This is a genomic window from Catenulispora sp. GAS73 (genome assembly GCF_041262085.1).
Classification (GTDB): Bacteria; Actinomycetota; Actinomycetes; order Streptomycetales; family Catenulisporaceae; genus Catenulispora.
This window is the reverse complement of sequence record NZ_JBGCCM010000035.1, coordinates 57,343-113,597: the sequence shown is the minus strand read 5'-3', so window position 1 is coordinate 113,597 and position 56,255 is coordinate 57,343. Positions and strand designations below refer to the sequence as shown.

At 70.9% G+C, this 56,255-nt stretch carries 54 protein-coding genes, 2 pseudogenes and 1 riboswitch (2 of these 57 only partly in view); of the genes and pseudogenes, 18 read left to right on the top strand and 38 right to left on the bottom strand.

Annotated elements, in window-relative coordinates; genetic code table 11:
- The 23 genes and pseudogenes from frr to ffh form a co-directional block, all read right to left on the bottom strand.
- Positions 1-526, bottom strand: the 5' portion of a protein-coding gene (frr, locus tag ABH935_RS39510; protein ID WP_370383094.1) for a ribosome recycling factor. The gene continues 32 nt to the left of window position 1, outside the view; 526 of the gene's 558 nt are visible here — the first part of the coding sequence; it begins with the start codon at positions 524-526; the stop codon falls past the left edge of the window.
- Positions 527-667: 141 nt separating this feature from the next.
- Complete coding sequence (gene pyrH / locus ABH935_RS39505; RefSeq protein ID WP_370383093.1) at positions 668-1,432, bottom strand: UMP kinase; 765 nt, start codon at positions 1,430-1,432, stop codon at positions 668-670.
- Between the two features lie 54 nt (positions 1,433-1,486).
- Positions 1,487-2,317 (bottom strand): translation elongation factor Ts, encoded by an 831-nt coding sequence (gene tsf, locus ABH935_RS39500; protein ID WP_370348950.1) that lies wholly within the window; start codon positions 2,315-2,317, stop codon positions 1,487-1,489.
- A 100-nt stretch (positions 2,318-2,417) separates the two neighbouring features.
- Positions 2,418-3,407 carry a 30S ribosomal protein S2 gene (gene rpsB, locus ABH935_RS39495; RefSeq protein WP_370383092.1) on the bottom strand — a complete coding sequence of 330 codons (990 nt, stop codon included), beginning with the start codon at positions 3,405-3,407 and terminating at the stop codon, positions 2,418-2,420.
- A 411-nt stretch (positions 3,408-3,818) separates the two neighbouring features.
- Positions 3,819-4,223: a Ser-Thr-rich GPI-anchored membrane family protein gene (locus ABH935_RS39490; RefSeq protein WP_370383091.1), complete on the bottom strand. Its 405-nt coding sequence runs from the start codon at positions 4,221-4,223 to the stop codon at positions 3,819-3,821.
- A 123-nt stretch (positions 4,224-4,346) separates the two neighbouring features.
- Positions 4,347-4,988 carry a M23 family metallopeptidase gene (locus ABH935_RS39485; RefSeq protein WP_370383090.1) on the bottom strand — a complete coding sequence of 214 codons (642 nt, stop codon included), beginning with the start codon at positions 4,986-4,988 and terminating at the stop codon, positions 4,347-4,349.
- Positions 4,989-5,772: 784 nt separating this feature from the next.
- Positions 5,773-6,345: pseudogene (locus ABH935_RS39480) on the bottom strand (TetR/AcrR family transcriptional regulator); the annotation flags it as partial.
- Between the two features lie 67 nt (positions 6,346-6,412).
- Positions 6,413-7,411 carry an RNA polymerase sigma factor WhiG gene (gene whiG / locus ABH935_RS39475; RefSeq protein WP_370383108.1) on the bottom strand — a complete coding sequence of 333 codons (999 nt, stop codon included), beginning with the start codon at positions 7,409-7,411 and terminating at the stop codon, positions 6,413-6,415.
- A 409-nt stretch (positions 7,412-7,820) separates the two neighbouring features.
- Positions 7,821-8,813 (bottom strand): tyrosine-type recombinase/integrase, encoded by a 993-nt coding sequence (locus ABH935_RS39470; RefSeq protein ID WP_370383089.1) that lies wholly within the window; start codon positions 8,811-8,813, stop codon positions 7,821-7,823.
- A gap of 277 nt (positions 8,814-9,090) precedes the next feature.
- A complete protein-coding gene (gene dprA, locus ABH935_RS39465) occupies positions 9,091-10,974 on the bottom strand; it encodes a DNA-processing protein DprA (RefSeq protein ID WP_370383088.1) in 1,884 nt (627 codons plus the stop codon).
- 30 nt (positions 10,975-11,004) lie between these two features.
- On the bottom strand, positions 11,005-12,558 hold the full coding sequence (locus tag ABH935_RS39460) for a YifB family Mg chelatase-like AAA ATPase (RefSeq protein ID WP_370383087.1): 1,554 nt from the start codon (positions 12,556-12,558) through the stop codon (positions 11,005-11,007).
- Complete coding sequence (locus ABH935_RS39455) at positions 12,555-13,394, bottom strand: hypothetical protein (protein WP_370383086.1); 840 nt, start codon at positions 13,392-13,394, stop codon at positions 12,555-12,557. The genes ABH935_RS39460 and ABH935_RS39455 overlap by 4 nt, the downstream gene beginning before the upstream one ends.
- Before the next feature lies 1 nt (position 13,395).
- On the bottom strand, positions 13,396-13,872 hold the full coding sequence (locus tag ABH935_RS39450; protein ID WP_370383085.1) for a YraN family protein: 477 nt from the start codon (positions 13,870-13,872) through the stop codon (positions 13,396-13,398).
- A gap of 211 nt (positions 13,873-14,083) precedes the next feature.
- Positions 14,084-14,392, bottom strand: coding sequence for a DUF2469 domain-containing protein (locus ABH935_RS39445; RefSeq protein ID WP_012785735.1), 309 nt, complete (start codon positions 14,390-14,392; stop codon positions 14,084-14,086).
- A 40-nt stretch (positions 14,393-14,432) separates the two neighbouring features.
- On the bottom strand, positions 14,433-15,107 hold the full coding sequence (locus ABH935_RS39440) for a ribonuclease HII (RefSeq protein WP_370383084.1): 675 nt from the start codon (positions 15,105-15,107) through the stop codon (positions 14,433-14,435).
- 114 nt (positions 15,108-15,221) lie between these two features.
- A complete protein-coding gene (gene lepB / locus ABH935_RS39435) occupies positions 15,222-16,568 on the bottom strand; it encodes a signal peptidase I (RefSeq protein WP_370383083.1) in 1,347 nt (448 codons plus the stop codon).
- Between the two features lie 99 nt (positions 16,569-16,667).
- A complete protein-coding gene (lepB, locus tag ABH935_RS39430; RefSeq protein WP_370383082.1) occupies positions 16,668-17,555 on the bottom strand; it encodes a signal peptidase I in 888 nt (295 codons plus the stop codon).
- Between the two features lie 192 nt (positions 17,556-17,747).
- The gene (gene rplS / locus ABH935_RS39425) at positions 17,748-18,107 is read right to left on the bottom strand and encodes a 50S ribosomal protein L19 (protein ID WP_370348960.1); all 360 of its coding nucleotides are present in this window, start codon (positions 18,105-18,107) and stop codon (positions 17,748-17,750) included.
- 160 nt (positions 18,108-18,267) lie between these two features.
- Positions 18,268-19,086 (bottom strand): tRNA (guanosine(37)-N1)-methyltransferase TrmD, encoded by an 819-nt coding sequence (trmD, locus tag ABH935_RS39420; RefSeq protein WP_370383081.1) that lies wholly within the window; start codon positions 19,084-19,086, stop codon positions 18,268-18,270.
- A 48-nt stretch (positions 19,087-19,134) separates the two neighbouring features.
- Complete coding sequence (gene rimM / locus ABH935_RS39415) at positions 19,135-19,656, bottom strand: ribosome maturation factor RimM (RefSeq protein WP_370383107.1); 522 nt, start codon at positions 19,654-19,656, stop codon at positions 19,135-19,137.
- A 38-nt stretch (positions 19,657-19,694) separates the two neighbouring features.
- A complete protein-coding gene (locus tag ABH935_RS39410; RefSeq protein WP_012785728.1) occupies positions 19,695-19,934 on the bottom strand; it encodes an RNA-binding protein in 240 nt (79 codons plus the stop codon).
- Between the two features lie 2 nt (positions 19,935-19,936).
- Entirely contained in the window at positions 19,937-20,416 is a 480-nt protein-coding gene (gene rpsP / locus ABH935_RS39405) for a 30S ribosomal protein S16 (RefSeq protein WP_370383080.1), read from the bottom strand.
- A 456-nt stretch (positions 20,417-20,872) separates the two neighbouring features.
- On the bottom strand, positions 20,873-22,429 hold the full coding sequence (gene ffh / locus ABH935_RS39400; RefSeq protein WP_370383079.1) for a signal recognition particle protein: 1,557 nt from the start codon (positions 22,427-22,429) through the stop codon (positions 20,873-20,875).
- A gap of 162 nt (positions 22,430-22,591) precedes the next feature.
- On the opposite strand from ffh, the gene ABH935_RS39395 reads away from it, so the two are divergent.
- The 3 genes from ABH935_RS39395 to ABH935_RS39385 all read left to right on the top strand — a co-directional run bounded on the left by ABH935_RS39395 (position 22,592) and on the right by ABH935_RS39385 (position 26,297).
- On the top strand, positions 22,592-23,494 hold the full coding sequence (locus tag ABH935_RS39395) for an exonuclease domain-containing protein (protein ID WP_370383078.1): 903 nt from the start codon (positions 22,592-22,594) through the stop codon (positions 23,492-23,494).
- A gap of 516 nt (positions 23,495-24,010) precedes the next feature.
- Positions 24,011-24,180, top strand: a riboswitch (cyclic di-AMP (ydaO/yuaA leader).
- Positions 24,181-24,191: 11 nt separating this feature from the next.
- Positions 24,192-25,238 (top strand): NlpC/P60 family protein, encoded by a 1,047-nt coding sequence (locus tag ABH935_RS39390; RefSeq protein ID WP_370383077.1) that lies wholly within the window; start codon positions 24,192-24,194, stop codon positions 25,236-25,238.
- Between the two features lie 69 nt (positions 25,239-25,307).
- The gene (locus ABH935_RS39385; protein WP_370383076.1) at positions 25,308-26,297 is read left to right on the top strand and encodes a hypothetical protein; all 990 of its coding nucleotides are present in this window, start codon (positions 25,308-25,310) and stop codon (positions 26,295-26,297) included.
- A 144-nt stretch (positions 26,298-26,441) separates the two neighbouring features.
- Here ABH935_RS39385 and guaA read toward each other — a convergent pair whose 3' ends face one another.
- The 4 genes from guaA to ABH935_RS39365 all read right to left on the bottom strand — a co-directional run bounded on the left by guaA (position 26,442) and on the right by ABH935_RS39365 (position 30,895).
- The gene (guaA, locus tag ABH935_RS39380; protein WP_370383075.1) at positions 26,442-28,013 is read right to left on the bottom strand and encodes a glutamine-hydrolyzing GMP synthase; all 1,572 of its coding nucleotides are present in this window, start codon (positions 28,011-28,013) and stop codon (positions 26,442-26,444) included.
- A gap of 113 nt (positions 28,014-28,126) precedes the next feature.
- Positions 28,127-29,512 carry an amidase gene (locus ABH935_RS39375; protein WP_370383074.1) on the bottom strand — a complete coding sequence of 462 codons (1,386 nt, stop codon included), beginning with the start codon at positions 29,510-29,512 and terminating at the stop codon, positions 28,127-28,129.
- Between the two features lie 96 nt (positions 29,513-29,608).
- Positions 29,609-29,848: a DUF397 domain-containing protein gene (locus tag ABH935_RS39370; protein ID WP_370348969.1), complete on the bottom strand. Its 240-nt coding sequence runs from the start codon at positions 29,846-29,848 to the stop codon at positions 29,609-29,611.
- Between the two features lie 468 nt (positions 29,849-30,316).
- Positions 30,317-30,895, bottom strand: a complete 579-nt coding sequence (locus ABH935_RS39365) for an ATP-binding protein (RefSeq protein WP_370383073.1) — start codon at positions 30,893-30,895, stop codon at positions 30,317-30,319.
- A 302-nt stretch (positions 30,896-31,197) separates the two neighbouring features.
- Here ABH935_RS39365 and ABH935_RS39360 point away from each other — a divergent pair, with 302 nt between their 5' ends.
- The 3 genes from ABH935_RS39360 (at position 31,198) to ABH935_RS39350 (ending at position 35,313) form a co-directional block, all read left to right on the top strand.
- Complete coding sequence (locus tag ABH935_RS39360; RefSeq protein ID WP_370348970.1) at positions 31,198-32,094, top strand: helix-turn-helix domain-containing protein; 897 nt, start codon at positions 31,198-31,200, stop codon at positions 32,092-32,094.
- Positions 32,095-32,167: 73 nt separating this feature from the next.
- A complete protein-coding gene (locus tag ABH935_RS39355; protein WP_370383072.1) occupies positions 32,168-34,699 on the top strand; it encodes a hypothetical protein in 2,532 nt (843 codons plus the stop codon).
- Between the two features lie 374 nt (positions 34,700-35,073).
- Positions 35,074-35,313, top strand: coding sequence for a response regulator transcription factor (locus ABH935_RS39350; RefSeq protein ID WP_370383071.1), 240 nt, complete (start codon positions 35,074-35,076; stop codon positions 35,311-35,313).
- 310 nt (positions 35,314-35,623) lie between these two features.
- Here ABH935_RS39350 and ABH935_RS39345 read toward each other — a convergent pair whose 3' ends face one another.
- Complete coding sequence (locus tag ABH935_RS39345; RefSeq protein WP_370383070.1) at positions 35,624-36,601, bottom strand: alpha/beta fold hydrolase; 978 nt, start codon at positions 36,599-36,601, stop codon at positions 35,624-35,626.
- Between the two features lie 99 nt (positions 36,602-36,700).
- On the opposite strand from ABH935_RS39345, the gene ABH935_RS39340 reads away from it, so the two are divergent.
- The 3 genes from ABH935_RS39340 (at position 36,701) to ABH935_RS39330 (ending at position 39,142) form a co-directional block, all read left to right on the top strand.
- Positions 36,701-37,324, top strand: a complete 624-nt coding sequence (locus tag ABH935_RS39340; RefSeq protein ID WP_370383069.1) for a TetR/AcrR family transcriptional regulator — start codon at positions 36,701-36,703, stop codon at positions 37,322-37,324.
- Between the two features lie 139 nt (positions 37,325-37,463).
- Positions 37,464-38,318, top strand: coding sequence for a ZIP family metal transporter (locus ABH935_RS39335; RefSeq protein WP_370383068.1), 855 nt, complete (start codon positions 37,464-37,466; stop codon positions 38,316-38,318).
- 113 nt (positions 38,319-38,431) lie between these two features.
- A complete protein-coding gene (locus tag ABH935_RS39330) occupies positions 38,432-39,142 on the top strand; it encodes a DUF4262 domain-containing protein (protein ID WP_370383067.1) in 711 nt (236 codons plus the stop codon).
- A gap of 72 nt (positions 39,143-39,214) precedes the next feature.
- On the opposite strand, the gene ABH935_RS39325 is transcribed toward ABH935_RS39330, so the two are convergent.
- Positions 39,215-40,069, bottom strand: coding sequence for a hypothetical protein (locus ABH935_RS39325; RefSeq protein WP_370383066.1), 855 nt, complete (start codon positions 40,067-40,069; stop codon positions 39,215-39,217).
- A 224-nt stretch (positions 40,070-40,293) separates the two neighbouring features.
- Here ABH935_RS39325 and ABH935_RS39320 point away from each other — a divergent pair, with 224 nt between their 5' ends.
- Positions 40,294-42,285, top strand: coding sequence for a chaplin family protein (locus ABH935_RS39320; RefSeq protein ID WP_370383065.1), 1,992 nt, complete (start codon positions 40,294-40,296; stop codon positions 42,283-42,285).
- A 131-nt stretch (positions 42,286-42,416) separates the two neighbouring features.
- Here ABH935_RS39320 and ABH935_RS39315 read toward each other — a convergent pair whose 3' ends face one another.
- The 3 genes from ABH935_RS39315 to clpS all read right to left on the bottom strand — a co-directional run bounded on the left by ABH935_RS39315 (position 42,417) and on the right by clpS (position 43,909).
- Complete coding sequence (locus ABH935_RS39315) at positions 42,417-42,893, bottom strand: hypothetical protein (protein ID WP_370383064.1); 477 nt, start codon at positions 42,891-42,893, stop codon at positions 42,417-42,419.
- Positions 42,894-43,025: 132 nt separating this feature from the next.
- Positions 43,026-43,583, bottom strand: coding sequence for a DUF2017 domain-containing protein (locus ABH935_RS39310; RefSeq protein ID WP_370383063.1), 558 nt, complete (start codon positions 43,581-43,583; stop codon positions 43,026-43,028).
- Between the two features lie 23 nt (positions 43,584-43,606).
- Complete coding sequence (clpS, locus tag ABH935_RS39305; RefSeq protein ID WP_370348980.1) at positions 43,607-43,909, bottom strand: ATP-dependent Clp protease adapter ClpS; 303 nt, start codon at positions 43,907-43,909, stop codon at positions 43,607-43,609.
- A 24-nt stretch (positions 43,910-43,933) separates the two neighbouring features.
- On the opposite strand from clpS, the gene ABH935_RS39300 reads away from it, so the two are divergent.
- The 3 genes from ABH935_RS39300 (at position 43,934) to ABH935_RS39290 (ending at position 46,654) form a co-directional block, all read left to right on the top strand.
- The gene (locus ABH935_RS39300) at positions 43,934-45,235 is read left to right on the top strand and encodes a nicotinate phosphoribosyltransferase (protein ID WP_370383062.1); all 1,302 of its coding nucleotides are present in this window, start codon (positions 43,934-43,936) and stop codon (positions 45,233-45,235) included.
- Positions 45,236-45,300: 65 nt separating this feature from the next.
- Positions 45,301-45,876: a nicotinamidase gene (locus tag ABH935_RS39295; protein ID WP_370383061.1), complete on the top strand. Its 576-nt coding sequence runs from the start codon at positions 45,301-45,303 to the stop codon at positions 45,874-45,876.
- 115 nt (positions 45,877-45,991) lie between these two features.
- Positions 45,992-46,654 carry a hypothetical protein gene (locus tag ABH935_RS39290; protein WP_370383060.1) on the top strand — a complete coding sequence of 221 codons (663 nt, stop codon included), beginning with the start codon at positions 45,992-45,994 and terminating at the stop codon, positions 46,652-46,654.
- A gap of 11 nt (positions 46,655-46,665) precedes the next feature.
- Here the strand turns inward: ABH935_RS39290 and ABH935_RS39285 are convergent, their stop codons facing one another.
- Positions 46,666-47,739, bottom strand: a complete 1,074-nt coding sequence (locus ABH935_RS39285; RefSeq protein WP_370383059.1) for a DUF2510 domain-containing protein — start codon at positions 47,737-47,739, stop codon at positions 46,666-46,668.
- Positions 47,740-47,871: 132 nt separating this feature from the next.
- Positions 47,872-49,020, bottom strand: coding sequence for a 4-hydroxyphenylpyruvate dioxygenase (gene hppD / locus ABH935_RS39280; protein WP_370383058.1), 1,149 nt, complete (start codon positions 49,018-49,020; stop codon positions 47,872-47,874).
- Positions 49,021-49,202: 182 nt separating this feature from the next.
- On the opposite strand from hppD, the gene ABH935_RS39275 reads away from it, so the two are divergent.
- From ABH935_RS39275 to ABH935_RS39265, 3 genes and pseudogenes are all read left to right on the top strand, one after another.
- Positions 49,203-49,682: an Lrp/AsnC family transcriptional regulator gene (locus ABH935_RS39275; RefSeq protein ID WP_370383106.1), complete on the top strand. Its 480-nt coding sequence runs from the start codon at positions 49,203-49,205 to the stop codon at positions 49,680-49,682.
- A 101-nt stretch (positions 49,683-49,783) separates the two neighbouring features.
- On the top strand, positions 49,784-50,485 hold the full coding sequence (locus ABH935_RS39270; RefSeq protein ID WP_370383057.1) for a DUF5819 family protein: 702 nt from the start codon (positions 49,784-49,786) through the stop codon (positions 50,483-50,485).
- A gap of 113 nt (positions 50,486-50,598) precedes the next feature.
- A pseudogene (locus tag ABH935_RS39265) lies at positions 50,599-51,564 on the top strand (HTTM domain-containing protein); the annotation flags it as partial.
- A gap of 85 nt (positions 51,565-51,649) precedes the next feature.
- Here ABH935_RS39265 and ABH935_RS39260 read toward each other — a convergent pair.
- Complete coding sequence (locus ABH935_RS39260) at positions 51,650-52,291, bottom strand: hypothetical protein (RefSeq protein WP_370383056.1); 642 nt, start codon at positions 52,289-52,291, stop codon at positions 51,650-51,652.
- A gap of 38 nt (positions 52,292-52,329) precedes the next feature.
- On the opposite strand from ABH935_RS39260, the gene ABH935_RS39255 reads away from it, so the two are divergent.
- Positions 52,330-53,022 carry an IclR family transcriptional regulator gene (locus tag ABH935_RS39255; RefSeq protein ID WP_370383055.1) on the top strand — a complete coding sequence of 231 codons (693 nt, stop codon included), beginning with the start codon at positions 52,330-52,332 and terminating at the stop codon, positions 53,020-53,022.
- 640 nt (positions 53,023-53,662) lie between these two features.
- Here ABH935_RS39255 and ABH935_RS39250 read toward each other — a convergent pair.
- Positions 53,663-54,139, bottom strand: a complete 477-nt coding sequence (locus tag ABH935_RS39250) for a nitroreductase family deazaflavin-dependent oxidoreductase (protein ID WP_370383054.1) — start codon at positions 54,137-54,139, stop codon at positions 53,663-53,665.
- Positions 54,140-54,241: 102 nt separating this feature from the next.
- On the bottom strand, positions 54,242-54,997 hold the full coding sequence (locus tag ABH935_RS39245) for a helix-turn-helix transcriptional regulator (protein WP_370383053.1): 756 nt from the start codon (positions 54,995-54,997) through the stop codon (positions 54,242-54,244).
- Positions 54,998-55,052: 55 nt separating this feature from the next.
- On the opposite strand from ABH935_RS39245, the gene ABH935_RS39240 reads away from it, so the two are divergent.
- Positions 55,053-56,237, top strand: coding sequence for an MFS transporter (locus tag ABH935_RS39240; RefSeq protein ID WP_370383052.1), 1,185 nt, complete (start codon positions 55,053-55,055; stop codon positions 56,235-56,237).
- On the opposite strand, the gene ABH935_RS39235 is transcribed toward ABH935_RS39240, so the two are convergent.
- Positions 56,234-56,255 carry the end of a DEAD/DEAH box helicase gene (locus ABH935_RS39235; protein ID WP_370383051.1) on the bottom strand. The gene runs 1,778 nt beyond the window's last position, so 22 of the gene's 1,800 nt are visible here — the last part of the coding sequence; its start codon lies beyond the right edge, outside the window; the stop codon is at positions 56,234-56,236. The genes ABH935_RS39240 and ABH935_RS39235 overlap by 4 nt on opposite strands.

The window sequence follows — 56,255 nt, the reverse complement described above, 5'->3', positions numbered from 1 at the left end:
TGAGCAACTCGTCGATCTTCGCGGTGTGCTTCTGCGTCAGGTCGTCCAGCTGCTTCTCGGCGCGGCGCACGTCGTCCTCGCCGGCGTCGCCGTCCTTGGCCAGCTTGTCCAGGGTCTCCTTGGCGTGCCGGCGGATGTTGCGGAGCGAGATCTTGGCGTCCTCGCCCTTGCCCTTGGCGACCTTGATGTACTCCTTGCGGCGCTCCTCGGTCAGCTGCGGGAACACCACCCGGATCACCACGCCGTCCGAGGACGGGTTGACACCCAGGTCGCTGTCGCGGATCGAACGCTCGATCGCGCCGAGCGCCGTCTTGTCGTACGGCGAGATGACCACCATGCGCGCGTCCTGGACCTGGAAGGAGGCCATCTGGCTCAGCGGCGTGGGGGTGCCGTAGTAGTCGGCGGTCAGCTTGTTGAACATCGCCGGGTTGGCGCGGCCGGTGCGGACCCCCGACAGATCCTCCTTGGCGACCTCGACGGCCTTGTCCATCTTCTCCTCGGCTTCGAGGAGGGTCTCATCGATCACTTGGGGGCTCCCTAGAAGTCTTCGCGCTCTGCTGTGTCCACTACAAAGCTCAAGCGCAGCTTAGTGCGTTCGCGGTCGGCCGTACCGAAACAGTGCGGGCTCGCCTTGATGCGCCGGTCAGTACGCCGGTTGATGCGCCGGTCAGTGCGCCGGGCCGATGACGGTACCGAGCTTCTCGCCGCGGATGGCGCGCGCGATGTTGCCCGGCTGCAGGCCGAACACCACGATCGGCATGCCGTTGTCACGGCACAGGGACACCGAGGTGGCGTCCGCGATCTTCAGGTTGCGCGCCAGGAACTCGTCATAGGACAGCGTGTCGTACTTGACCGCGTCCGGGTTCTTGTTCGGGTCGGAGTCGTACACGCCGTCAGTGCCCTGCTTGGCCATCAGGATGGACTCGGCGTGGATCTCCAGCGCGCGCTGCGCGGCGGTGGTGTCGGTGGAGAAGTACGGCATGCCGGCCCCGGCGCCGAAGATGACCACGCGGCCCTTCTCCAGATGCCGGATCGCGCGGCGCGGGATGTACGGCTCGGCGACCTGGCTCATGGTGATCGCGCTCTGCACCCGGGTGGGGATGCCGAGCTTCTCCAGGAAGTCCTGCAGAGCCAGACAGTTCATCACTGTGCCCAGCATGCCCATGTAGTCCGCGCGAGAGCGCTCCATGCCGTGCTGCGACAGTTCGGCGCCGCGGAAGAAGTTGCCGCCGCCGACGACGACCGCGACCTCCACACCGCCCTCGGAGACGACGTCCGCGATCTCCTTGGCGATGCTCTTGACGACCTCGGGGTCCACCCCGATCTGCCCGCCGCCGAACACCTCGCCGGAGAGCTTGAGCAGAACCCTGCGGTTCTTTTCAGCACGCGAAGGAACCGCCGCCGTGTCGGTTTCCTTATTGGTTTCCTTCACAGCAGCGGCTCCTTCGACGTAGCTATTCGGTGCTCTTTAGTTTTTCAGATCCGGTCAGCTACCGACGCGGAACCGCGCGAAACGCTTAAGCGTGACGCCGTTCTCGTCGAGAATCTTCTTCACGGTCTTCTTCGGGTCCTTGGCGAACGCCTGCTCCAGGACGACGTTCTCCTTGAAGAAGCCGTTCACCCGGCCCTCGATGATCTTCGGCAGCGCGGCCTCCGGCTTGCCCTCCTCGCGGGAGGTCTCCTCGGCCAGGCGCTTCTCGGTCTCCACGACGTCGGCCGGGACCTCGTCGCGGGTCAGGTAGGTCGGCGAGAACGCGGCGATGTGCTGCGCGATGTCCTTGGCGACCTCGGCGTTCTCCTTGTCCAGCTCGACCAGGACGCCGATCTGGGCCGGGATGTCCGGGGAAGTCTTGTGCAGGTAGGAGGCGACGTAGCCGTCGTGGAACTGCGCGAAGCGGCGCAGCTCGATCTTCTCACCCAGCGTGGCGTTGGCCGAGTCCAGGAAGACCTGCACAGTCTGGCCGGGCTCGATCTCCGAGGCCAGCAGCGCCTCGACGTCGGCCGGCTTGGCGTTCACGACGTGCGCGAGCACGGTGGCCGCCACGGTCTGGAACGCCTCGCCCTTGGCGACGAAGTCGGTCTCGCAGTTCAGCTCGATCAGGGTGCCGGACACGCCGTCGACGGCGCTGGCGACCAGGCCGTTGGAGGCCGAGCGGCCCTCGCGCTTGGTGACGCCCTTCAGGCCCTTGACCCGCAGGAACTCGACAGCCTTGTCGAGGTCGCCGTCGGTCTCCTCCAGCGCCTTCTTGCAGTCCATCATGCCGGCGGCGGTGAGCTCGCGGAGCTTCTTGACGTCGGCGGCGGTGTAGTTCGCCATGGTTACTCGTCCTTAAGAGTGGATCGTCGTGGATCGGCTTCCGGCGCGCCGGACGGGGTCACCGCCCGGCGCACCGCGGAAATCAACCAGTCGGACCGGCTCAGGCCTGCTCGTCCTCGGCCGGAGCGGCCGGGACCTCGGCGGGGGCCTCCGCAGCCGGCGCCTCCTCGGCCGGGGCCTCGGCGACGGCCGGAGCCGGGGCAGCCGGGGCGGCCGGGGTAGCCGGAACCTCGGCGACCGGAGCCTCGGCGGCAGCCGGGGCGTCGGCGGCGACCGGGGGGACGGTGGCGGCCTCGGCGGCCTTGGCGTCGTCCACGGCCAGCAGGTCGCGCTCCCAGTCGGCCAGCGGCTCGTCGACGGCGACGGTGCCGGCCTGCTCGCCCTCGGCGGCCTTGCTGCCGGCGCGGGCCATCAGGCCCTCGGCGACGGCGTCGGCGACGACGCGGGTCAGCAGCGCGACGGAGCGGATCGCGTCGTCGTTGCCCGGGATCTTGTAGTCGACCTCGTCCGGGTCGCAGTTGGTGTCCAGGATCGCCACGACCGGGATGCGCAGCTTGCGCGCCTCGCCGACGGCGATGTGCTCCTTCTTGGTGTCGACGATCCACACCGCGGACGGGACGCGGGACATGTCCCGGATGCCGCCCAGAGTGCGCTCCAGCTTCTCCTTCTCGCGGCGCTGGACCAGCAGCTCCTTCTTGGTCATGCCGGAGCCCGCGACGTCGTCGAAGTCGATCTCCTCCAGCTCGCGAAGGCGCTGGATCCGCTTGTAGACGGTGCTGAAGTTGGTCAGCATGCCGCCCAGCCAGCGGTGGTTCACGTACGGCATGCCCACGCGCGTCGCCTGCTCGGCGATGGCTTCCTGGGCCTGCTTCTTGGTGCCGATGAACATCACCGTGCCGCCGTGCGCGACGGTCTGCTTGACGAACTCGTAGGCGCGGTCGATGTACGACAGCGACTGCTGCAGGTCGATGATGTAGATGCTGTTGCGCTCGGTGAGGATGAAACGCTTCATCTTCGGGTTCCAGCGCCGGGTCTGGTGCCCGAAGTGCACGCCGCTCTCCAGGAGCTGGCGCATCGTGACGACGGCCATGCCGTGTCCTCCTTGGTCGGATCTCGGTTGTCCCTGGTGACCGGCAATCACGGCGACGAGGCGGTTGAGCCTTGTCGCCGAGCAGACCCGCGGCGCTGTACCGCTCACCGGGCTTGCGCTGGGAGGGCGGACCGAGGCGCCTCGGGGCCGTCTGGCCTTGCGGTTGGACGGCTGCCGGACACGCGAAGTCAGCCAGAGGGGACTCCGGCTGCTGAGAGCAGTCTACCGGGCCGCGGGGAGGAGTTTTCCCACGCGAGCCGGAGCCGAGTGGACACGGTGCGTTTCGGGGTGGGGGTGGGGCGATGGTCGGGGTGGTGTTTGGGGGTGGTGGGGTGGGTGGGGGTTTTGGGGTCGGGGTCGGGGGTCGTGTGTCCGGTGCGTGTGTCCGGTCCACGTGTCCGGTGCGTACGTCTACGCGGGCTCGGCGATGGTGAGCACCTGGCTGTAGACGGTCAGCGGGTCCGCGCTGGAGATGCTGATGGCGTAGTCGCCGCCGGGCGGCACGTCGGGTACCTCGATGGTGACCTTCTTCTTAGCCGGGTCCACGCCACGGGCCAATGTGAAGAACGTCAGCCGCCCGAAGTTCGGCCCTGACCGGTCGCCGGTCTGCCGCACCAGCGTGACGTCCAGGGGACGCTGCACGTCGCCCCGCAGGTCCCAGGTCACGTCGATCTCCTCGGCCGGCGACCACACGGTGTCGTCCCCGGGGTAGGTGATCTCCAGGTGGTCGGCGTTCGGGACGGCGGGCGAGGTGGAGTGCATGAGCACCGCGTCGACCTCGGCGTCCGGCTTCCCGAGTTTCTTGCCCAGGCTCATCGGTTCGGCCTCACTCTCGCTGACACGGTCGCTGACCGGACCGGGTTCTTCCGCGGCCCGCGTCCGACGCTAGGCGCGGTGGCCGAGGAGCGCTCTCCCGGATTGCGCCTTGTGAGGCTGCGTCTACCTCACGCCCCACACCGGCAACAACCGCACCGGGCCGCGTTCCAGGAGCCCGACCGGATTCAGGTAGCGCTCGGCGTGCCCGAAGCCGCGCACGAGGCCCCAGTGCAGGCAGGTCCGGGGCGCGCAGTGGTCGGCGGCCGAATCCACGAGGTGCCCGATGAGCTGACCGGTCCGGACCCTGTCCCCGACCTTCACGACGGGATCGACGGGCTCGTAAGTGGTACGCAGCGTGTCGCGGCCGGGGGCGGTGTGATCGATGGCGACGACAGGACGACCGAAGAGCATGCCGGCGTAACTGACGGTGCCCTGGCCCGCCGCCAGAACCTCCTGCCCGGGACCGCCGAGGAGATCGACCCCGCGATGACCGGTCTGCCAACGCTTCGCCGGAGGCTGGAAGGCATGGACGACGACGGGACGCCGCGCACCGCGAGGCGGCGTGAGCGGCCAGGTCCAGGTGCGAGCGGGATCGTGCGCGGGCGCCGGCGGGGGTTGAGCGGACCGCGCCTGGTTCGCGCCCTTGGCGTGGGAGGCACTGGAAGCGGCGGCGAGAAGCCGCGGGCCGGAGTACGCCAAGGCCGGCAGCGCAACGGAGAGCGCGGTGGCGATGGCGACGAGCGCCAGGGTTCTGCGGAGGCGCATGCGGCCAGGATGGTGTGGGGGGTGCGGGATGTCACGGATTCGTGGTTCTTTTGGGTTATTTGTCGGATTGTCAGGGGGCTGGGATGTGCGCCCCTGCTTGCTCTCAGCCCGAGTGCTCGGCGGCTGGCTTGTGAGGCTGCCCGCCTGCCCGATCGCCGGCCTGCTCGGATCTGCTTGCGTGCCCTGACTTGCCGGCTCGCCTGTACAGCTAGCTCATCTGTCGGCCGACGCGTCCGGCTGTCCCGCGCGCTTGCAGCGGCTTGCAGCGGCTCGGCGGCTTGGCAGCTCAGCGGCTCGGCGGCTCGGCGGCTCGACGGCTCGACGGCTCGACGGCTCGGCGGCTCGACGGCTCGGCGGCTTGACGGCTCGGCAGCTTCGCAGCTCGGCGGCTTGGCAGCTGGGCGGCTCGGCAGCTCGGCAGCTCGGCAGCTCGGCGGCTCGGCGGCTCGGCAGCTTCGCAGCTCGGCGGCTCGGCGGCTCGGCAGCTCGGCAGCTCGGCGGCTCGGCGGCTCGGCGGCTCGGCAGCTTCGCAGCTCGGCAGCTCGGCGGCTCGGCGGCTCGGCGGCTCGGCAGCTTCGCAGCTCGGCGGCTTGGCAACTTGGCAGCTCAGCTTCCCTGCCGCCCACACCTACCTGGCGACTAAGCTGCTTGGCCGCCTGCCCGCATGCTGGTCCGCGCCGCGATGTCAGCTCGCGGAGGCCGCGCGCCGCCGCGTACTCCCCCCGGGCTGCGGCCGCGTCTGGCCGGCCTGGGCGTTGAGCGCCTGTGTGTGGCGGCGGGCCGAGCCCAGGCCGCCGAACAGCACCATCGAGACGGCGGTCTCGGTGACCTCCGCGGGATCCGCCCCGAGGCTGATGCGCTTGGCGGCGGCGTCGACCGTGCCCTGCACCAGCGCCGCGGCCAGGCGTGGCTCCGGGTGGCCGAGGGCGCGCAGTACGCCGATGCCGAGGTCGAGCATCCAGCCGTGTGCCGCGCGGATGCGGTCGCGGGCGTCGCCGTCGAGCTCCTGGCCGGACAGCGCCAGCAGCGCGCGGTGCCCCGGTTCGGAGACCAGGCCCAGCTGGCGGCGGACGTAGGCGGCGAGCTGCCGCTCGGCCGTGGTCTCGGCCGCCATCGCCGCGCGCACCTCGCCGATCCAGGCCGGGAACTCGTGCGCGACCAGGGCCTCGATGACGTCGGCGCGCGACTTGAAGTACTCGTACACGCTGGAGCGCGCGAGCCCGGTCGCCTTGGCCAGCGCCGGAAACGTCAACGCGGCGACCCCGCCCTCGGCCACCAGGTCGCGCGCCGCCTCCAGCAGCGCGCGGCGCTGCATCTCCCGGTGCTCGACGACGGTGGCGGCACGGATCCTGGGCATGCGCACTAAGGTGCCGCGTCCACACACCTGTACACAACCCGGCGTTGAGAACGGTCCGATGAAGGTCCTACTCCTTCGCGGACAACTTGCCGCGCAACGTCAGCACCGCCTTGGTGTGGATCTGGCACACCCGGCTCTCGCTGACCCCCAGCACCTCGCCGATCTGCGCGAGCGTCATGCCCTCGAAGTAGTAGAGCGTGACGACCGTCTTGTCCCGCTCCGGCAGCGAGTTCACCGCCCGCGCCAGCAGAGCCCGCGTCTCCTGCACCTCGAAGAGCGCCACGGGGTCGGGCGCGTCGCCGTCCTCCAGCGTCTCCATGAGCGGAATCCGGTCCCCGGACTGCGTCGGCAGCGCGAGCAGCTCGTCGAGCGCCGCGACGTTCACCAACGACAGCTTGCTGAAGATCTGCCGCAACTCCCCGAGCCCGATCCCCAACTCCCGCGCGATCTCCGCCTCACTCGGCGTCCGCCCGAACTCCTGCTCCAACCGCACGGAAGCCTGCTCGATCTCCCGCGCCTTCTGCCGCAACGACCGCGGAATCCAGTCGAGCGCACGCAGCTCGTCGATGATGGCGCCCCGGATCCGCGCGATGGCGTACGTCTCGAACTTGACGTGCCGATGCGGCTCGAAGCGCTCGATCGCATCGATGAGCCCGAAGATGCCGGAGGAGACGAAGTCGGCGGAGTCCAGCGCCCCGGGCAGGCCCACGCGGACGCGCCCGGCGACGTACTTCACCAGCGGGGAGTAGTGCAGGATGAGGCGCTCGCGGAGGCCGAGGTCGCCGGTGCGCTTGAAGTCGTCCCAGAGAGTGTCCAGGGCGGTGTCGGGGGTGGGTTTTTCGGTGGGCTTGTCGGTGGGTTTTTCGGTGGGCTTGTCGGTGGGCTTGTCGGTGGGGCTTTCGGCGGCGTCGGCGGCGGGCTCTGCGGCAGGCCTTTCCGGGGCGGTGGCGGCGGGCTCTGCGGCGGCGTCGCCGGTGGGGCGCGCCGATGGGTTGTCGCGCGGCCCGGCGGTCGGGTTCGCGGCGGGGCTGTCGGAGGCCGAGGGGCTGGTCGTGCTTGCGGACACGCCTGACCCGGCGTTCGGCGATCGGTCGGCGCCCCCGGTTGCCGCGAAAGCGGGCGAGGTTTTGGCGCCGTCGCCGGCTCGGCCGCTCGCCCCGACGAGGCGCCCGTGGTCGTCACCGTCCGCACTGCGGATGCCGTCGACGCGGTTGCTGTGGTCCGTGCGCTCGTTCAGGGCCCGGGTTCCAGCGCTCGGAGCCGGGAGCGCGACGGGCTTGGCCGCGTCGTCGGCGGCGGCTGCGGCTGCGGCGTGCGGCGTGTGGGGGCGGTTGGCGGCGGGGGCGGTGTCGCGTGACGGCGTGCGCTCGCCCGGGGTGTGGCCGGCCCGGGGACGCGGGGCAGCCGCGACCTGCGACGCCGCGTCGGCGACGCCGGGGGCCGCTGCGGGCTGCGCCTGGTCGAGGACGCTGTCCTCACGCCCGCGGGTGGGACTGGGCATACCGTGCCTTGATCCGCTCTGCCGTCACATGGGTGTAGATCTGGGTTGTTGCGAGCGTAGCGTGACCGAGGAGCTCTTGAACGTCACGAAGATCCGCGCCCCCCTCGATCAGGTGAGTCGCGGCGGTGTGGCGGAAACCGTGGGGGCCGGTGTCCGGGGTGTTGGGGGTCGCGCGCAGGCGGGCGTGGACGAGGCGGCGGACGACGGCGGGGTCGATGCGGGAGCCGCGGGCGCCGAGGAAGACCGCTTCGGTGGCGGGGTCTTTGACAGTTTTCTGGTTTCCCCCTCCCCCACCCACCCACCCAGCTGCTGCAGCGCCCGCAGCGGCACGCTTGGCACCGCTCGCACGAGCGGCGGCCAGCACGCTGCCACGCGCGGAGTCCGCCAGCCACGCGCGCAGCGCACGCTCGGCCGGCACGCCGAAGGGCACCGTGCGGTCGCGTCCGCCCTTGCCGGACAGGCGGGCGGTGCGGCGCGCGAAGTCCACGTCGTCCACGTTCAGGGCGCACACCTCGGACACGCGGGCCGCGGTGGCGTACAGGAACTCCAGGATGGCCACGTCACGGAGCGCCAAGGGTTCCGTCGGGTGCGTCGCGGCGTCGTCGGCGGCCGTCGCGAGCGCGTCGGACATCTGGCGTTGCGAGAGGACCGTCGGCAACGGCGAGCGCGGTTTCGGCGTCACCAGGCGGACCAGCCCGGGCAGCGAGGCCTCGCGGCCCCACGCTCGTGCGGCTGCCGTGCGCCGAGCCAGGGTGGCTCGGGCCGCGCCGGATTGCGCCGTCTCGGCGAGCCAGGACCTTGCGACGTCCAGACCGATCTCCGTGGGCCGCCCGACGCCGGCGCGCTCGGCGAAGGCGAACAGGTCCACGAGGTCGGCGACGTAGCCACGCACCGTGTGCGGGGACAACCTGCGCGCCCGCAGATCCTCCTCGAAGCGGTCCAGGGCCGCCCGGTACGCGTCGTCCACGTCACCAGCCTACGTCGGATGACGCTCCAGGAGCAGGTCGGCAGTCCGGGCAATCGCTCCGGGATCCGGCCCGCGCCAGGTGACGGCTCCGCCGCGGCGGTTCCGGACCCGGGCGCGGCGCGGACCTGCACGGGGGCGAGGGGAAGGGGTCGGGATGCGGTCGATCGCGGCTCCTTTCTGGAGGGGAAATCGGATTCGGGTCCTGAGTCGAATCGCGACTGCGGCTGACAACGAGACGGTGAGTCGGCGGCGGCATTCGTAGGGTTCCGCTGCGGGCTCACGGGAGCAGGCGCGCGCACCACCCCCTCTCGTCGCGATCCACCCAGCCGGCCGCGGTGAGCCGGTTCAGCGCCTGGTGCACGGTGCGGGGTTCCAGGCCCGCGGCGAGGGCGGCTTCGACGGTGTCGAGCGTGCCCCGGCCTGCGACCGGGAGCGCGTCCAACACGCGGGCCGCGATCGGGTCGAGGGAGTCGCGGGGACGCCGGGAGCTGGTGCGCTCGGCCAGGTCGGCGCCGAGTTCGCCGAGTTGTTCGATGACTTCGGCGGCCTTGGTGACCAGGAGGGCGCCGTCACGGATCAGCTGGTGAGTGCCCTCGGAGGCTTCCGACGTGACCGGTCCCGGCACCGCGAGCACGGGACGGCCGAGTTCGTCGGCGAGGCGTGCGGTGACGAGGGAACCACTGCGGGACGCCGCTTCCACGACGACGGTTCCGAGGCCCAGGGCCGCGATGACGCGGTTACGGTCGAGGAATCTGAAGCGGCTGACGGAGGTGCCCGGAGGCAGTTCGGAGACGACGAGCCCGTCGGAGGCGATCGCTCCGATCAGCGCCTCGTGGCCAGCGGGGTAGACGAGGTCGATACCGCAGGCGAGTGCGGCGACCGTCACGCCACGCGCGGCGAGTGCACCGCGGTGGGCGGCGCCGTCGATGCCGCGTGCGGCACCGGAAATCACGGCCCACCCGCGCTCGGCCAGGCCGGCGGCGAGCTCGCCGGCGACGTGCATGCCGTAACCGGTGGCGATGCGCGCGCCGACGATGGACACGGCGCGCCTCGAAGCCGCGACCAGGTCAGCCGTGCCGAGGAACCACATGCCCAGCGGGGCGGCGTCGCCGAGGTCGTCGAGCGCCGCCGGCCACTGCGGATCGGCCGGGATGACGTAGCGGGCACCGGTCTTCTCGCCGACCGCGAGATCGGCGTCGGGATCGGCGCGATAGCAGCGGGTCTGGAGCGTGTGGGCGCGGGCGATGAGAGCCGCGCGGTCGCCTGCCGACGCCTCGTCTTGGGACGACAAGAGGTCTGCGGCGCTTCCGGAGAGGAGCGCCGAGGCGACGGTCGGGGCACCGAAGCGCGCGACGAGGCGGCAGAGCAGCGCGTCTCCGGGCTCGGAGGCGTGGTGGAGGACGAGGCGTGCGCGGCGCTCCGCGCCGGTGGGATCGTGCGGGGCAGCGGTGACGAGGACTGGTTCGGGCGAGCGGCGGAGTGTTGGCGGTGGAGGGGTCGGTTCGGGGACGGGAGGCCCGGGAGGTTCGGTCAGATCTTGGTCCGACGCTGCTGCGGGAGGCTCTGGGACGGTGCTTGGAGAGCGGTCGGGGGTCGCGTAAAAGAGCGAGGTCGGGGCGAGAAGGGGCTCGGTGGTGGGAGTGCTGTCGGCGGGCGGGGTGGGGTCGGCGGCTGCGTAGAACACGGATGTCGGCGCCAGGAGCGAGGGCTCGGGACTGGATCGGTCGGGCTCCGGTGCGGCAGGTGGTGCGGGGTCGGTCGGCGGATCGGTGTTCGAGCTCTTGTAGAAGAGCGAGTCCGGGGCGAGGAGCGAAGGCGGACGATCCTCCGCATCGGCCGAAAGCGCTGGGCTGGTGGGGTTGCCCGCGCGCGAGGACAGCTGGGGATCTGGGGCAAGAGGCAAGGGCTCCGGGTTGGGCGGGGCGGGCTCTGCGGCCGAAAGGGCTGGGTCGGCGGCCAATGTGCGGTTGGCATCCGCGTAGAACAGCGAATCAGGTGAACGCGGTGGGGGTACGGGTTCGGGCGCGGCGGGCGGCTCGGGTCCGGAGTAGCGGGGCAGCGTGACGGTGGTCGAGAGGTCGGGGCTCGGGGTGGGTGGGGTGGCGACAAGGGACGTCATTGTGGGCTCCGGGGTGTCGGGGGATGCGAGCAGGGAGGTCATGGTGGGCTCCTGGTGTCGGGGCGGGTGGGGTCAGGTGGCTAGTTGGCCGGGCAGGCCTTGGCGGAAGGCGAGGGCGGTGGCCACTTCGTCGGGGCCGGGGCGCGGGCGGCCGGTGAGGTCGGCGACGGTCCAGGCCACGCGCAGGAGGCGGTCGTAGCCTCGGGCGGTGAGGGTGCCTGCTTGGTAGCGGGCGTCGATGTCCTTGAGGCTCGCGGGGGCGGGGGCGAATTCGGCGCGGAGCGCGTTGCCTGGGATTTGGGCGTTGGTGGTCCAGGGGCGGTCCGCGTAGCGGTGGATGGCTCGGTCTCGGGCTTCGAGGACGCGGTCGCGGACGTCGGCGCTGGATTCGCCGGGCAGGGCGCCGAAGAGTTCGGCGCGGCCGACGGGGTGGACCTGGAGGCGGAGGTCGATGCGGTCGAGGAAGGGGCCCGAGAGCTTCTGGGTGTAGCGGCGGCGGGCGTCGGGGGTGCAGGTGCACTGGCCGCCCGCGGTGCCGGCGCGGCCGCAGGGGCACGGGTTCATGGCCGCGACCAGGAGGAATCTGGCGGGGAAGATGACGATGCCGGACGCTCGGGCGATGACGATCTCGCCGGCTTCGAGGGGTTCGCGCAGGGCTTCCAGGACGGCGCGTTGCATCTCGGCGATCTCGTCGGCGAACAGGACGCCGCGGTGGGCACGGCTGATCGCGCCGGGGACGATGCGACCGGTGCCGCCGCCGACCATGCCGGCGACCGTGCAGGTGTGGTGGACGCTCTGGTAGGGCGGGTCGGTGATCAGGGGCTTGTCCCAGGGCAGGGTGCCGGAGATCGAGTGGAGGGAGGACACCTCCAGGGCCTCGGCCTCGGCCAGGGGCGGCAGGATCGAGGGCAGGCGTTCGGCGAGCAGGGTCTTGCCGGCTCCGGGGGCTCCGGCCAGGAGGAGGTGATGGCCGCCGGCAGCGGAGACTTCGAGGGCGCGGCGGGCGTCGTACTGGCCGAGGACGTCGGCCATGTCGGGCAGGGGGCGCGGGGAGCGCAGGGGGCCGGTGCGCGGGGCGGTGTCCTGTGGGAGGGGTTCGGCGTCGGGGATCTCCGTGCCCTGAAGGAAGGCGACGACCTGGGCGAGCGAGCGCATGCCGTGAACTTCGAGGCCGGATATCTGGGAGGCCTCCAGCGCATTGGGTTCGGCGACGAAGACCTCGGTCATGCCGTTGTCGCGGGCGGCGAGGGCAGCCGGAAGCACGCCGCGGACGGGGCGCAGGCGGCCGTCGAGGCAGAGCTCGGCGAGGAACATGGCGCCTTGGAGCGACAGCTGGCTGACGGTGCCGTCGGCGGCGAGCGCACAGGCCGCGACGGCGAGGTCGAAGGCCGAGCCCTCCTTGCGGACCCAGGCCGGCGACAGGCCGACGGTCACGTTGCCGTCGGGCCAGCGGTGGCCGGAGTTGTAGACGGCGGCGCGGGCCCGGTCGCGGCATTCGGACAGGACGGTGTCGCGCAGGCCCAGGATCTGGGTGCGGGTGGCGCCGCGGGTGACGTTGACCTCGACCTCGACGACGACGCCCTGGGTGCCGTTGAGGGCCACGGCGTGGGTGCGCGCGATGCTCATGGCCGGACCGCCCGAGGAGGATCGCTGGGGTGGGCGGCTTCGGCCCGGCGGTGGCGGCCGCGGTAGGCCGGTGCCGGGAGTCGGTCGGGCGCGGCGGGGAGGACCGCCGGGCCGAGGCGGATCGCGGCGGTGACGAAGGCTTGGGCGACGCGGTGCTGGTCGGAGATGTCGACACAGCAGGTGGTGGAGGTAGTAGAGGCGGCGGCCGGAGCTGAGGCAACCCAGGCTGCGGAGACGGTCGGGACAGTGGCGGCGGCCGGAACCGTGGCCAGGGCAGGTGTGGTGGAGGCGATCGCCAGGACACCGGCGGCCGAAGCGCGAGCAGTGCAGGCGGCAGAGACCGCAGGGACGGCTGCGGCCAGGGCTGGGGCAGCGGAAGCGATGGCCGGAGCACTGGCCGGCGCGGCGGCGGGCCGGGCGATGACGGTCGGAATGGCGGAGATCGGGGCGGCGGAGGCTACAGCCCTGACTGGGGTGGCGATGGCCGGAGCATTGGCGAGAGCGATGGCGGGCCGGGCGACAGCAGTCGGAGCGGCGGAGATCGGGGCGGCGGAGGCTACAGCCCTGACTGGGGTGGCGATGGCCGGAGCACTGGCGAGAGCGATGGCAGGCCGGGCGACAGCAGTCGGAGCGGCGGAGATCGAGGCGGGGCAGGCAGCGGCCAGAGCTGGGGTGGCGGCGCTCGGGGCAGTGGTGAGAGCGGCGGCCGCGGGCCAGGCGACAGCGGTCGGAGTGGCGGGGATCGGGGCGGCGGAGACGGCGGCCGGGACTCTGGCGAGAGTGGCGGCCGGCGGCAGGGCGATGGTAGTCGGGGCGGCGGAGCCGAGGGCGCGCATCTCACACCGCCTGCAGGTGGTCGATGAGGGGCTCGGTGCGGCCGTCGGCGGGGAAGAGGAGGCCGATGACGTCGATGCGGATGCCTCGGACGCCGCGGGGGAGGTGGGTGCGGAAGGCGGGGTCCAGGCGGTGTTCGGCGAGCCAGCGGTTGGCGAGTTTCCAGAGGCGGGCTCTTTTTGCTTCGGTCACGGCGTCGAAGGGGCGGCCGCCGGTGCCTTCGCGGCGGGCTTTGACCTCGACGGTCACCAGGAGGTCGGAGGCCAGGGCGATGATGTCCAGTTCGCCTCGGACGTCGGGGCCTCGCCAGCGCCAGTTGCGGTCCAGGATGTGGTAGCCGCAGGCGGTCAGGTAGGCGGCGGCGATGTCTTCGCCTTCGCGGCCCAGGCGGCCCGGGGTCAGGGTGCTGTGGTCGGCCGCCGACGGGAATTCCGTCAGGTGGTGTTCGACCTCCAGGAATGGGGTTGTCGTGCCGGTCACCGCTGAGCTCCTCCCGGTCGTTCGGTCGGCCCCGGTGGGGTGGGCCGCTTGGGATCGAGGGTGGCTCGGGGTGGGGGTGGGGGGCCAGGTGGGTTCGGGAGGTTGTGGATAAGTCGGGGCAAAAGGGGACGCCCGTCACTCGTGTGGCCTAGTGGGCCAGCGTGACGGGCGTCTTTGTTCGCTATTCAATTAAATGGCGGCCTGGGGCCTTTCAGTCGGTGGGGACTTCCAGGTCGCTCTTGGCCAGTTCCTCGACGTTCACGTCCTTGAACGTCACCACCTTCACGTTCTTCACGAACCGCGCCGGCCGGTACATGTCCCACACCCAGGCGTCGGCCATGGTCACCTCGAAGTACACCTCGCCGTCCGCCGAGCGCACCGCGAGGTCCACCTGGTTGGTCAGGTAGAAGCGGCGCTCGGTCTCGACCACGTACTTGAACAGGCCGACCACGTCGCGGTACTCGCGATAGAGCTGGAGCTCCATCTCGGTCTCGTACTTCTCGAGGTCCTCAGCGCTCATGCCCACGCTCCCCTTGGTCGGTCTTCAATCACAGTCATTGTCACCCACAACGCGGGGAAACGTTCGCCACGTTGGCATATGTGAAACGGTGCTCGGGACAAGGCCCGTGCTCCGTCAATGCGGCCTGGTGGGCGGGGGTGGAGTAGCCCTTGTGGACTTCGAAGCCGTAGGCCGGGTGGCGCTGGGCCAACTCGGTCATCATGGCGTCGCGCACGGTCTTGGCCAGCACCGACGCGGCGGCGACGCACGCGGCCACCTGGTCCCCCTTCCACATGGCAAGGCTAGGGCAGGGAAGCCCGTCGACACGGAACCCGTCCGACAGGACGTAGGAGGGGGCGACGTCCAGGCGGGCCACGGCACGGCGCAGCGCCTCGATGTTCGCCTGGTGCAGGCCTCGGCGGTCCACCTCGGGAGCCGGTATGGCGACCCACGCATAGGACAGCGCGCGCTTCTCGATCTCCACGCGGCACCGGTCGCGGGCCTTCTCCGTGAGCAGCTTGGAGTCGGACAGGCCGGGGATGCGGCCGGAGGCTCCGGGGCGGAGGATCACCGCCGCCGCGACCAGCGGGCCGGCGCAGGCACCCCGTCCGGCTTCGTCCGCGCCGGCGACCTGAGCGAACCCGGCGCGGGCCAGAGCGCGCTCGTAGCCGTAGATCCCCGCATCGGAGCGGATGGCTACGCCGCGCGGCAGCGTGAGAGTGGGCGTCGTGGTCATCGTCTCTAACGTACAACGCGCCGGTGACGACTACGGCGGCCGCACAGGGAAGTCCCTGCCGCGGCCGCCGTGGGTCACTGGGCAAATCACTACATAGGTAGTGAAACTACACCTCTAGTTGTTGAGGAGATCGAGCTTCTTCAGCTTCCGACGCCGGTGGACGACCCGGATCGGCACCGCCACGGCGAACGCCGCCAGGGGCACCGCGCCGGGCGACGACGACACCGCCTGGAAGCTCTTCTTGAACGTCGAGGGCACCGGCAGCGTCCCGAAGTGCGACGGCGGCCACACCTTCAGCACCGCGATGCCGACCACGTTGCCGACCGGGACGAAGCCGCCGGTCTGGCTGTTGATGTGGGCCCGGGAGTCCACGGACACCTCGCGGTGGTCGCCCATGACCCAGATCTTGCCCTGCGGGACGTGCACCTCGAAGGGCTCCATGGAGGGCAGGTTGCTCGGGTAGAGGTAGCCCGACTCCTGCAGCGGGACGCCGTTGACGGTCACCGGCGCGCCGTTGCCCAGGCACTTCACGTCGTCGCCGCCGACCCCGATGACCCGCTTGATCAGGTCGCCGTTGTCCTCCGGCAGCAGGCCGACCGCGGTCAGGACCTTGCTGAAGACGTTCTTCGGCTTCACCGGCTCGCTGTCCAGCCAGCCGCCCGGGTCCTGGAAGACCACGATGTCACCGCGGTTGGGCTCGTGGCCCATCCAGTTCGAGAACCGGTTCACCAGCACGCGGTCGTTGATCTCCAGCGTCTGCTGCATCGAGCCGGAGGGGATGACGAACGCCTGCACCAGGAACGTCTTGATGATGAAGGCCAGCACCAGGGCGATGGCCAGCAGGAACGGCAGTTCGACGATGAACGGCCGCGGCTTCTTCGGGAACGCGAACCGCCACACCACCGCGAACGGCAGCAGGACCCACTGCCACCAGGTGCGCGGACCCGCCGGCTCAGCTCGCTCCGGAGTCGGCTCCTCGTCCTCCGGGGACGGCGAGGCACCCTCGGGGCCGCTGCCGGAAGCATCCGGACCCTCGCCGCCACCGGGGCCGAAAGGCCCGCCGGGACCACCGGGACCGAAAGGCCCGCCAGGACTGCCGGACCCGCCAGCACCCTGGCCGCCAGCGCCGGGACCACCCGGTCCCTCAGGCTCGCCATACCCGCCGTAGCCGCTATAGCCTCCCTGCGCGGGAGCAGAAGTGGGCCCGGGATAGCCACCCTGAGCGGCATAGCCGCCCTGAGCGGCGTACCCACCCTGATTCCCGTAGCCGCCGGCCGCGCTGGCCGTACCGGACTGGCCGGCCGCACCGGGCTGCCCCGACTGGTCGTAGCCCGACGAAGGCGCGTACCCGGAGGCCTGCGCGTAGCCGGCCCCCTGGTCGTGCGCCGGATACTCGGGGCGCGGGACCACGGCCTCGCCGCGGCCGACCGGGTTGTCGGCGGTCTCGGAGCTTTCGTCCACTGTCACAGTCTGCCCTTCCGGTGACCCGCCAGGCCCGCTCGGCTTCGCTGCCGCCTGGTCCATGTCGCTGTTCCCTTCGCAATCCCTCGAAAGTTCGCTTCAGCCAAGCGGCCGCTCCGTACCCAACCGCCTGCGTAGCCGATTGGTTACGCCCGCGGGGTCCGGAAGGAGACCTCCGCCGCGGCGACGCCGCCGCTGCAAGCCGGCCCGCAGCGGCACCGCGAGCGTGAACCCCCACATGAGCGGTGGCACAGTGGCGGCGCTCTGCGCGGCCTGCGCGGGGTTCTTCAAGGAGAACGTAGAAGGAGTACCCAGGCCGCTGAAGCGTGTCAGTGGCCATATCCGCACGAACGCGTGACCCTGCATGTCCGAGTACGGCACCAGCCCCTGCGAGGCCTCCTGCAGGTGCACCCGCGAGTCCCCGGAGTCGCTCCGGTGGTCGCCGAGCACGAACACGGTGTGCGGCAGCACGGTGATCGGCCCGAAGGGCGTCTGGGAGGGGTCGTCCAGTTGTCCGTCGACCCCGCGGTAAAGATAGGAGTGCTCGTCCAGCGGCACCCCGTTGACCGTCACCGGCTGCCCGACGCCCTTGCACTGCACGACGTCCCCGGGCACCCCGACGACCCGCTTGATCAGGTCCTGCTCGTTGCCCTCGGGCAGCAGCCCGATCCAGGAGAACACCTTCTTGACCCCGCCGACGAAGGCGTTGTCCTTCTTGATCTCCGAGGGGTCAAGCCAGCCGCCGGGGTCCTTGAAGACCACGATCTGGCCGCGCTGCGGGGTCCAGCCGAACCACGGGGTGAGCTTGTTCACCAGCACGCGGTCCCCGGGCTCGATGGTGTGCTGCATGGACTGCGACGGGATGAAGTAGGCCTGGGCGAAGAACGTCTTGATCACCAGGGCGAGCAACAGCGCGACCCCGAACAGGATCGGCAGTTCCTTCCACAACTTCACCGGTTTCAGCCGGCGCCTTTGCCCCTTGGCCACCGGCCGCACCCTAGCCTGTTCGTCGTCGGGTCCGCACGACCCGGGTCAGCACATCTGGACAGACAGGAACAGCCGTTCCCAGTCGAACAAGTTATAGGACTTGCCTGAGGATTGTGTAAACGGCTCCGGGCCACGTCCTCGTGCTGAGAACGTGGCCCGGAGCCGTGAAAAAAGCGTGCGGAGGGCGCCGGCTCAGTGGCCCGCGACCGCCTCGCGCTTCTCCTTGATCTTCGCCTTCTTGCCGCGCAGGTCGCGCAGGTAGTACAGCTTCGCCCGACGGACGTCACCGCGGGTCACGACCTCGATCTTCTCGATGATCGGGGTGTGCAGCGGGAAGGTGCGCTCCACGCCGACGCTGAAGCTGACCTTGCGGACGGTGAACGTCTCACGCACGCCGGAGCCCTGGCGGCGGATGACGACGCCCTTGAACTGCTGGATGCGGGAGCGGTTGCCCTCGACGACCCTGACGTGCACGTTGACGGTGTCACCGGGACGGAAGTCCGGGACGTCGATGCGCATCGACAGCTCGTCGATAGTGGACAGCTTGTCCATGATCTCTCCTCGTGGACGCCACAGGTCGGCCACGGCTGGGGTGGTGAAACCAGATTCCGGCTTGAAATCGCCGTGGGCGGGTCCCCCTGTGGCAGGGCGCGTCCGGCGGGCAGGTGGCTGTGCCTAGGGAAAGACCGGCACCTGCTCAAGCAGTACCGGCCTAGTCTGACACAGCGTCGGGGTCGAAACGAAATCCACCGGGGGTCTGCGACCAGCCCAAAGCCTCCAGCCGGGCCCGGTCCTTCTTGTCCAGCGCGGCGGGGTCCAGGGCGGCGATCAGATCCGGACGCATCGCGGCGGTGCGCTCCAGCGCCTGGTCACGGCGCCAGCGCGCGATCAGCGCGTGGTTGCCGGACAGCAGCACCGGCGGAACGTCGCGGCCCTCCCAACTCGCGGGCTTCGTATATACGGGCCCCTCCAGGAGCCCTGCCATACCGCCCTCAGAGGAGTGCCCGAAGGAATCGTCCTTAGCGGACTCCGCATTGCCCAGGACTCCAGGCAGAAGACGACCCACCGCCTCGACCATCACCAAGACCGCGACCTCTCCCCCGGCCAACACATAGTCGCCGATGGAGAGTTCTTCTACAGGCATCCGCTCCGCGGCGGCCTCTATGAACCGCCGGTCGATCCCCTCATAGCGCGCGGGGGCGAACACCAGGTGCGAGGCGGTCGCGAGGTCCTCGGCGACCCGCTGGGTGAACGGCCGGCCCGACGGCGTCGGCACGATCAGCCGCGCGCCGGCCTCCGACCCCGGCGGCACGATCTGGGTCAGCGCCTCCGACCACGGCTCGGGCTTCATCACCATGCCCGGCCCGCCGCCGCACGGCGAGTCGTCCACGGTGTTGTGCCGGTCGTGCGTCCAGTCGCGCAGCTCGTGCACGCGCACGTCGAGGATCCCGGCGGCCGCCGCCTTGCCGATCAGCGAGACGTCCAGCGGCGCCAGGTACTCGGGGAAGATGGTGACGATGTCGATGCGCATGGGGTGACCGTTCTCGCCGCTTCGAAGACTCGCCGCTCCGAAGAGCGGTTACTCGACGCTGTCCAGGTCCAGCAGCCCGGCCGGCGGATCGACCACGACCCGCTTGGCGGCCACGTCCACGATCGGGACGAACTGCTTGATGAACGGGATCAGCACCTCGGGCGCGTCCGGCCGCTTCACGGCCAGCACGTCCTGCCCGGGCAGGTGCAGCAGGTCGGCGATCTCCCCCAGCACGGTCCCGTCCGCCAGCTCGACGGGCAGGCCGAGCAGCTGGTGGTCGAAGAACTCGTCGGGGTCGGCCGGGGTCTCGTCCGGGTCGGCCTCCACCACCAGGATGGTGTTCCGCAGCGCCTCGACGGCGTTCCGGTCGGCCACGCCCTCGAAGGACAGCAGCAGGATGCCGTTGTGGTAGCGGGAGTCGGTCACCACCAGCGGCCCGCGCTCGGCCGGCTCGGTCAGCAGCCGGGCCCCGGGCGCGAAGCGCAGGTCGGGGTCGTCGGTGCGGACCTCGACGGTGGCCTGGCCGCGGATGCCGTGCGCACGACCGATCCGGCCGACCACGAGGCGCAGGGCCTCGGGCCGGCCGGAGGTGTTCTCAGTGTCGGGGCTCACCGGTAGCCGGCCGCCTCGACCAGGTCGACGCGCAGCGAGCGGCCGCCGAGGGCGGCCATCACCGTACGCAGCGCACGGGCGGTGCGCCCGCCGCGACCGATCACCTTGCCCAGGTCGTCCGGGTGCACCCGGACTTCCAGGACCTTGCCGCGGCGCTGGTCGCGCTCGCGGACCCGGACCTCATCGGGGTGCTCGACGATGCCCTTGACCAGGTGCTCCAGGGCCTCTTCCAGCATGCTCAGCCCTCGGAAGCGATCTCAGCCTCGACAGCCGGGGCCGGAGTCTCCACCGGAGCCTCGGTCGCCGGGGTCTCTTCGACCTTCTTCTCGGCCTTCTCGGCCTTCTTCTTCGGCGTGGTGGCGCCGGTCTTCGGCTCGTCGGCGGCCTCCTTGGCGGCGGCCTCGAAGACGGCCTTGCGGTCGGCCTTGGGAGCCGCGACCTTCATCGGCGCCGGAGCGTCCAGGCCCTTGAACTTCTGCCAGTCGCCGGTGACCTTCAGGATGGCCTCGACGGCCTCGGTCGGCTGCGCGCCGACGCCCAGCCAGTACTGCGCACGCTCGGAGACGACCTCGATGTACGAGGGGTCCTCCTTCGGGTGGTACTTCCCGATCTCCTCGATCGCCCGGCCGTCGCGCTTGGTACGGGCGTCGGCCACGATGATCCGGTACTGCGGGTTCCGGATCTTGCCCATGCGCTTGAGCTTGATCTTGACTGCCACGGTGTGGTGTCTCCTGCTTGGTTGACTACGGGTGGTGCCGCCGCGCCGCCACGTGGGGACATGGCATCGGCAGCAGCCGGATGGACTCGGCGTAGCGCAGGAGAGAGGGCCATGCGCGACCGGTACAAGCTTCCATTGTGCCAGAAGGTTCAGGCTGGTCGGGACGCCCCCGGCACGGTGAAGCACCGGGAGGCCCCGGGGTGTTACCCGGCAGCGAAAGACGGCGCGAGGCGGCGCGGGGGCCGGATCAGCAGGGCGTCGAGGTGGTCGCGGAGTGTGGCGCGCATTCTGTTAGGACGTTTTCGCCCCTTTTACAGATATAGCGCGCGCCACTGACACCCCTCTCGGGCACCGAAGGCGCCGCACCTGCCGATCCACGCTAAACGCGCTGCGCCAGCCGATCAGCGCTGAAGGCGCTACGCCAGCTGATCGGCGCTGAAGGTGCCGCAACTGCGATCACTGCGGAGGCAGCAGGTTCTTGAACTCGTCCGGCAGCTCGAACTGGCCGCCGCCGTCCGGGTCGCCGAACGCCGCGCCGTTGCCGTCCTTGCGCGCCTGCCGCGCCGCCTCCTCGGCCTTGGCCTTGGCCGGGTTCCCCGAGCGGGAGCGGCCCTTGGACTTGGCCGACTTGTCGGCGGCCTTGGCCTTGGCCGACTTGCGCTTGGTGCCGCCCATCGCGCCGGCCCCGGGCAGCCCCGGCATGCCGGGCATCCCGCCCTTGGCCATCTGCTGCATCATCTTGCGGGCTTCCAGGAAGCGGTCGATGAGGTTGTTGACCTGCTGCACCGTGGTGCCCGAGCCGCGTGCGATGCGCTGCTTGCGGGAGCCGTTGATGATCTTGACGTCCTCGCGCTCGCCCGGGGTCATCGACTTGATGATGGCCGCGATGCGGTCGACGTCCTTGTCGTCGATCTCGTTCAGCTGCTGCTTGATGTCGCCGACGCCGGGCAGCATGCCCAGCAGCTTCTTCATGGAGCCCAGCTTCTTCAGCTGCTCCATCTGCTTCAGGAAGTCGTCGAGCGTGAACTCGTTGCGCGACAGCTTCGAGACCATCTTCTCGGCCTCGGCCTGGTCGAAGGCCTGTTCGGCCCGCTCGATCAGGGTCATCATGTCGCCCATGTCGAGGATGCGGCCGGCCATCCGCTCGGGGTGGAAGACGTCGAAGTCCTCCAGCTTCTCCCCGGTCGAGGCGAACATCACCGGCTTGCCGGTGACCTGGCGCACCGACAGGGCCGCGCCGCCGCGGGCGTCGCCGTCGAGCTTGGTCAGCACCACGCCGTCGAAGCCGACGCCGTCCATGAAGGCCTGCGCGGTGGTCACCGCGTCCTGACCGATCATCGCGTCGACGACGAACAGGACCTCGTCGGGCCGGACCGCGTCGCGGATGTCGGCGGCCTGCTTCATCAGGTCGGCGTCGATGCCCAGGCGGCCGGCGGTGTCGACGATGACCACGTCGTACATCTTGGCCTTGGCGAACTCGACCGAGTCCTGGGCCACCTTGACCGGGTTCCCGACACCGTTGCCGGGCTCCGGGGCGAACACCGGCACGCCGGCCCGCTCGCCGACCACCTGCAGCTGGGTGACCGCGTTCGGCCGCTGCAGGTCGGCGGCGACCAAAATCGGGGTGTGGCCCTCGGACCGGAGCCAGCGGGCCAGCTTGCCGGCCAGCGTGGTCTTACCGGCGCCCTGCAGACCGGCGAGCATGATCACCGTCGGCGGGTTCTTGGCGAACCGCAGCCGCCGGGTCTCACCGCCCAGGATGGCGACGAGCTCCTCGTTGACGATCTTGATGATCTGCTGCGCCGGGTTCAGCGCCTTGGAGACCTCGGCGCCCTCGGCCCGCTCCCGGACGGCGGCGATGAACGGCCGCACAGCCTGCAGCGAGACGTCGGCCTCCAGCAGCGCCTGCCGGATGGCCCGGAGCGTGTCGTCGATGTCCTGCTGCGAGAGCCGACCCTTGCCGCGCAGGTTTTTGAACGTCGTGGCCAAACGATCAGAGAGCGTGTCGAACACGTCGTAGTCATCCTTCGCGCGGAAATCAACAGATCGGGCGGATTAGAAAAACCGCCGTAGTCCACCAGGGTAGCCGCTGACGTCGCCGGACCCGAGTCTGACGGTGTTTGTCAGAACGGTGCGCCACCATGGTGACAACACGAGGTGAGGGAGAACAACACAGTGACTCTGGTCAACAAGTACGCGGGAACGTGCGCCGCGTGCAAGGGTCGGGTGGAAGCCGAGGCCGGTGAGCGCGCCAACATGGACGGTGCGTGGCAGACCTATCACCATGGGTGCGCCCCGGTCTGGGAGCCTCAGCCACGGGTCCAGGGTCAGACAGGCGAGAACGCTCCGCAGGCAGCCGTCCCGCCGCAGCGCGGCGCGCACGACGGCTGGCACCGCCGCCGGCTGGCCGGCTTCGACACCGAGACCACGGGCCGCGATCCCAAGACCGTGCGCATCGTCTCGGCGGCCATCGTCACCTCCGACGGCGCCGAGAAGACCTTCCTCATCGACCCCGGCATGGAGATCCCGGCCGAGGCCACCGCGATCCACGGCATCACCACCGAGTACGCCCGCGAGCACGGCGCCCCGCCGCGCCGGACGCTGGACGAGATCGCCGACGCGCTGGCCGTCGAGCTGCGCGCCGGCACGCCGCTGGTGGTGTTCAACGCCCCGTACGACCTGACGCTGCTGGAAGCCGAGCTGGCCCGCAACGGCCTGACCCCGCTGGCCTCCCGCGCCCCGGTGGCCCCGGTGATCGACCCGCTGGTCATCGACCGGCAGATGGACAAGTTCCGCAAGGGCGCGCGCACGCTGGAGGCGCAGTGCCAGTTCTACGGCGTGACCATCACGCACGCGCACGACGCCGCGGCCGACGCGCTGGCCGCGATGAACCTGGCGCAGGTGATCGGCGCCAGCTACGCCGCGGTGGGGACGCTGGACGCGGTCCGGCTACACGAGGCCCAGGCGCGCTGGAAGGCGGAGCAGGAGGCCGACCGGGCCGCGTATCGGGAGCGGCGCGGGGAGAAGTCGTACTCCGAGCCGGAGTGGCCGACGCGGCCGCTGGCCACCTCGGCGTGACGAGCACCACAGGGCCGTAGACATCACCGTGGATATCGCCCCATAGACATCGACGCGATCCACCGACGAGCGGCGGGAGACCCGGAACACGGGTCGCCCGCCGCTGTCGTTCAAACAGGGCTAAACAGGCCACTGACATCCCCCGCACGGCCGCCCCGGGACTCCACCGGGCCGCACCGCCGGGGCCCGCGAAATGCCGGACTAGCTGGCACTCTTGCAGTAGTTTCACGTCTACCGCCCCCGCACTCCACGCATCATGCCGACGACACGTCGGCAAGAACCACGCGATCGACCCTGTCCAAACTCGGACAGGACGGAGTGAATCAGGATCTCTAAACGCCCTGCAAAGTAAAATCCTGGTATAGCGTCCTGGGCCGGTCCGTTTTGTCGTTCGGGGTCTCGCTAGGGTTACGGCCGGACACCCGTAACCACGCCGCCCGCCCTGGACGGTGGCGGGAGTTCACGCCGAATCCGGCAAAGCGCGGCCCGCAGTTTCCACGGACTCCCACACGGTCCGGGGGCGGAGCGCCGATCCGGAACCGGGGACCCACCAAGTCCCACCGGCCCGCACACACTGGGGCCAAGGGGTGAATCGGTCCGCTGCGAACCCCCGCGCGGCGGCCTGTAGGGCACGCTTCTCAGCCCGAACCCGTCAGCTAACCCGGTAGGCGGCAGGGAGAGAAGGAGAGTCGCCCTCGTGGCGTCCCACAAAACCGTGACCACTCACCGCGCGTCCAAGAAGACGATCACCGCGCCTCGCACCGCGGTGACGCTGGCGACCGCCACGGTCGGTTCCATCGCCCTGGTCCCGGGTCTGGCCCACGCCGACCCGAACGCGAACCTCAACGACGTCAAGAACCAGGTCAACAGCCTCCACCAGCAGGCCGAGCAGGCCTCCGAGGCATACGACCAGGCGGCCACGAACCTGGCCTCCCTGCAGCACAAGGTCGACCAGATCCAGGCCCGCATCACGGCCGAGCAGACCCAGCTGACCACCGCGCAGTCCTCGCTCGGCAGCCTGGCCGCCGCGTCGTACCGCGCCGGCGGCGTGGACAGCTCGCTGGAGCTGATGCTTTCGGCGTCCCCGGACTCGTTCCTGCAGCAGGCCACCGCGATGACCGAGGTGTCCAGCCACTCCGCGGACTCGATGAAGACCGCGCAGGAGATCAAGCGCCAGCTGGACCAGGACAAGGCCGAAGCCTCCTCGGACCTGCAGCAGCTGCAGAAGACGCGCGACCAGATGGCGGCGAACAAGGCGGCCATCGACGCCAAGGAGAAGCAGGCGCAGGCTCTGCTGGACTCCCTGACGCCGGCCCAGCGCACCCAGTACGTGCAGCAACAGACGCAGCAGAACCAGCAGAACATCACGCCGCCGACCACGTTGCCGCCGGCGACCAACGCCCGTGCGGCCGAAGCGGTCGCGTTCGCCAAGGCGCAGCTCGGCAAGCCGTACGTCTACGGCGCCGCCGGCCCGCGGAGCTTCGACTGCTCCGGCCTGACGATGGCCGCCTGGGGCGCCGCCGGAGTGTCGATGTCGCACTCCTCCTCGGCGCAGGCCTACGAGTTCCCGCAGGTCAGCATGTCCAATATCGCCGTCGGCGACCTGGTGATCTACTACGGCAGCCTGCACCACGTCGGGATATACGTGGGCGGCGGCGAGATCATCCACGCCGCCATGCCCGGCACCGTGATCCAGTACGCGCCGGTCAACTCGATGCCTGTGGCGATGATCGTCCGGCCGTAGTATCGTGCCGAGCCAGCCGCGGGGCGCCGACGTCACGTCGGCGCCCTTCGACGTTGTCAGGGGGAAGGAATGTCAGAGTACGGACTCGGTCGGGAGACCGGCGCGGTCGAGGAGCCGGTGGCGGCCGGCGGCGGTGAGCCGTGGTTCGAACGGGGCGAGGCGGCGGCCGGGGAACCGGTGGTGGAATCGGTCATCGACCCGGTGATCGACCCTGTCGTCGATCCTGTCGTCGATCCGATCGAGGAACCGGCGGACGACCCGGTCGAGGAGTACGCCGACCCCTATGCCGACCCGCAGGAGTGGATCAGCAGCCTGATCGCGAAGGTGGAGCGCGCCGAGCAGGGCATCGGCTCGGGACCGCGCGACGCGCTGATGGCGCGGATCAAGCTGGCGCAGGCGTATTCGGAGCTCGGCGACACCGTGCAGGCCGCCTCGCTGGCCGTGAAGAACGTGGCGCAGGCCCGGCAGCTGTTCCCGTCGAGCGAGGGGATGCTGCGGCAGCTGCGGGAGTTCCGGGACGCCGCGTGCGAGGCGGCGGGGTGGACCGCGGCGATGATGCGCGAGTCGGAAGAGGACGTGGCGGTCGAGGAGCCGAGTGAGTTGGTGACGCGACCGGACGCCGCCACAGCGGCCGGTGCCGAGGCGGCTGAGGCGGACGAGGACTTCGACTTCGAGCAGGAGGCGCCGGCGGCCGAGCCCGCGCCGACCCCCGCGAGTCAGCCCGCCGAGGCGGAGTCGGTCGGCGCGGTGATCCACGAGTTCGTGCGCCGCTCCCCCGAACCGGACGCGCTGCAGTGGGCCGCCGAGGTGCAGGCCGCGCTCACGCAGCCGGCCGAGTTGGCGATCCCGTCGCCGCCGGAGCCGGAGTACGCCGAGGAGGTCGAGCCGGCGCTGGCTTCGGCGGACCTGGCCGATCTGAGCGACCTGGCCGACCTCGCCGCGATCGAGGAGATCATCCGGCTGCGATACGAGCTGCGGGAGGCGCAGCGGACCATCGAGCGGCTGCGGCATGTGAACCGGAAGCTGCGCGAGGCGCTGGAGTTCGACGAGAAGGCTTAAGCCGCGGGCAAACAAGGCTCAACGCATGGCTCAACGCGCGATCCGACGCGCGCAAAAAGGCTCAGCACAAGGCTCAGCACACGGAAAAGCCGGGTCCGAAGACCCGGCCCTCCAGCGCCACGGCCGCACCGGCGACCGCGGCGCCTACTCCCACTCGATCGTCCCCGGCGGCTTGCTGGTCACGTCCAGCACCACCCGGTTGACGTCGGCGACCTCGTTGGTGATCCGCGTCGAGATCCGGGCCAGCACCTCGTAGGGCAGGCGCGACCAGTCGGCGGTCATCGCGTCCTCGCTGGAGACCGGGCGCAGCACGATCGGGTGGCCGTAGGTGCGGCCGTCGCCCTGCACGCCGACCGAGCGCACGTCGGCCAGCAGCACCACCGGGCACTGCCAGATCTCGCCGTCCAGGCCGGCCGCGGTCAGCTCCTCGCGGGCGATGGCGTCGGCCTCGCGGAGCAGGTCCAGGCGCGGCTTGGTGACCTCGCCGACGATGCGGATGCCCAGGCCGGGGCCCGGGAAGGGCTGGCGGCCGACGATCGCCTCGGGCAGGCCGAGCTCGCGGCCGACCTGGCGGACCTCGTCCTTGAACAGCTTGCGCAGCGGCTCGATCAGCTCGAACTGCAGGTCCTCCGGCAGGCCGCCGACGTTGTGGTGGCTCTTGATGTTCGCGGTGCCGCTGCCGCCGCCGGACTCCACGACGTCCGGGTAAAGCGTGCCCTGCACCAGGAACTTCACCGGCTCGCCGGCATCCGCCGACTGCTCGACGATCTCCCGCTCGGCCTGCTCGAAGACCCGGATGAACTCGCGGCCGATGATCTTGCGCTTCTCCTCCGGGTCGGACACCCCGGCCAGCGCCGACAGGAAGCGCTCCTCGGCGTCGACGACCTTCAGCTGTACGCCGGTGGCCGCGACGAAGTCCTTCTCGACCTGCTCGGCCTCGCCCTTGCGCAGCAGGCCGTGGTCGACGAACACACAGGTCAGCTGCTCGCCGATCGCCTTCTGCACGATCGCGGCGGCCACCGCGGAGTCCACTCCGCCGGACAGGCCGCAGATCGCGCGCTTGCTGCCGACCTGCTCGCGGATCGCCGCGACCTGCTCCTCGACGATGTTGCCGGTGGTCCAGTCCGGCTCGATGCCGGCGCCCTTGTAGAGGAAGTTCTCCAGCAGCAGCTGCCCGAACTGCGAGTGCAGCACCTCGGGGTGGTGCTGGACGCCGTACAGCCGCTTCTCGTCGTCCTCGAACGCCGCGACCGGGGTCTTGGCCGTGGTGCCGGTCACCCGGAAGCCCTCGGGGGCGGCCGTGACCGCGTCGCCGTGCGACATCCACACCGGCTGCTCGGCCTGCGAGCCGCTGAAGAGCGTGGAGTCGGTGTCGGTGACCTCCAGCGAGGTGCGGCCGTACTCCCGGCCGCCGGTCTGCTCGACAACGCCGCCCAGGGCCCGGGCCATCGCCTGGAAGCCGTAGCAGATGCCGAGGGTCGGCACCCCGGCGCGGAACAGCTCCGCGCCGACGTTCGGCGCGCCGTCGGCGTAGACCGAGGACGGCCCGCCGGAGAGGATCACCGCCTTGGGCTTCTTGGCGAGGATCTCGGCCACCGTCGCGGTGTGCGGCACGATCTCGCTGTAGACGTGGGCTTCGCGGACCCGGCGCGCGATGAGCTGCGCGTACTGGGCGCCGAAGTCGATGACAAGGACGGTGTCGGCAGGCTGCTCCATGATGCGGTCAAGTCTATCGGGACCGCGTGACTGCTCAGGTCACGACGGTGATCGCGGAAATCACGCGCCGCCGCGAGGTCAATCGCAAAATCAGCCCCACGCTCAGCGCGGCATCAGCCGCCCACCACCCCCGCCGGCGCCGTCCGCGGCCACGGCCGCACCGCCTCGATGTGCGCCGCGAGCCCCAGCAGCAGTGCCTCCCGCCCGGGCCGCGCGGCGAACTGCACCCCGATCGGCATCCCGCAGCTGTGCGTCCCGGCCGGGACGTTCATCGCCGGCCAGCCGGCCAGGCTCCACGGCGGGCAAAGCCCCGCATAAGAGGTGTTGGCGACCGCGTTGGCCAGCAGCCCGCGCCGTCCCCACCGCAGGGCCGAGGGCGGCGGCCTGAGCAGCGTGGGCGTGAGCACGACGTCGGCGTCGCCCAGGAAGCGCTCGGCTCCGGTGTCCCGCCAGCGCCGCCGGGTCCGGGCCCCGGTCAGGCCGGCCTTCGCCAGCGTCCGGCCGGCCGACGCCATGCGCCGCGTGCGGCGCTCCAGCGACCGCCGGTCGTACTCCTCGGCGTCCAACGCGGCGGCCGCGTACCAGGTCAGCACCGCACCGGGCCCGAGGTAGGCGGGATAGCGCGGCGCCTCGACGATCGTGTGCCCGGCTGATTCGAGCAGCCCGGCCACACCTTCGACGGCGTCCTTGTGCTCACGGTCGACGCGGTAGCCGACCGAGGGCGGCGCCGCGGAGACCGCGATCCTCAAATCCGACGGCCGCGAATTCACGGCCTCGGCAAGCTCAGGAGCGTCGGCCATCACCGACAGCATCAACGCCGCGTCCTCGACCGTCGTGGCCAGCGGACCGTTCTCCGACAGGCCCCACCACGAGTTCCGCCCGAGCTCCGAGGGCACGGTCCCGTATCCGGGCTTGAGGCCGAACAACCCGCAGCACGCCGCCGGGCCGCGGATCGAGCCCAGCCCGTCGTTCCCGTGCGCGATCGGCACCAGCCCGGCGGCCACCGCCGCGGCCGCACCGCCGGACGAGCCGCCCGGCGTCCGTGTCAGGTCCCAGGGATTGCGCGCCATACCCAGCGCACTGTCGGTCATCGCGACCAGCGACAGTTCCGGGGTGTGAGTGAGGCCGACCACGATCGCGCCGGCGGCCCGCAGTCGCGCCACCACCGGGTGGTCCTCGGGCTGCGGCGGCCGGTCCGCGGTCGCCGCGGTGCCGTTCCGGCACTGCTCGTCGGCGACCGGCACGTTGTCCTTCACCGCGACCGGCACCCCGGCCAGCGGCAACTCGGCCAGATCGGGCCAGCCGGCCAGCTCGTCGGCCTCGGCCAGCGCCGCGTCCTGCCGGACTTTGCGGAACGCCCCGATCCGGGGGTCCGCGGCGGCTATGCGGTCCAGGGCCTCCTGGACGGCGCCGCGCACACTGCTCTTGCCTTGACGGACGGCCGCCGCGATCTCGGCGGCCGTCCGCGGCTCCACGCCGCTTCCGGTCCAGCCAGCCATCCCTGCATCATCGCGCCGACAAGGTGCGAGGCCAAGGGGGCGGGCGTCGGAGTCCGGAAGCGGATACCACTATCTATCGCGCAGCTCCCGCCGGCCTCAGCCGAGCAGGTCGTCGAACTCGCCGTCCTTGATCCCGTTGATCATGGCCTCGATCTCGGCCCGGGTGTACAGCAGGGCCGGGCCGTGCGGGTCGCGCGAGTTGCGCATCGCCACGGAACCGTCCCCGAGCCCTGCGAACTCCACGCAGTTGCCCTGCGAGTTGGAGTAGCTGCTCTTGCGCCACGCGGCGGCGACCTTGGTGGCCGGCATGCCGTTGTAGACCTCGAACTCGCTCATTGTCGTTTTCCCCTTACATGTACGGTGGGAAGGGTTGATCCACTGCACGTGCATCCGCGCTGGAATCAGCATTCGCTGATGCATGGCAGTAAACGGATGCTAGCGGTCTTGCTGGCGCACGCGCAGAGGTTTCGAGTGTGAAACGTTCAAAGAGCGGGTAAAGGTTCTCCCCGCAGGTTCAAGGCATGCGTTCGCCGCGGCTTCGATACCAGATCGATATACATTCGAGCCCTGTGATCGCCAACCAAATCGGCCGTGTGCCGGCCGTGACCGGGTGCGGACCGTTCGTTAGTGCGAACACGGAAAGCGGTTACTGCGTCACAGCTCTCGCCGTCGGTTGACAGCCGTCAGCGACGAGGCCGTCAAGCCGATGGAAATCCTTGATTGAACCCGTGGATGAGGCCCGGTGTGAACCCCTGGACGAAGCCGGGCGGAAACGCCCCATTCACCGTCAGCGGGCGAGCACCTTCAACAGACGAGTTCGAACAGTGCCCAGACGACTTTCCCGGACGGCTCGGCCGCCCCGGGCGCACGGAAACGGCGCCAGCCCCAGTCGTCGGCCAGCGCCTCCACGAGATACATGCCCCGCCCCGACTCGTCCAGGCCCCATAACCCGTCGGCCGCCCGGGCCGGCGTCGGTGCCACCGGCGAGGCGGCCGAGGGATCGGCGACGGCGAAGAGCACCCGCTCCACGCCGGCCTCGCCGGCCCCGGTGTCACAGGGTTCGTGGACCAGACACAGCGATATCAGATCGGACTCGTCCCGCACCCGGTCCGGCAGCACCGCTTCATAGGCGTGCACGAGCGCGTTGGTCACGAGTTCGGAGACCACGATGCCCAGATTCTCCAGCAGTGTGGCGAATCTCTCAGGTTGTCCGCGCCAGTCCTCGGCGACGTCCCGGACGAACCGCCGGGCCGCCGAGACCGACTCGGCGCGGGCCGGGAGCACGCAATGCCGCGTCGACACGCTGCGCCCCACGGCCTGGTACCCGATGCAGACCGGCAGGTCGGCATGGAGCAGGGAGTAGGCGTAACCAGACGCGACCATCGGGTCTCCCGTCAGGTGCCGGCCGCTGTGGCGGCGGCACATGCAATCGCAGAGTTTTCCTATGCATAAGGCGGATGCACGTGCATGCTACAGCGTAGACGGCGCGCGCAGGGTCTCGGATGGGCAAAGACTTTGACGAAATGATTCAGGGTCCTGTGGCACGCTCCCGGGTGTCCGGACCGACTGGACCACCTAGGCTCGCGGTGTTCACAAGCGGACGCCCGAGTGGCACAATCGGCAGCTGATCCACCGCCCGGCACCTGCGATTTACGGGGTCGGGCCTCAGATGGAGCGAGGAAGCAATGAGTGGGCCCCACACCGCTGATCCCGAGTCCGAGCCGCCGCGCTCGGGCGGCGCGACGGTGCGCCGGATCATGCTCGGCTCGCAACTGCGACGGCTGCGCGAGGCCGCCGCGATCACCCGGGAGACCGCGGGCTGGGAGATCCGCTCGTCCGAGTCCAAGATCAGCCGCCTGGAACTGGGCCGCGTGGGCTTCAAGATGCGCGACGTGGAGGATCTGCTGACGCTCTACGGCGTCACCGACCCCGGCGCGCGCGAACCGTTCCTGTCGATGGCCAAGGCCGCGAACGCGACCACCTGGTGGCACGGCTACCACGACGTCCTGCCGAGCTGGTTCGCCGGCTACATCGGCCTGGAGGAGTCGGCCTCGCTGATCCGCACCTACGAGGTGCAGTACATACCGGGCCTGCTTCAGACGCCCGACTACATGCGCGCTGTGATGGCCGGCCGCGGCGGCGGCGTGTACGACAGCGACTCCGAGCGCCGCGTCCAGGTCCGGCTGGAGCGCCAGAACGTGCTGCTGCGCGAGCAGGAGGCGCCGCGGCTGTGGGCCGTGGTCGACGAGGCCGCGCTGCGCCGCCCGGTCGGCAGCCCGGAGATCATGCGCCAGCAGTTGTCCCACCTGCTGGAGATGATGGAGCGGCCGAACGTCACGGTGCAGGTCCTGCCCTTCCAGTCCGGCGCGCACGCCGCCGAGGCCGGAGCGTTCACCATCCTGCGCTTCGCCGAGCCGGACCTGCCGGACGTGGTCTACCTGGAGCACCTCGCAGGCGCCCTCTACCTGGACAAACGCGATGACGTCGACGTGTACCTACAGGTCATCGAGCGCATCAGCGTCACCGCGCTGACCCCGGCCCTCACCGCCGAGGCCCTGGCCAAGCTGATCAAGGACTTCTAGAAGGCCGCGGGGTTCTAAAGGTTCTTAATCTGGTATCTGTACTCGAACATCCAAAACAGATACGTTCGTAGCCATGCCTGACAGGGGAGACGAACGGGGGCGTGGCGGCACACGGACGCTGGTGACCGGCATTCTGGCCGGCACCGAATGGCACCCCGCCACCAACCCGCAGGAGGCGACTCAGACCGCGCGTGAGGCCCGGGACCTGGCCGTCCGGCTGCGACCGGTGCTGTCCAAGCTGGCGCAGGCCCCCCGCGGCGGACGCCGCCGCGATCTGGAGTGGCTGCCGGCGGTCGAGCAGCTGGCGGTGGACGCGCAGTACTTCGCCTCGTGGTGGCTGCCGAGGCTGGAGGGCAAGTCGGCCCAGTCCTGGCCCTCCTGGTCCGCCGACGGTTACGCGGACTGGGTCAAGCGGCTGGACGCACAACGCCTGCGCACCCTGGAGATGGTCGAGGGCACGGCCCCGGTGACCCGGATCGCCTCGGTCACGCAGCTGCGGCGCGGCAAGGGCGCGGCGCCCGAAGCCGAGGCGGAGACCGAGCAGCCGCCGGCGCCGAGCGTCGAAGAGCCCGTAGAGACCCACTCCCCCGCGCGGCACGCCCGGGACGACTCGGAGCAGGCCGAGCGCCTCGGCGAGGAGCACACGGCGCGGATCACGCCGCTGCGCGGGCCCGGCGCGGCCTTGATGGACGCGGCGCTGATGGACATGGCCGGCGCCCCCGGATCCCTGGACGCGCCGAGTACCCACGACGCCCCCGGCATGCGCGCCGAGGAGCCCGAACCGAGCGGGTCGGCGGACGAGACGCACATAGCGAAGGCGACGCCGATTCCCGCCGACGACGGCGGTATCCCCGCCGGAGCCGGCGTTGCTGGTGCCGGTGTCGCCGGTGCCGGTCTCGCCGGTGCCGAGGGCTTCGCGGAGTCGACAGCTCCGACGACGTCCGAGCCCGTCGTCCCGGTCACCCCGGTCGCGCCAGTCCCCCCGGTCGCGGACGTGCCGGTTGCCAACGTGCGCGACGAGCTGCCACCCGTGCCCAGGACTCCGCCGAATCAGGGACCTGGTACCGGTGCGATCAAGGTCACCGTCTCGGACGACCCCGACACCACGCGCATCCAGCGGCCGCCGGTGGACAGCCGGCCGCTCGGCTTCGACGACATCGCTGCGGAGGCCTCCGAGGCGGCCCTGCCGCGCGTCCCCCGGACGCCGCCGAATCAGGGCCCGGTCGACGCCGATACCAAAGCAGACACCAAAGCCGCCACCAAAGCCGACGCGGAAGCCGACACCGGAGTCGGCGCGGACATCCTGCAGATACCCCGCACGCCGCCGAACAGCGGTCCGGCAGAGGCCGACCGTCCGCGCGGTACGCGCGCCCCGGTCGTCAGCCTCGTCGGCGACGCCGAGGCGCCTCGCGTGCCCCGCACGCCGCCGAACCCGGGGCCGACCGGCGGTGGCCGCGCCGCTGAGAGCGACGCCGACTCGACACACGTCTCACTGGCTCCGGTCGGTCCTGCCGCGCTCGGAACAGGCGCCGAAGAGCTGACACGGCCTCTGTTCCGTCCCGATCCGCCGGCTCCGAAGTCGGTTCCGAAACCGGGCCCCGGGGCGGGCTCAGGCACGACGCCGGGCCGGGCGTCGGGATCGGAATCCAGCCGGGGTGCGGGCGCCTCCGTCCCCGCCACAGCCGCCATGGCCGGCGCCGCCATGGGATCCGCGGCAATCGGTTCCAGCCGCGTCGGCGGGCCTGGCGGGCCCAGCGGGCCCGGCGGCTCAAGCCACTCCGGCGACTCCGGCGCGTTCGGCGCGTTCGGAGACTCCGGCCGCGACGAGTTCGAGAACTTCCAGCCCGGCAGTGATCTGCCCCCGCCGGTGTTCCCGATGACGGAGCCGGTCGAGCCGGTCGATCGCGGGCGCATCATCCGGTACGCGCTGGCGGCCGTGGTGGCCGCAGCGGCCTGCGTCGTGGTTTTCGTGGCGGCCACTCACAAGAACTCCGCCACCAAGACCGCGTCCACGCCCCCTGCGACGAGCGCCAGCAGCTCCACCGCCGCCAGCAGCAGCAGCGGCTCTCCGGGTTCCGCCGTCCCCGGTGCGGTGACGGCGCCGACCGAGACCGGCTCCCCCGCGCCGTCCTCGACCCCGTCCACGCCGGCGCCGCCGAAGTCGAGCCCGCCGCCGAGCACCGCGCCGAAGACCACTGCGCCCGCCTCGCACAGCTCGGCCGCGCCTCCGCCGCCGCCGCAGACCACGACGCACCAGGCGCCGCCGCCGGCCGCGGGCGGTGTCAGCTCCCTGAGCGTCTCGTCGCTGACCCCGGACCAGACCGGCAGTTTCAACTACACCGCGCATGTGCACGTGACCACGAACGGGACCGGATCGGTGACCGTGACGGTGACGTTCGCCGGGACCACGTCGCAGGGCTCGCCGGGGTCGATCGGCGCGCAGAGCCAGTCGTTCAACCTGTCGGGCAAGACGTCCTACGACATCGCTCCGCAGCTGGACGTACACGGCATGTGCACAGGCCCAGGCACGTCCCCTTATATCGACGCGGTCGCCAGCGCGTCGGGAGCAGGCTCCTCGGCGGCCTACGCCAGTTCGCCCTGCTGAAATAGGGCCGTTATGGGAGAACCCCTACCGCGCTTTCAAGCGCCACCCTATAGTTCAGTGCATGGGCCAGGATGGGGGGATTGGCCTGCCGACCCTTGTGTCGGATTTGGCCGATCGAAATGCCGGGGCTGGCGTGTGGGTTCAACCGTGCGCGCCGAAGCCTTCTGCGCGCACGGGGTCGGACGGAGTCGCTGACGCGGCCCGCCCGAAGATCGCCGACACCACAATCTCCCTGCCTGACCACGCCCCACGCCGCTCGCAAGCACCACGCGGACGGTGAACACCGACGCCTCCCAGCGCCGCGGCCGGCGCCGAACCTGCAGGCCGCACGCACGGGGCGTCAGCAACAACCATCACAACAGGGGGGAACACCAATGAGCACCACAACCGTCAGCACCCAGCGGTCCGCCTCGCTCGACCGCCTCACGGCGCGCGAGATGGAGATCGCCCGGCTCGTCCGGGACGGACGCACCAACCGCCAGATCGCCCGCGCCCTCGGCCTGTCCACCAAGACGGTCGAGGCGCACCTGTCGCGCATCTTCGCCAAGCTGTCGATCCCGTCTCGGACGGTCCTCGCGGTGCTGGTGACGACCGGCGAGCGCGCAGCGGCCTGACCGGCCGGACGCGCTGACCGCGCCGAGCCGTTCCGGCGGCTGGCGCGGTCTATGAGATGAGGTGGAGACGCCTTCTGGCGCGGTGCGCGGAGGTACGGTTCGCGCACCGGGCTGGAGGTCGCGCTTCAGGGGGCTGACGGCGATCGTTCGGGTACATCAACAGGCATCAACAGGCATCGACAGGTCCGGTCCGACACGGCCGAGCCGTCGTTCACCGTCCGAACTCGTGAGCCCCCACATCCGGTTTTCCGGATCCGATCGACACCTGCGACAGGTCCATCGGTCCGGTCCTACGCCGCGGCGATCCGCGTCACGCGGCACTTTCCTCGCGGGCCCGCGCCGCCGCGACCAGCTTCGTCAACAGCGCCGTGGCGACCTGCGGCCGCTCCATCGGCAACACGTGCCCGGTCCCGGGGACCACCGTCAGCCGCGCGCCGGGGATCTCCTCGGCCATCCGCCGCGAGTGCCCCACTGGCGTGAGCCGGTCGCGCGCGGACGCCAGGACTTCGACCTCGGTACCGCCGAGGCTCTTGAGCGCGTCCCGCTTGTCGTGCGTCATCAGCGCCGGGAAGAAGCCGGCCAGCGTCGCGCTGGGACACGTCTTGATGATCTCGTTGCACTCCACGATCGCCGCGCGCGGCGCCTTGCGCCCGAACAGCAGCCAGCGAGTCTGCGCCACCGCGAGCCGCGAGCCCGCGGACTGCTTCGCGCGGACCGCGTCGGCCTTGCCCGGCTTGGCCGCGATCTTTCGCAGAGTCTTGATGATCGAGTTCCGCACCGGCTTGGCGACGATCTCGGGGAATCCGAGCGTGAGCCGCGAGAGCCCGCCGCTGGAGGTGTTCGTCAGCAGCACACCGGCCACCCGGCCGCCGGCGGCGAACAGATCGGGGCGCTGATCGGCGAGCGCCATGATGGTCATGCCGCCCATCGAGTGCCCGGCGAGCACGACGGGGCCGGTCGGCACCAGCTGGTCCAGCACCGCGGCCAGGTCCTGGCCGAGTTGGTCCACCGACGGCCCCGGACCGAAGCGTTCGGCGCCGGCGCCGGAGACACCGGACAGCCACGCGCCGCCCTGCGTCGACGAGCCGTGGCCGCGCTGGTCGTACCGCAGGATCCGGACGTCTCCGGCGTCCGCCAGCGCGGCGGCCTGGGCGCGCCAAGCCCGGGCGGACAGCGTCCAGCCGTGCGCCAGCACGAGCGTGACCGGCGCGCCGGCGGCGCCGTCCTCCTCGACGTGCAGCTCGGCGCCGTCGAAGGCGATGACGGTGTGGAATCGCGGATCGGCCATGCTTCCCAGCCCCTGTCCCTGCTCGGTCCCTGCTCGGCGGCACCCTACCGGCGGGTAGCTTACTGAGAGTAGGAAAGGAAGTCGATAGAGTTCGCTGCCATGACCGACGCCCCGCGCCGCAAGCGCGTGCCCCGCGCCGAACGCGAGCAGCAGATCCTGGCCGCCGCCGAGGAGGTCTTCGCCGAGCGCGGGTTCCAGAACACGTCCATGGACGAGGTGTCGCTGCGCGTCGGGGTCTCCAAGCCGATGCTGTACGAGTACTTCACGTCCAAGGAAGGGCTCCTGCTCGCCTGCGTGGCCCGGATCCGCGCGGACCTGCACTCCGCGACGATCGACGCCGTCTCCGCCGCCGAGCCGGACGGACCGCGCGCCGTCCTGGAGGCCGGCCTGGAGGCGTACTTCGACTTCGCCGACCGGCACGGCCGGGCCTGGGCGGTGCTGCTCAACGAGTCGGTGATCGTCGCAGGGCCCGCCGAGGAGGCGATCGAGGCGATCCGCGGCCAGCAGACGCAGCTCCTGGAGGACGTCATCGGCCGCTGGCTGCCCGCGGCTTCCCCGGCCCGCGTCTCGATCCTGGCGCACGGCCTGGTCGGCGCCGGCGAACGAGTGGCGCGCTGGCGGCTGCGCGACGGCTCGGGCATCGGGCCGCACGAGACCGCGGTGCTGCTCGCCGACGCGTTCTGGCCGGGCTTCGCCGAAGTCGAGGCGACCGCGAAGCGCTGAGGCGAGGGTCACAATTCGGCAAAAGGCGTAAAGCGGTCATCCTGTGCGGGCAGGCTTGTCCCGGAAAAGCAGGCAAGGCTAGCCTGCACGCCGGTCCCCACCCTCAGGACCGTCCCCGGCCACGAATCAAGGTGCTGCCATGTCCTCGTCCCAGATCGCCTTGCTCGGCGCGATCGCCGGCTTCACGATCTACCTCGGCCTGCCGCTCGGCCGGCTGCGCGCCCCGCTGCCCCGGCTGCGCGCGCTGCTGAACGCGGTCGCCATCGGGATCCTGCTGTTCCTGCTGTTCGACGTCCTCAGCCACGCCTGGGCGCCGGTCGACTCCGCGCTCAGCGACAAGCCGCACCGGATCGGGGACGCCCTCGGCTACGGCCTGCTGATGGGCGCCTGCATCGGGGTCGCGTTCCTGGGGCTGACGCGCTTCGACCGGTGGGTCGCCAAGCACGCGGCGCGCGGTCCGGGCGCGGCGTCGGCCGCGGAGCTCGGGAGCGGGAGCGGAACGGGAAGCGGAGACGGGAACCGCCGCACGCTGATCTCCCGGCTGGCGAGCCTGCCGATGCTGATCGCCATCGGCATCGGCCTGCACAACTTCGCCGAGGGCCTGGCGATCGGGAACTCGGCGGCCGACGGCGAGATCAGCCTGGCCGTGATGCTGATCATCGGCTTCGGGCTGCACAACGCCACCGAGGGCTTCGGGATCGTGGCGCCGATGGCCGCGGTCGGCGAGCGGCCGTCGTGGCGGTACCTGGGGCTGCTCGGGCTGATCGGCGGCGGGCCGACCTTCGCCGGGACGCTGGTCGGCGAGCAGTTCACCTCGACGCCGACCGCGGTCGCGTTCCTGTCGCTGGCCGCGGGGTCGATCCTGTACGTGATCATCGAGCTGCTGGCGGTGGCGCGCCGGACCGGGCTGAAGGAGCTGACCTCGTACGGGATCATGCTCGGGCTGGTCGCCGGGTTCCTGACCGACGCGATCGTGACACTCGGCGGCGCGTGAGCGTACGCCCTGCGTGACCGGGCGAACACCGTGGGAGAGCCTTTCGTCCGAAAGGTGAACTCCGGGCGTCCTGGATAGGTACTCTCATGCACTCATCGCATATCGTGAACATCATGGCGGAGAGTCCTGGCCACGGCGGTCCTGCGGAACCGACGGGCGAACACGAAGACCGGCGTCGCGTGACGGCCGACATCCCGCCGTGCCACTGCGTGATCTGCGACAGCGAGAACGCGGTCAGCCACACCCTCACCGCGGCCGAGAACGAGGCGTTCGCCGACGACGACATGTCCGGGCTGGGCCCCGAACCGGCAGAGGAAGAGGACGCGGTCCGCGCGCTGGTCCCCGGATGGTTCGGCGAGGCGGCCGCGCACGTGCGGCGCACCGGCTGGACCTCGATCGGCATCATGCCCGGCACCCGCACCCCCGGATGGGCGTTCTCGGTGGGGCTGTGGCACAGCTACCGCGCCCCCGAGGTGTCGCTGTTCGGCCTGCTGCTGCCGGACATGCAGCAGCGCGTGAACCGGGCCGGCCGGCTGATCCGCGACAACAAGCCGTTCGGGCTCGACATCGAGATCGACGGGATCCTGGACGCGCAGCCGGTGGTCGCCAAGCGCGTGCACCCCGGCTGGTACCCGACGCTGTTCGGGTTCGCCGTCGGGTTCTACCGCGGGGCGGTTCCGCCGTTCGTGCAGCTGGTCTGGCCGGACAGCCACGGGCTGTTCCCGTGGCAGCCCGGGTGCGGCCTGCGGTGCCGGACGGTGCAGCCGCAGCTGTGGCTGCCGCCGGAGCTGCACCCCGACGGCCCCTGGCAGAACCCCCGCTGAGCCGCGGCCCAGACCGAGCCGGAGCCTGGCTCAGGACCGCGCCTCGGCACCGTCCCGAACCCCCTGGGCTTCCTACGCTTCTTTCGCTTCCTTCGCGGCCAGCGCGTTCGCCACGCCGCCCCCGCTGGCCATGTAAGCCGCCCGGGACAGCAGCGCGAGCAGCCGCTCGGCCGCCTCCGGGGTCAGCCCGCGGTAGGCCCGGGACGCCAGCTCGTCGGTGATCTCCTCGGCCTGCTCCCGGAACAGGCGCGTGGCGTCGTCCGGCTGGGGGTAGGGCGCCGGCCAGCGGAAGAACTTCGCCCCGGCCTCGCCGAGCGGCCCGGCGACGATCGCCTCCAGCGGGTCCAGACCGGCCATCTGCACGGCCGTGATGTGCAGCCCGCCGCGCTGCTCGCGCATCACCATCGCCCAGTGCACCACCCGGTGCCGGGCCGAGGCCGGCTCGGGCATGGCGCCCCAGGCCGCGGCCAGCGGGGACAGGCCGGTCTCGGAGGTGGTGGCGATCTCCCGGAGCATGTCGGCCAGCTCGTGCGCCTCGTCCTCCGGGAGCGCGGCCAGGAACTCGTCGGCCCACATGCGCTGCACGTCGCGGTAGCGGTCCACGACGCGGTCCAGCGGCGGGCTCTGCTTCGGGTCGCGGGCCGTCTCCCAGCTCCGCACCGCCAGCTCGGCCGGGAAGAACCCGACGACCGCGTGCACCACCTCCGGGGCGACCGGCCCGAGGACCCCGACCCGGCCGCCGAAGTAGAACGGCCAGCCCTTCATCCCCAGGTCCTTGGCGGCGGTGCGGGCCGCCTGGGAGGACATGTAGTCGCCGCCGAGGGTGTAGAGCGCGCCCTTGGCCTCGACCGCGGTGCTCAGAGCCAGCTCGCGGATCTGTACCGGACCAAAGAGCGGTGCCGGATCGATTGTCGGATCAGCCGTCATGGGGCCCGATTCTCCCGCTCGGCCACAGTGCTTACAAACCGCCTCGCACAGATGCTCGTACAGCCGCTCCGACCTGCGCGTTCTGAGGCAACTCCGCGATAGATCGCACAGAACGACTATTCATCCGCACGGACCACACCGGCGTGACGCGGCGGGGCGAGGGGCGTTTGTGGCGGTGACGGGCTTTGTCGGCCCGGACCCCCCTGAGAAGAATGAGGACTGGCATGCACGACGTGACCAAGCGCGGGCTCGCGCTCGCGGTCGCGACCGGCGGCCTGCTGATCACTGGTGCCGCGCCCGCGGTCTCGGCGGTTTCGAACCACCCCGAGAACCCCGAGCACGCGAAGAAGAGCCAGCCGACGGGCGACTCTTCACACCACGCGGCCATCCCGGTCAGCGCGCCGAAGGTCAAGCAGTACACCGGGCGGCACAAGGCCACCGAGCCGCACGCCGCCGCGCCGCACCACACGGCCGCGTCGCACGCTCCGACATCGCACGCCCCGACGACGCACGCTCCGACATCGCCGCACAGCGCGGAGTCGCACCACGCTCCGGCGCCGCACCACAGCACCCCGGCGCACCACGCCCCGGCACCGCACGACACGGCCGCCCCCCATCACACGGCCGCGCCGCACCACAGCGCCGCTCCGCACCACACAGCGGCCCCGCACCACCCCGCGGCTCCCCACCACACCGGCGCGCCGCACCACGCCGGTACGGCCCCGCACAGCGCCCCGGCGCCCCAGGCCGCCGGAGCCACCGCGCACTGGCCGGCCCACCCCGGCGGCGACCGTCCCGAGGCCCAGGCGGCCGAGGCGGAGTCCGCCGACCTCGGGGGCGGCGGCTTCCTGGCCGGCAACACCGTCGAGGTGCCGATCGACGCCCCGGTCAACGTCTGCGGCGTGGTCGCGACCGTGCTGGGCGGCGGCGACAGTGCCGCCGACGAGCACTGTGTCAACGGCCCGGACACCGCCGGCGGGCCGAGCAGCTCGGCGGCCGCGGTGGCGGCCGGGAACCCGGGCGCGCTGTCGGACAACGTCGTGCAGATCCCGGTCTCGCTCCCGACGAACATCTGCGGCGACACCGCGACCGTGGTCGGCGGACACGACTCGGCCGAGGACATCCTGTGCGCCAACAACGGCGGCGAGTCCTCCTCGACCGCCCGCGCCGTGGCCGCCTCCTCCCCCGGCCTGGTGAGCGGGAACGTGGTCCAGGTCCCGGTCGACGCGCCGCTGAACGTCTGCGGGATCACCGCCAACGTGGTCGCGGTCTACGACACCGCCGCCGGCACCACCTGCGTCAACGGCGGCGAGCACGGTGACCACGGCGGGCAGGGCTACGCCCCGATGCGTGCCCGCTCGGTGGACGCGTACGGCACGCCGCAGCAGTCCGCGGGCTCCGGCGCGAGCGCCGTGACCGCGAACTCCTCCGGCGCGGTCACCGGCAACATCGTGCAGGTGCCGATCCAGGCCCCGATCGACGCCTGCGGCGACTCGGTGAGCGTGGTCGGCGTGTTCAACTCCGCGCTGGACAACCGCTGCGTGAACCACACCGCGGGCGGCGCGGCCGCCAACGGCCGGGCCGTCGGCAACAACGGTCTGGCCACCGGCAACGTCGCGCAGCTGCCGATCGACATCCCGACCGAGGTCTGCGGCGTCGTGGCCGCGGTCGGCGGGTACCACGACACGGCCGAGGGCGACAGCTGCGTGAACACCGGCGCGCCGACGACGACGTCGGCCGCGAGCACCACCGGCGAGACCGGGATCGTCACCGGCACCGTCGCGCAGGGCAGCGTCAACGCGCCGGTCGAGGTCTGCGGGACCACCGTGGGCGCGGGCATCGTGAACAGCGGGACCGAGGACACGAGCTGTGTCACCGGCCCGCCGTGCCCGCCGCCCCCGCCGCCGAACTGCTTCCCGCCGCCCCCGCCCCCGCCGCCGGTGTTCCCGCCTCCGCCCCCGCCGGTGTTCCCCCCGCCGCCTCCGCCTCCGCCGCCGGTCTTCCCGCCGCCTCCGCCCCCGCCGGTGACGCCGCCGGGGCACCACCATCACCACCACGAGCACCTGCACCGGCACCATCACCACCACGAAGAGGTCGGCCAGCTGCCGCACACCGGCACGGACGTCCTGGACTACGCGGGGATCGGCGCCGGGGCCATGGCGCTCGGCGCCGGGGCGCTGATCGCCGCCCGGCGCAAGTCCGGCTCGGCGAACTAGCGGTACGCCGCGCCTGATCGCGGCAGATCGCAGCAGATCGCGCCATCGCGTCACAACGGAGCGGGGCCCCTGGGATTCCAGGGGCCCCGCTCCGTTCCGTTGTCATCGCATGCTGACGCAGCCGGCCGACGTCACACCTTCCCGGACAACACCGCCCCGAGATACCCGTCGACGTCACCGTCGGCCTTGGTCCCCAGCATGGTCCGGGTCCAGGCCCGCCGCTCGTGGTCGATCACCGCGAGCTCCCACACGCAGCCGGCCTGCCGCGAAGGCGCCCGCGCGATGTCCGCCGGCTCGGAGAACCGGGCCGAGTAGGCGGCCGTCGACAGCAGGCAGCCGTACGACCACCACCCGACCACGTACGAGTAAGCGTTCGTCGACCGGTGCGCGATCACGAATCCGACCCCGTAGCGCCCGCCCCCGACGCCGGGGCGGGGTAACGCCTCCACGGCAGCCTTGCGCGCGCCCTCCCGGGCCGCCTCCTCAAGGTCCCCGCCGGGCGTCGCGGACAGCCCGTGGACCTTCACCCGCCAGTCGTCGATCTCGAGCAGGCCGAGCGGCCGCACCCTCCGAGGGGTATACGGCACCACGCCGAGTGGCTCTGTCATGAGGCAGGATGCTGGCACACCTCGGGAATCGACTCAATGCCCTGCGCCAGCTTTCACCCGGTGCGGGGTGGCGCCGGGTACTCGCCACAGCGGTCCGGCCCGCGGACGGCACGGGACCGGATACCGGAACGCTCAGCCCATCAGGGCTTCGACCAGCCATTCCACCATCGCGCCGAGCCAGTGGTACATGACCACTATCTCGTAGCGGTCGTCCTGTTCGTCGATGCGGTCGAAGGGGTTGTCGTCGTCGTCCTCGATCTCCAGCCAGACCGCGAGGACCAGGCGGATGTCGTTGACCGCGCCGAGCCAGGACTGGGCCTGCTCGGCGTCCAGGGCCAGCTCGTCGCCGGGCTGGTAGTCGCGCAGCGCGTCCAGCACCTGCCGGGCCGTGGCGCGCTTGCCATCGCGCAGATCGGGCTCGGTGAGCCGGCGGAACTCGCCGGCCTCGTCGGGGTCGCCCTCGTAGGCGTCCGGGAACAGCCGCGCCAGCGCCGGGTTGTCCGGCTTCTTCACCGGGCCTTCGGCGATGCCCAGGGCCGCGGCCAGCGAGTCGGGCTCCTCGCCCAGCGGGTCCTCCTCGTCCAGCAGCGCGAGCTGCCCGGCGAGCAGGAAGCGCAGGACGTCCGCCTGGCCGTCGGTGAACGCGCCGACGATCCGCCCGGAGCGGTCGGCCTGGAAAGGCAGGAGCACGTGCGGTTCCCCGATCTGGTCGTTCAGCCGTCCTGGCGCTGCACGGTCGCCCACAAGCCGTAACCGTGCATCGCGGCCACGTCCTTCTCCATCTGCTCGCGGCCGCCGCTGGACACTATCGCCTTGCCGAGGTTGTGCACCTCCCGCATCAACCGCTCGGCCTTGCCCTTGCTGTAACCGAAGTAGGTCATGAACACGTAGGTGACATAACTCATCAGGTTCACAGGGTCGTTCCAGACCACGGTGACCCACACCGGGTCCTGCACCGGAGCCGCCCGGGTCTCCTCCGTGGCCTCCGGAACGACCTCCACCGGCGCGACACTCATCCCACCAGACTACGCTGATAGATCGTGAACAGCACCGCGCTCCTCACGGACCACTATGAGCTCACCATGCTGGAGGGCGCCCTGCGCAGCGGGGCCGCCCACCGACGCTCGGTGTTCGAGGTCTTCGCCCGCCGGCTGCCCGACGGACGCCGCTACGGCGTCACCGCCGGTACCGGCCGCCTCCTGGACGCCCTGGAGGAATTCCGGTTCGACACCGCGATCTGCGACTTCCTGCACGAGTCCGGGATCGTCGACGAACCCACCCGGGACTGGCTGGCCGGCTACCGCTTCACCGGCGACGTCCACGGCTACGCCGAGGGAGAGTGCTACTTCCCCGGCTCCCCGCTGCTGATCGTGGAGTCCACGTTCGCCGAGGCGGTGCTGCTGGAGACGCTCGTACTGTCGGTGCTGAACCACGACAGCGCGATCGCCTCGGCGGCCTCCCGCATGACCTCGGCCGCGATGGGCCGCCCCTGCCTGGAGATGGGCTCGCGGCGCACCCACGAGGAGGCCGCCGTGGCCGCGGCGCGCGCCGCCTACCTGGCGGGCTTCTCGGCGTCCTCCAACCTGGAGGCACGCCGCCGCTTCGGCGTCCCGACCACCGGCACCTCCGCGCACGCCTTCGTCCTGCTGCACGACAGCGAGCGCGACGCCTTCAGCGTCCAGGTGGAGACCCTGGGCCGGGGCACGACGCTGCTGGTCGACACCTACGACGTGGCCGAGGCCGTGAAGATCGCGGTCGAGGTCGCCGGCCCCGACCTCGGCGCGGTCCGCCTGGACTCCGGCGACCTGCTGTGGATGGCGCACCGGGTGCGCAAGCAGCTCGACGAGCTGGGCGCCGAGCACACCAAGATCGTGGTCACCTCGGACCTGGACGAGTACCAGATCGCGGCACTGGCCGCGGCCCCGGTGGACTCCTACGGCGTCGGCACCCAACTGGTCACCGGCTCCGGCGCGCCGACCGCCGGCCTGGTCTACAAGCTGGTGGCGCGCGGCGCGAGCGCGGAACCGGAAGCACCGATGGTGCCGGTGGCGAAGAAGTCCTCTGAGAAGGCCACCCGCGGCGGCCGCAAGTTCGCCTGGCGCCGCATCGGCTCCGACGGCGTGGCGCAGGAGGAGGTCGTCGGGACGGGCTCGGTACCGGAGGAGCTGAAGGCCGAGGGCCGCGACCTGCTGATGCAGTACGTCGCCAAGGGCGAGGTGATCGCGCGGCCGACGCTGGCCGAGATCCGCGAGCGCCACGAGGCCTCGCGTGCGGAGCTGCCGCCGTGGTCGACACAGCTCTCGCGCGGCGAGCCGGCGATCCCTACGGTGTACCCGAGCTAGCAGCGCCCGACGCAGCCCGACGCAGCCCGACGCAGCCCGACGCAGCCCGACGAAAGAAGCCGACCATGACGCACGCACTGATCGTCGTCGACGTCCAGAACGACTTTTGCGAAGGCGGCTCGCTGCCGGTCTCCGGCGGCTCGGCCGTCGCGGCCGGCGTGAGCGCCCTGCTGGCCGCACCGGACCGCGGCGGCTTCGAGCACGTGGTGGCGACCCGGGACTGGCACACCGACCCCGGGTCGCACTTCGCCGCCGAGCCGGACTACGTGACCAGCTGGCCGGTGCACTGCGTGGCCGGGACGAAGGGTGCGGAGTTCCACCCGGACTTCGACCGCACGAACGTCGACGAGGTCTTCTCCAAGGGCGCGTTCCAGGCCGCGTACAGCGGTTTCGAGGGCGTGGACGGCTCGGACACGCCGCTGGGCGACTGGCTGCGGACGCGCGGGGTGGACGAGGTGGACGTGGTCGGGATCGCCACCGACTACTGCGTGCGGGCGACCGCGCTGGACGCGGTGAAGCTGGGGCTGCGCACACGGCTGCGGGCTGATCTGGTGGCCGGGGTCGCGGAGGGCACGACGGCCACGGCGCTGGCCGAGATGAGCGCGGCCGGGGTCGAGATCGTGCCGGCGGTTGAAGGCTGACAGCGACTCACCGGCTCGCCGACTCGCCGGCCGACCGGCTCGTCGACGAGCACGCGCGGCGGCGCGGCCGAAATCTGCTGGCCGCCGCACGTAGCCGGCGGACAAGATGGCCGACATGCCCGGGAGACTGGAACTCAGGACCCGGATCAGCCGCGTGCGCCTGGACGGCCGCGAGCACCGGGTGATCCGGCCGGACCGTCCTGCCACCCGCCTGGTCCTGCACGACGACAGCTTCTGGTACTCCGGCTACGCCGACCGCGAGGCCCTGTGCCAACTGGCCACGCTCTGGTCCCTCGCAGCCGTGTCCCCGCGCTCGATCATCCACGTCCCGACCCGGCACAACGCCTCGCCGTTCGAAGGCCGCAGCGTCGATCTGGTGCTGTCGCACGCCCTGCACCAGCTCCGGCCCTCGCGATGGAAAGCGATACGCGGCCGCCTCGGGGAAGGCGCACCGCACAAGATCCAAGTCCCCGACTTCGCCAACGCCGAGATGGACTACACCCGCCTGCACTACCGGGAGTACCGCGACCTGCTGAACTTCGACTCGGCCGGCGACACGCTCTTCGTCACCGGCAGCCGCGAATCCTTCCGGCAAGCGGCACACGAGCTCAGCACCGTGCTGACCGAGACGGTCCGCAAGCGCAACCACGACGCCGTCAGACATGTTTGCGCCGAACTCGCCGCCGGCGGATGGCCGCCGGCACGCACCCGGCACAGCACCCCGGACATGCTGCACATCCAGTACTACCCCGATGACTGGCCGCCCCGAGCCGCCTAAGTTCTACCGTCCTACCGCGTGCGCCGCCGCTTCAGGCGCGTCACGTACAACACCGTCACGACCAGCAGCACCACGACCATCCCGCCGAGGTAGGCCTCGGACGTGGTGTCCAGCACGTTCATCTTCGTCGGCACGGTGATCGTCGCGGCGAGCTTGTTCTCGCGGTCGTGCACCGACTTCATCAGCAGGTAGCCCAACGGCACGATGCCGATCGCGGAGATCAGCAGGACCGCCAGCGTGTGCCCGACGCGCTCCAGCGGCCCGGTCTTCACCACGACCTTCGGGGCCTGCTTCTTCGGGCCGCGCGGGGTGTCGAACTCGGTGCGCGATGAGCCGTTCGGCGAGTCGCCCTGCTTGGGTCCGGTGGTGATCTCCGGGCCGTCGAACGGTTTGCCGTCCGGACGCAGCAGCCGGATGCGCAGTGCCTGGTTCGCCGCGGACATCTGCGCCGGAGTCTGCCTCGGTGCGGCCGGCATGCCGGGCATACCCGGCGCCGGGGTGATCGAGATGCCCATCCCGGCGGCGCTGGCGACCTGGGGCGGCGCCTGGCGCGGGGGCTCGGGCAGCGGGCTGTCGAAGCTGGTGTCCGCCAACGATTTCGGCGGTGTGAAGACAGGAGGCCTCGGCTCCGGGGCCGCGCCCGGGAAGTCCGCCGGGGGACGATGCGGGAACGTGGACTCCGAGGGCTTCGCGTCGTCGAAGTTCACCTCCGACAGCGGACGCGGCGGCGCGAAGGCCGGAGGCTTCGGCACGGTAGCGGCAGCCGGGTCGAGATCGTCGTCGTACGACGAATCCTGCGACCCCTCGTCCGGCATCGGAAGGAGATCGTCGAAGGTCAGCTGTCCGATGGACGCCCGGCCCGACGTCTCGCCGCCTGACGCGGCAGAAGCAGAAGAGGCCGCCGCGGCCCGTGGCGGCGGGGGCACCGCCCCCGACTCCACAACCCCCTCCGCGTCCCCGGCGCCGCCGGCCTTCTTAGGCATCGGCTTGCTGGTGCCCGGGACCCACTTCGAGCCGTCCCAATACCGGATGTATCCGGGAACTGAGGGGTCGGGGTAATAGCCGGGACGCGGTGTACTCTCCACGATCACCGAGCCTAGAACACCGCCGCCCAAACCTGTACGGGTGCCGGGATTCCTTACGCAACCTTGGGGAATCCCTACACCCGCACGATGACCAGCTACTACGTCCTTTGCAGTAGACGCCTCAGCCGGGGCTCACAGGTTGCCGCGGCGCTCCTGCTCACGCTCGATGGCCTCGAACAGGGCCTTGAAGTTCCCCTTGCCGAAGCCCTGGCTGCCGTGCCGCTCGATGAGCTCGAAGAACACGGTCGGACGGTCCTGCACCGGCTTGGTGAAGATCTGCAGCAGGTAGCCCTCCTCGTCGCGGTCGACGAGGATCTTGCGCTTCTGCAGCTCCTCGACCGGCACGCGCACGGTCCCGATGCGCGCCCGCAGCTCCTCGTCCTCGTAGTACGAGTCCGGGGTCTCCAGGAACTCCACGCCCGCGGCGCGCATCGCGTCCACGGTGGCCAGGATGTCGCCGGTGTTCAGCGCGATGTGCTGCACACCGGGGCCGCCGTAGAACTCCAGGTACTCGTCGATCTGCGACTTCTTCTTCGCGATCGCTGGCTCGTTCAGCGGGAACTTGACCTTGCGGGTACCGTCGGCGACCACCTTGGACATCAGCGCCGAGTAGTCGGTCGCGATGTCGTCGCCGATGAACTCGGCCATGTTCGTGAAGCCCATGACCTTGTGGTAGAACTCCACCCATTCGTCCATCTTGCCCAGCTCGACGTTGCCGACGCAGTGGTCGATCGCCTGGAAGATGCGGGCGTTCGGCTCGACCAGCGGCGCGCGCTCGACATAGCCGGGGGCGTAGACGCCGTGGTAGCGGGACCGGTCGATCAGCGAGTGGCGGGTTTCGCCGTAGGTGGCGACCGCGGCGCGGACCAGGACGCCGTGCTCGTCCTCGATCTCGTGCGGCTTCTCCAGGCCGGTGGCGCCGTGCGCGACCGCGTACTCGTAGGCGGCGTACACGTCCGGGACGGCGATCGCCAGGTCGGTGACGCCGTCGCCGTGCTCGGCGACGTGCCGGGCGAGGTCGGTGCCGGGACGGACCGAGCCCTCCAGCACGAAGCGCGCGCTGCCGGACACCAGCACGTACGACACGCGGTCCGCGCGGCCGGTCTCGGGGCCGGAGTAGGCGACCACCTTCATGCCGAAAGCGGTCGAGTAATAGTGGGCGGCCTGCTTGGCGTTGCCGACGGCGAACACGACGGCGTCCATCCCCTTGACCGGGAACGGGTCGGCGGAGGTGGCGGTGAGGTCGGCGTCGGCGTTGACGGGGACAGCGGTTTCGGTCATGGTCCCAGCTTCGATCCGCAGATCAAACTGCGCAACGCGAGGTCAGAGAGCTATACAATCTGCTCAGCGCCAGTGCCTCTCGGACCACATTTCTGTACAGTGTGATCAGCGACACATCACCGCGAAACCGACATGGAAGGGAACCACCCGGTATGTCCCTGCATGAACCACCGCCCTCGACGATGCAGATCGACGGCCTGGACGCCCGGCTGCTGGCCCTGCTCACCGAGGAGCCGCGGATCGGGATCCTCGAAGCGTCACGACGCCTGGGAGTGGCGCGCGGGACCGTGCAGGCGCGCCTGGACCGGCTCCAGGCGCGCGGCGTGGTACGCGGTTTCGGGCCGGTCATCGACCCGATCGCGCTCGGCTACTCGGTGACCGCGTTCGCCACGCTGGAGATCCGGCAGGGCCGCGGCGCGCAGGTCCGCGAACACCTGGCGGCGATCCCGGAGCTGCTGGAGATGCACACCATCACCGGCGCCGGCGACATGCTGTGCCGCATCGTCGCGCGGTCCAACGCGGACATGCAGCGGGTGATCGACAAGCTGGTCTCCTTCGAGGGCATCCAGCGGACCTCGACCGTGATCGCGATGGCGAACCCGGTGCCCTACCGGGTGCTGCCGCTGACCGAGGTGTGCGCCACCGAGCACTCGGAAGGGTAAGGACTGCTCCAGAGGTTTCTCAGGAGTCGCATTTGGTCACGGACGTCACGACTTGCCAGAACGACGTTTCCGGGGGTACGGCTATCCGTTAGGTTTGCTGCGTGTCCGAGCCGATCGAGGAACCCGCCGCGTCCGCCCCCGACCCTCCTCGACAGGCTCCCCGGCCGTGGTGGTCCCGGGCGGTCCTGGGCGTCGCCGTCCTCGGCATCTCGTTCCTGGCGCTGTACCACCTGACGATCACGTTCCTGACCAACTCGCCGACGAACACGGTCAGCACCAGGCTCGCGACCCCCATCGCCAAATGGGTCTACCCGTGGTTCGAGCAGAACTGGCGGCTGTTCGCGCCGAACCCGATGTCCCAGAACTTCACCGTCGAGGCCAGGGTCTCCACCGACTGCTACAGCAGCGTCACACCCTGGTACAACCTGTCGCAGATGGACTACGACACCATTCTGCACAACCCCTTCCCCGGTCACTTGGAGCAGAACGAGCTGCGCCGGGCGTGGACCGACGCCTACCTCACGACGCACGACTCCTCCGACGTCGGCACCTCCGGGCGCGCCGAGATGACGCGGCAGTACCTGGTGAACATCGCGATGCAGCGGATCCAGCCGCGCAGCGCCAAGGACGGCGTGCCGCCGGGCAAGATCATGAACATCGAGTTCCGGGTCACCACCACCGACATCGCGCCGGCCGACGCGCCGAACCAGGTGCAGCAGCCGGCGGTGCACATCATCCCGTGGCGGCAGGTCTCCCCCGACGCTGTCTCCTACGGCTGCCCGAACGGGAGCGTGGCTCCGTGACCTCGGACATCGACGACACTGCCGACAGCGTCGACAGCGTCGAAGCCGCAGAAGCCGCCGCCGCGCTCGCGGTGGCCGCCGAGCAGTGCCCGCCATTCCGCCGGGAGCCTCTGATGTGGGCCGTCCACAAGGCCGGCACGACGCTGACCTACCTGACGACGCACGCGGTCGCGCTCTACGGCACGGCGGTCCTGCGGATGGGCTACGGCTCGCTTTACCTGATCTTCCTGCTCCACGAGTACCCGAACCGCCAATCGCTGTGGGGCCCGAACGCGCCCTGGACCTCGTCGTTGAACCAGCAGTTCGCCAACGACCCCGGCCTGGATTGGTTCGCCGTCGACCGCTGGTGGTACACGTTCCTCGGCCACGGCGGCAACGCCTGGTTCGAGTTCTGGTACCACGTGGCGATCCTGGTCTGCGTGTTGTTCGTGCTGGGCTGGCGCACGCGTGTGACGTCGATCTGCTTCGCGCTCACTCTCATGGCGTTCACCGGCCGCAACGTGTTCCTCACCGACGGCGGCGACAACATCATGAGCCTGATGGCCATCTACCTGGCCTTCAGCCGATGCGGCGCGCGCTGGTCGCTGGACGCGCGGCGCAAGCGCCGGCAGGCCGCGAAGCGGGAAGCGGCCGGCATCGCCGAGTTCGCCTGGCCGAAAACCCGGGGCTGGCAGGCGGTCGCCGAGCTGGACCGGACGCGCGAGGAGATCGTCACCTTCCTGCACAACGCCGCAGTGCTGGTGATAGCGGCGCAGATCTGCGTGGTCTACGCCGCGGCCGGGCTGTACAAGTCGCAGGGCTCGGACTGGCAGAACGGGACCGCGCTGTACTACACGCTGCATCTGGACTGGTTCCGGCCCTGGCCGGGATTGTCGAACTTCATGGCGGGGCAGAGCGTCACGATCGCGATCGTGGCGTACTTGACGGTGTTCGTGCAGATCGCCTTCCCGTTCGCCGTGTTCAGCAAGTGGCTGAAGTACCCGTGCCTGGTGATGCTGGTCGGGATGCACTTCTCGATCGCGGTGGTGATGGGGCTGCCGTTGTTCTCGGCGGCGATGATGGTCGGCGACGCGGTGTTCTTGCCCACCGGGCTGTGGCTTTGGGTGGGGCGGAGGGTGCGCGAGCGGGTGGGGCGGGTGCCTAGGCCGGGTCGGTATTTGATTTTCAAGCGGTATCTGATTTCAAAGCGGTATCCGACATCGAAGCGGCTAGGTCCTGCGCCAGCCACTCCGCAAAGTCCGGAAGCGTCCGTACTCCCCCATCAAGCACAGCCTCATAAATCAGAGTCCCGTTGACCTGACGGCCGTACTCGGGGCGCGGCGTCCACTCCTCCTTGATGCGCAGGATGGCTTCGCGCGTCTCGTCGGTGAGGCGGGGCAGGAGCGTGCGCAGGTGGCCCAGGTCCGGCTGGCGCTCGGGCTGGTCGACGAACCAGAGGTCGAGACTCCAGTCGCGCGGCCGCGGGGAGCGGTACTGGATCTGGAGGAACAGGCCGTCGGGGTAGTTGTCGGGCTCGGTGTTCCAGCTGCCGGTGTCGTCGCGGAAGGTCACCTGGCGCACGCGCTCGTGCCGGGCCAGCCGGGTCGCCAGGTGCGCGACGGCGTCGAAGGCCGGCAGGTCGAGGCGGGCGCAGGCGGTGGTCATGTCGATGTCCGGCTTCACCATGACGCCGAGGGCGGAGCTGCCGGTACGGATCGGGTCGCCGATGGCCTCCAGCCCGGCGATGAGGTCCAGGTCGTCGAGGACGGCGTCCGCCTCGTTCTGGAGAAGCCGCTGCCTGCGGAACAGATCGTCGTCGATGCCCATTCGTCGAGTATGGTCCACGCACAATCTAAGCTGCGCGTATGACCCGCACCGATCCCACGCCGGAACCGGAGACCAGCCAGACTCTGGACCGGGGGATCCGCGTGCTCACGGCACTGGCCGACGCCACCTCCGGCCTGACGGTCGCCCAACTGGCCGAACGCGTCGGGGCCCCGCGCACCGCCGGCTACCGCCTCGTCGCGACGCTGGAGGCGCACGGTCTGGCGAGGCGGGATGCGGACGGGCGGGTGCACCTCGGCGTCGGGGTGCTGCGGCTGGCGGCGCGGGTCCACCCGCTGCTGCGCGAGGCCGCGACGCCGCCGCTGCGGCGGCTGGCCGAGGCGGTGGGCGCGACGGCGCACTTGACGGTCGCGGAGGGGCCGGATGGGCTGGCGATCGCGGTGGTGGAGCCGACTTGGACGGACTATCACATGGCGTATCGGGTGGGGTCGCGGCACCGGTTGGGGCAGGGGGCGGCGGGGAAGGCGATCTTGCTGGGACGGTCGGGGGTGGGGCGGGGTGGGGGAGGCGGTGGTATTCAGGACGCTGCGACGCTGTACACGGTGAGCGAGGGCGAGCTTCAGGCTGGGGCGCACGGGATCGCGGCGCCGATTCGGGCGGTGCCGGGGTTGGAGGCGAGTGTTGGGGTGGTGTCTTTCGCGCCGCTGGATGTGGGGGCTGTTGCGCCTCGGGTGATTCAGGCTGCGGGGGAGATTTCGGCGGCGTTGATGTGAGGTGGGGGGTTGCTGTATCTGCGGTTGTTGCCGGTGTTGGGTAGCTGATTCGGCGCGCTGCTCAGGTTGCGGTTCGCTTGTGGTTTACAGGCGTTTTTTGACGGCTTCGCCAATGGTTTGATGGCCTCGCAAGGGGACGCAGTTCGGTTGTGCCCCGCATGTTGCGCTGGCGGCCGCCGGTTTTCGTGTCCACAACCACGCACCGGTCCGAGTCACTGCGCACGCGTTGCGTAGGCGGCAATCGTTGGGCGTGGTGGGGCCTCCGGCGGGCGCTCTACAGCGAGGGGGCGACCCGCGCGTCCGGCTGTCCGGCGGCGGCCCGCGACTGGTCGGCTTTCTATCCGCTGTTGCCTGCGTTGCGTTGGTCGGTGGCGGTGTTGCTTGTGGTCACCAGGGTTCTGTGCCCCTCGCCACGTCGTCGCCTTACGGAACCAGCCCGGTTTGGTGGCGTCAAGCCGCATCGCTGCTGCTGTGGTCCAGCTCCGTCCGGCTGGACACCACCAAACCGGCCAGGTTGGCTTCGCCCGCCGACGCGGCGAGGGACCCAGAACCAACACCCCGCATGGTCCTTCGGACCCCCTCACCACGGGGCCGGTCGCGCTGGCCCGTCACCAACCGCAGGCAGCAAGGCGAGTTCCACTCACCGCGGCGTCAGCTCGAACACCCGCAGCTCCCGGCCGCTCCGCTCGGTGTACACGTCGAAGTTCGGCCAGGTCGTCGTCAGCACCGGCCAGATCGCCGTGCGCTCCTCGCCCTCCAGCAGGCGGGCCGTGACTGGGATCTTCTTGCCCTTGACCGTCAGCGTCGCCTCGGGGTTGGCCATCAGGTTCAGCGTCCACACCGGGTGGTGTTCCTGGCCCCAGTTCGAGCCGGTGAGGTAGTACTTGCCCTCGTGCCCTACGTAGAGCAGCGGTACGGAGCGTTCCTTGCCGGTCTTGCGGCCCACCGTCGTGAGCAGCAGGCCGGTCAGGCCCGAGGGGCTCATGGCGCCGACGCGGCCGCGTGTCACCTTGTACAGCACGCGGTCCACGCGCGGGATCGTGTGTTTGCCTACTGCCACGAACCAGGGTTGGCGGGCGAGCGTCTGCGCTGTGCGCTTCAGTCCCTTGGGCGTCATGGCGCGGAGTATGTCATCTGATGAGCCATCAGAGAAGGCTGGGCCGGGTGGTTGCGGGGCGGCGTGGTGGCGTTTTCTGGCGACCTCATCACGACCATCGATCTACCCCGTCGGGGGATTCGCACTCGCCCGGTACCGGCCCGGTGTCGTCCCCAGGGCCTTCCGGAAGGTCTCGATGAACGCGCTTGGCGTCGCGAAGCCGCATGCGGTCGCGACCGTCGTCACCGCCTCGCCGGTCGCCAGCAGTGCCATCGCGTGCTGGAGCCGCAGTTGCGTGCGCCACTGTGGGAAGGTCATGCCGGTTTCGGCGCGGAACAGGCGGCTGAGGGTGCGCTCGGCGGCGCCGGCTTCGCGGCCGAGGGCGGCCAGGGTGCGGGCGTCCGCGGGGTTGTCGGCGAGGGCGCGGGCGATCGTTGTGAGGCGGTCGTCGTGCGGCCAGAGTAGGCGCAGCGGGAGTTCGTCGACGGTGCGCAGGCGGTCCAGCGCCACCTGTTCGAGGTTGCGGCGCTGGCGCGGGCCCGGGTCCTCGGTGGTGAGGGCGGCGATCAGCTCGCGGAGCAGCGGATCCACGGCCAGGACCGTTGGGCTGTCCAGGTGGAGCGGGTTGGTGGCGGCTGGGAAGATCAGGGTTCGCATCTCGGTGGGGCCGTGCGCGCGGTGCGCGTGTGGGACGCGGGCCGGGATCCAGGCTGCGCGGTGCGGGGGCACCATCCACACCCCGGCCGAGGTGGCGACCTCCAGCATCCCGCTGAGCGGGTAGACCAGCTGGTTCACGTCGTGGTCGTGGCGCTCCACCTGCTCGCCGGGCAGCAGGGGGTGGCGGGTGGGGCCGGTGAGGATCAGGCGGTTTTCCGACATTGATCGGCAGGATATCGGAAGCCGGACAAGGTCGCGCCGGGCGATTGTGGGGGCTATGAGCCTGACCGCACCAAGAACACCGGCAGCGCCGGACGCCGATTCGGCGAGCGCGCGCGGAGTCCGCAACCGCATGGCCGTCTGGGGCCTGGCGCACGCCGTCGACGACATGTACCAGGGCCTCGTCCCCGCCAGCGTCCCCTACTTCGTCCTGGAGCGGCACTACAGCTACCTCGCCGCCTCCGGCCTCACACTCGCCGCGACGCTTGGCAGCGCGCTCCCGCAGCCGGCGATCGGGCTGGTCGTGGACCGGTGGCGGCTGCCGCGGATGGCCGCGGTCGGCGTCGCGGTCGCCGGGACCGGCGTGGGGCTGTCGGGTCTGGCGGGCCCCTACGCGCTGGTCTGGCTCTGCATCCTGATATCAGGGCTCGGAGTGGCGATGTTCCACCCCGCGGCCGGCCGCTCGGCCCGCGAGGCCGCTGGGGACAGTGCCAGCGCGATGAGCGTCTTCGCGGCCGGCGGCAGCGTCGGCTTCTTCCTGGCGCCGGTGCTGGCGACGCCCGCGCTGGACGCGTGGGGCGTCGGTGCGACAGCGCTGTTCGTCCCGCCGGCCTGGCTCATCGCCTTGGTGCTGCTCAAGAAGCGCAGCGGCGCCCGGCACGCGCACGCCACGACGACCGGCGGCCGGGACCGCTGGGGCCCCTTCGCCGCGCTGACCGGCGTCGAGGTGGTCCGCTCGGCGGCGTTCTTCGGCATCAACACCTTCATCGAGCTGTACTGGCTCAAGCACCTGCACGCCTCCCGCACCCTCGCCGGCGCGGCCCTCGCCTCCTTCCTGGTCGGCGGCGTCGTGGGCACGCTGCTCGGCGGACGCATCGCCGACCGCTTCGGGATGGTGCGCACGGTGCAACTCGGCACCGCGCTGACGGTGCCGATGCTGCTCGCGCTGCGCGTGTGCCCCGGCAGCATCGCGCCGCTGGCCTTCGCGGTCCTGACCGGGCTCGCGCTGAACATCCCGTTCGCCGTACTGGTGAAACTCGGCCAGGACTACCTGCCGGGACGGCCGGGAACCGCGGCCGGCGTCACGCTCGGGCTCGGGGTCAGCGCCGGCGGGCTGCTGGCACCGGTGTTCGGCCTGATCGCCGAGCACAGCGGGCCGCAGGGGGTGCTGACGGTGCTGTGCGCCGTGCCGATCGCGGGACTCGTCCTCGGCTTGCTGCTGAGGGAACCAGCCGGCGCCTAATACCCGCCCTCAGCAGCC

Bases quoted from the DNA above. Each gene is read 5' to 3' on its own strand.
- tsf (WP_370348950.1), bottom strand. From the start codon at position 2,317: ATGGCGAACTACACCGCCGCCGACGTCAAGAAGCTCCGCGAGCTCACC.
- rpsB (WP_370383092.1), bottom strand. From the start codon at position 3,407: ATGGCCGTCGTCACGATGCGCCAGCTCCTGGAGAGCGGCGTGCACTTC.
- ABH935_RS39490 (WP_370383091.1), bottom strand. From the start codon at position 4,223: ATGAGCCTGGGCAAGAAACTCGGGAAGCCGGACGCCGAGGTCGACGCG.
- ABH935_RS39485 (WP_370383090.1), bottom strand. From the start codon at position 4,988: ATGCGCCTCCGCAGAACCCTGGCGCTCGTCGCCATCGCCACCGCGCTC.
- dprA (WP_370383088.1), bottom strand. From the start codon at position 10,974: ATGACCTCCCTGCTCGCATCCCCCGACACCCCGGAGCCCACAATGACG.
- ABH935_RS39460 (WP_370383087.1), bottom strand. From the start codon at position 12,558: ATGAGCATCGCGCGCACCCACGCCGTGGCCCTCAACGGCACCCAGGGC.
- ABH935_RS39455 (WP_370383086.1), bottom strand. From the start codon at position 13,394: ATGCGCGCCCTCGGCTCCGCCGCCCCGACTACCATCGCCCTGCCGCCG.
- ABH935_RS39445 (WP_012785735.1), bottom strand. From the start codon at position 14,392: ATGAGCGCTGAGGACCTCGAGAAGTACGAGACCGAGATGGAGCTCCAG.
- ABH935_RS39440 (WP_370383084.1), bottom strand. From the start codon at position 15,107: ATGACCACGACGCCCACTCTCACGCTGCCGCGCGGCGTAGCCATCCGC.
- rplS (WP_370348960.1), bottom strand. From the start codon at position 18,107: ATGGACAAGCTGTCCACTATCGACGAGCTGTCGATGCGCATCGACGTC.
- trmD (WP_370383081.1), bottom strand. From the start codon at position 19,086: ATGCGCATCGACATCGTCACCATCTTCCCCGAGTACCTGGCGCCGCTG.
- ABH935_RS39410 (WP_012785728.1), bottom strand. From the start codon at position 19,934: ATGCTGGAAGAGGCCCTGGAGCACCTGGTCAAGGGCATCGTCGAGCAC.
- ABH935_RS39385 (WP_370383076.1), top strand. From the start codon at position 25,308: ATGTCAGAGTACGGACTCGGTCGGGAGACCGGCGCGGTCGAGGAGCCG.
- guaA (WP_370383075.1), bottom strand. From the start codon at position 28,013: ATGGAGCAGCCTGCCGACACCGTCCTTGTCATCGACTTCGGCGCCCAG.
- ABH935_RS39375 (WP_370383074.1), bottom strand. From the start codon at position 29,512: ATGGCTGGCTGGACCGGAAGCGGCGTGGAGCCGCGGACGGCCGCCGAG.
- ABH935_RS39370 (WP_370348969.1), bottom strand. From the start codon at position 29,848: ATGAGCGAGTTCGAGGTCTACAACGGCATGCCGGCCACCAAGGTCGCC.
- ABH935_RS39365 (WP_370383073.1), bottom strand. From the start codon at position 30,895: ATGGTCGCGTCTGGTTACGCCTACTCCCTGCTCCATGCCGACCTGCCG.
- ABH935_RS39360 (WP_370348970.1), top strand. From the start codon at position 31,198: ATGAGTGGGCCCCACACCGCTGATCCCGAGTCCGAGCCGCCGCGCTCG.
- ABH935_RS39355 (WP_370383072.1), top strand. From the start codon at position 32,168: ATGCCTGACAGGGGAGACGAACGGGGGCGTGGCGGCACACGGACGCTG.
- ABH935_RS39350 (WP_370383071.1), top strand. From the start codon at position 35,074: ATGAGCACCACAACCGTCAGCACCCAGCGGTCCGCCTCGCTCGACCGC.
- ABH935_RS39345 (WP_370383070.1), bottom strand. From the start codon at position 36,601: ATGGCCGATCCGCGATTCCACACCGTCATCGCCTTCGACGGCGCCGAG.
- ABH935_RS39340 (WP_370383069.1), top strand. From the start codon at position 36,701: ATGACCGACGCCCCGCGCCGCAAGCGCGTGCCCCGCGCCGAACGCGAG.
- ABH935_RS39335 (WP_370383068.1), top strand. From the start codon at position 37,464: ATGTCCTCGTCCCAGATCGCCTTGCTCGGCGCGATCGCCGGCTTCACG.
- ABH935_RS39330 (WP_370383067.1), top strand. From the start codon at position 38,432: ATGGCGGAGAGTCCTGGCCACGGCGGTCCTGCGGAACCGACGGGCGAA.
- ABH935_RS39325 (WP_370383066.1), bottom strand. From the start codon at position 40,069: ATGACGGCTGATCCGACAATCGATCCGGCACCGCTCTTTGGTCCGGTA.
- ABH935_RS39320 (WP_370383065.1), top strand. From the start codon at position 40,294: ATGCACGACGTGACCAAGCGCGGGCTCGCGCTCGCGGTCGCGACCGGC.
- ABH935_RS39315 (WP_370383064.1), bottom strand. From the start codon at position 42,893: ATGACAGAGCCACTCGGCGTGGTGCCGTATACCCCTCGGAGGGTGCGG.
- clpS (WP_370348980.1), bottom strand. From the start codon at position 43,909: ATGAGTGTCGCGCCGGTGGAGGTCGTTCCGGAGGCCACGGAGGAGACC.
- ABH935_RS39295 (WP_370383061.1), top strand. From the start codon at position 45,301: ATGACGCACGCACTGATCGTCGTCGACGTCCAGAACGACTTTTGCGAA.
- ABH935_RS39290 (WP_370383060.1), top strand. From the start codon at position 45,992: ATGCCCGGGAGACTGGAACTCAGGACCCGGATCAGCCGCGTGCGCCTG.
- hppD (WP_370383058.1), bottom strand. From the start codon at position 49,020: ATGACCGAAACCGCTGTCCCCGTCAACGCCGACGCCGACCTCACCGCC.
- ABH935_RS39275 (WP_370383106.1), top strand. From the start codon at position 49,203: ATGCAGATCGACGGCCTGGACGCCCGGCTGCTGGCCCTGCTCACCGAG.
- ABH935_RS39260 (WP_370383056.1), bottom strand. From the start codon at position 52,291: ATGGGCATCGACGACGATCTGTTCCGCAGGCAGCGGCTTCTCCAGAAC.
- ABH935_RS39255 (WP_370383055.1), top strand. From the start codon at position 52,330: ATGACCCGCACCGATCCCACGCCGGAACCGGAGACCAGCCAGACTCTG.
- ABH935_RS39250 (WP_370383054.1), bottom strand. From the start codon at position 54,139: ATGACGCCCAAGGGACTGAAGCGCACAGCGCAGACGCTCGCCCGCCAA.
- ABH935_RS39245 (WP_370383053.1), bottom strand. From the start codon at position 54,997: ATGTCGGAAAACCGCCTGATCCTCACCGGCCCCACCCGCCACCCCCTG.
- ABH935_RS39240 (WP_370383052.1), top strand. From the start codon at position 55,053: ATGAGCCTGACCGCACCAAGAACACCGGCAGCGCCGGACGCCGATTCG.